At 37.9% G+C, this 57,671-nt stretch carries 46 protein-coding genes (2 of these 46 only partly in view); 21 read left to right on the forward strand and 25 right to left on the reverse strand.

Annotation, left to right across the window (positions count from 1 at the left end; all coding sequences use genetic code 11):
- On the reverse strand, window positions 1-430 hold the 5' portion of the coding sequence (locus HBN50_RS03935; protein WP_273868110.1) for a lipoyl protein ligase domain-containing protein. 299 nt of this gene lie to the left of the window's left edge; only the first 430 of its 729 coding nucleotides appear in the window; its start codon is at window positions 428-430; its stop codon lies off the left edge, out of view.
- Window positions 427-1,398, reverse strand: a complete 972-nt coding sequence (gene lipA, locus HBN50_RS03940) for a lipoyl synthase (RefSeq protein ID WP_273868111.1) — start codon at window positions 1,396-1,398, stop codon at window positions 427-429. Before lipA ends, HBN50_RS03935 begins: the two co-directional genes overlap by 4 nt.
- A 183-nt stretch (window positions 1,399-1,581) precedes the next feature.
- Between lipA and HBN50_RS03945 the strand changes: the two genes are divergently transcribed.
- Window positions 1,582-2,214 carry a L,D-transpeptidase family protein gene (locus tag HBN50_RS03945; protein ID WP_273868112.1) on the forward strand — a complete coding sequence of 211 codons (633 nt, stop codon included), beginning with the start codon at window positions 1,582-1,584 and terminating at the stop codon, window positions 2,212-2,214.
- 116 nt (window positions 2,215-2,330) lie between these two features.
- Window positions 2,331-4,007, forward strand: coding sequence for a YiiX/YebB-like N1pC/P60 family cysteine hydrolase (locus HBN50_RS03950; protein ID WP_273868114.1), 1,677 nt, complete (start codon window positions 2,331-2,333; stop codon window positions 4,005-4,007).
- Window positions 4,008-4,039: 32 nt separating this feature from the next.
- Here HBN50_RS03950 and HBN50_RS03955 read toward each other — a convergent pair whose 3' ends face one another.
- Window positions 4,040-4,849, reverse strand: coding sequence for a TIGR02147 family protein (locus HBN50_RS03955; protein ID WP_273868117.1), 810 nt, complete (start codon window positions 4,847-4,849; stop codon window positions 4,040-4,042).
- A 203-nt stretch (window positions 4,850-5,052) separates the two neighbouring features.
- On the opposite strand from HBN50_RS03955, the gene HBN50_RS03960 reads away from it, so the two are divergent.
- Entirely contained in the window at window positions 5,053-5,619 is a 567-nt protein-coding gene (locus HBN50_RS03960; RefSeq protein ID WP_273868118.1) for a hypothetical protein, read from the forward strand.
- Entirely contained in the window at window positions 5,616-11,069 is a 5,454-nt protein-coding gene (locus tag HBN50_RS03965; RefSeq protein WP_273868119.1) for a PKD domain-containing protein, read from the forward strand. Before HBN50_RS03960 ends, HBN50_RS03965 begins: the two co-directional genes overlap by 4 nt.
- Here HBN50_RS03965 and HBN50_RS03970 read toward each other — a convergent pair.
- A complete protein-coding gene (locus tag HBN50_RS03970; protein WP_273868121.1) occupies window positions 11,055-12,539 on the reverse strand; it encodes a PAS domain-containing sensor histidine kinase in 1,485 nt (494 codons plus the stop codon). The two genes, HBN50_RS03965 and HBN50_RS03970, sit on opposite strands and share 15 nt — an antisense overlap.
- A gap of 338 nt (window positions 12,540-12,877) precedes the next feature.
- Here HBN50_RS03970 and gltX point away from each other — a divergent pair, with 338 nt between their 5' ends.
- A complete protein-coding gene (gene gltX, locus HBN50_RS03975; protein ID WP_273868123.1) occupies window positions 12,878-14,302 on the forward strand; it encodes a glutamate--tRNA ligase in 1,425 nt (474 codons plus the stop codon).
- 1 nt (window position 14,303) lies between these two features.
- Window positions 14,304-15,578, forward strand: a complete 1,275-nt coding sequence (tyrS, locus tag HBN50_RS03980; RefSeq protein WP_273868126.1) for a tyrosine--tRNA ligase — start codon at window positions 14,304-14,306, stop codon at window positions 15,576-15,578.
- Between the two features lie 252 nt (window positions 15,579-15,830).
- Here tyrS and HBN50_RS03985 read toward each other — a convergent pair whose 3' ends face one another.
- Entirely contained in the window at window positions 15,831-16,514 is a 684-nt protein-coding gene (locus tag HBN50_RS03985; RefSeq protein WP_273868128.1) for a hypothetical protein, read from the reverse strand.
- Between the two features lie 121 nt (window positions 16,515-16,635).
- Here HBN50_RS03985 and HBN50_RS03990 point away from each other — a divergent pair, with 121 nt between their 5' ends.
- The 4 genes from HBN50_RS03990 to HBN50_RS04005 are packed head-to-tail and all read left to right on the forward strand — an operon-like array spanning window position 16,636 to window position 19,168.
- On the forward strand, window positions 16,636-17,274 hold the full coding sequence (locus tag HBN50_RS03990) for a sterol desaturase family protein (protein WP_273868129.1): 639 nt from the start codon (window positions 16,636-16,638) through the stop codon (window positions 17,272-17,274).
- Between the two features lie 18 nt (window positions 17,275-17,292).
- Window positions 17,293-18,087, forward strand: coding sequence for a phosphatase PAP2 family protein (locus HBN50_RS03995; RefSeq protein WP_273868130.1), 795 nt, complete (start codon window positions 17,293-17,295; stop codon window positions 18,085-18,087).
- 38 nt (window positions 18,088-18,125) lie between these two features.
- Window positions 18,126-18,686, forward strand: a complete 561-nt coding sequence (locus HBN50_RS04000) for a VTT domain-containing protein (protein WP_273868131.1) — start codon at window positions 18,126-18,128, stop codon at window positions 18,684-18,686.
- An 8-nt stretch (window positions 18,687-18,694) separates the two neighbouring features.
- A complete protein-coding gene (locus tag HBN50_RS04005) occupies window positions 18,695-19,168 on the forward strand; it encodes a peroxiredoxin family protein (RefSeq protein WP_273868132.1) in 474 nt (157 codons plus the stop codon).
- Here HBN50_RS04005 and HBN50_RS04010 read toward each other — a convergent pair.
- From HBN50_RS04010 to spt, 3 genes are read right to left on the reverse strand one after another with little or no spacing between them, the layout of a single operon-like run.
- Window positions 19,137-20,123, reverse strand: coding sequence for an NAD-dependent epimerase/dehydratase family protein (locus HBN50_RS04010; protein ID WP_273868134.1), 987 nt, complete (start codon window positions 20,121-20,123; stop codon window positions 19,137-19,139). The two genes, HBN50_RS04005 and HBN50_RS04010, sit on opposite strands and share 32 nt — an antisense overlap.
- Entirely contained in the window at window positions 20,124-21,254 is a 1,131-nt protein-coding gene (locus tag HBN50_RS04015) for a hypothetical protein (protein ID WP_273868135.1), read from the reverse strand.
- A gap of 19 nt (window positions 21,255-21,273) precedes the next feature.
- Complete coding sequence (spt, locus tag HBN50_RS04020; RefSeq protein WP_273868136.1) at window positions 21,274-22,479, reverse strand: serine palmitoyltransferase; 1,206 nt, start codon at window positions 22,477-22,479, stop codon at window positions 21,274-21,276.
- A 131-nt stretch (window positions 22,480-22,610) separates the two neighbouring features.
- Between spt and HBN50_RS04025 the strand changes: the two genes are divergently transcribed.
- On the forward strand, window positions 22,611-23,630 hold the full coding sequence (locus HBN50_RS04025; protein WP_273868137.1) for a hypothetical protein: 1,020 nt from the start codon (window positions 22,611-22,613) through the stop codon (window positions 23,628-23,630).
- Here the strand turns inward: HBN50_RS04025 and HBN50_RS04030 are convergent.
- Window positions 23,627-24,355 (reverse strand): PilZ domain-containing protein, encoded by a 729-nt coding sequence (locus HBN50_RS04030; RefSeq protein WP_273868138.1) that lies wholly within the window; start codon window positions 24,353-24,355, stop codon window positions 23,627-23,629. The two genes, HBN50_RS04025 and HBN50_RS04030, sit on opposite strands and share 4 nt — an antisense overlap.
- Window positions 24,356-24,540: 185 nt before the next feature.
- Here HBN50_RS04030 and pepN point away from each other — a divergent pair, with 185 nt between their 5' ends.
- From pepN to HBN50_RS04045, 3 genes are all read left to right on the forward strand, one after another.
- Complete coding sequence (pepN, locus tag HBN50_RS04035) at window positions 24,541-27,189, forward strand: aminopeptidase N (protein WP_273868139.1); 2,649 nt, start codon at window positions 24,541-24,543, stop codon at window positions 27,187-27,189.
- 128 nt (window positions 27,190-27,317) lie between these two features.
- Entirely contained in the window at window positions 27,318-31,100 is a 3,783-nt protein-coding gene (locus HBN50_RS04040; protein WP_273868140.1) for a hypothetical protein, read from the forward strand.
- 9 nt (window positions 31,101-31,109) lie between these two features.
- On the forward strand, window positions 31,110-31,613 hold the full coding sequence (locus HBN50_RS04045; RefSeq protein ID WP_273868142.1) for a hypothetical protein: 504 nt from the start codon (window positions 31,110-31,112) through the stop codon (window positions 31,611-31,613).
- Here HBN50_RS04045 and HBN50_RS04050 read toward each other — a convergent pair.
- Together HBN50_RS04050 and fbaA are read right to left on the reverse strand one after the other, a co-directional pair.
- Window positions 31,610-32,173, reverse strand: a complete 564-nt coding sequence (locus tag HBN50_RS04050) for a hypothetical protein (RefSeq protein WP_273868143.1) — start codon at window positions 32,171-32,173, stop codon at window positions 31,610-31,612. The genes HBN50_RS04045 and HBN50_RS04050 overlap by 4 nt on opposite strands.
- Window positions 32,174-32,214: 41 nt before the next feature.
- Window positions 32,215-33,240: a class II fructose-bisphosphate aldolase gene (fbaA, locus tag HBN50_RS04055; protein ID WP_273868145.1), complete on the reverse strand. Its 1,026-nt coding sequence runs from the start codon at window positions 33,238-33,240 to the stop codon at window positions 32,215-32,217.
- A gap of 147 nt (window positions 33,241-33,387) precedes the next feature.
- Between fbaA and HBN50_RS04060 the strand changes: the two genes are divergently transcribed.
- From HBN50_RS04060 to HBN50_RS04070, 3 genes are all read left to right on the forward strand, one after another.
- A complete protein-coding gene (locus tag HBN50_RS04060; RefSeq protein WP_273868146.1) occupies window positions 33,388-34,023 on the forward strand; it encodes a carbonic anhydrase in 636 nt (211 codons plus the stop codon).
- A gap of 195 nt (window positions 34,024-34,218) precedes the next feature.
- Window positions 34,219-36,270, forward strand: coding sequence for an alpha-ketoacid dehydrogenase subunit alpha/beta (locus HBN50_RS04065; RefSeq protein ID WP_273868147.1), 2,052 nt, complete (start codon window positions 34,219-34,221; stop codon window positions 36,268-36,270).
- Window positions 36,271-36,449: 179 nt separating this feature from the next.
- Entirely contained in the window at window positions 36,450-38,027 is a 1,578-nt protein-coding gene (locus tag HBN50_RS04070) for a methyl-accepting chemotaxis protein (protein ID WP_273868148.1), read from the forward strand.
- Between the two features lie 33 nt (window positions 38,028-38,060).
- On the opposite strand, the gene HBN50_RS04075 is transcribed toward HBN50_RS04070, so the two are convergent.
- The 7 genes from HBN50_RS04075 to HBN50_RS04105 all read right to left on the reverse strand — a co-directional run bounded on the left by HBN50_RS04075 (window position 38,061) and on the right by HBN50_RS04105 (window position 45,647).
- Complete coding sequence (locus HBN50_RS04075) at window positions 38,061-38,408, reverse strand: hypothetical protein (RefSeq protein WP_273868149.1); 348 nt, start codon at window positions 38,406-38,408, stop codon at window positions 38,061-38,063.
- A 2-nt stretch (window positions 38,409-38,410) separates the two neighbouring features.
- Window positions 38,411-40,651: a CHASE2 domain-containing protein gene (locus HBN50_RS04080; protein WP_273868150.1), complete on the reverse strand. Its 2,241-nt coding sequence runs from the start codon at window positions 40,649-40,651 to the stop codon at window positions 38,411-38,413.
- A gap of 8 nt (window positions 40,652-40,659) precedes the next feature.
- Window positions 40,660-42,237 carry a tetratricopeptide repeat protein gene (locus HBN50_RS04085; protein WP_273868151.1) on the reverse strand — a complete coding sequence of 526 codons (1,578 nt, stop codon included), beginning with the start codon at window positions 42,235-42,237 and terminating at the stop codon, window positions 40,660-40,662.
- An 87-nt stretch (window positions 42,238-42,324) separates the two neighbouring features.
- On the reverse strand, window positions 42,325-43,701 hold the full coding sequence (locus tag HBN50_RS04090) for a FecR family protein (protein WP_273868153.1): 1,377 nt from the start codon (window positions 43,699-43,701) through the stop codon (window positions 42,325-42,327).
- 236 nt (window positions 43,702-43,937) lie between these two features.
- Window positions 43,938-44,291, reverse strand: a complete 354-nt coding sequence (gene arsC, locus HBN50_RS04095) for an arsenate reductase (glutaredoxin) (RefSeq protein WP_273868154.1) — start codon at window positions 44,289-44,291, stop codon at window positions 43,938-43,940.
- A gap of 10 nt (window positions 44,292-44,301) precedes the next feature.
- Window positions 44,302-44,973 (reverse strand): hypothetical protein, encoded by a 672-nt coding sequence (locus HBN50_RS04100; RefSeq protein ID WP_273868156.1) that lies wholly within the window; start codon window positions 44,971-44,973, stop codon window positions 44,302-44,304.
- Between the two features lie 17 nt (window positions 44,974-44,990).
- Window positions 44,991-45,647 (reverse strand): DUF3943 domain-containing protein, encoded by a 657-nt coding sequence (locus HBN50_RS04105; protein WP_273868157.1) that lies wholly within the window; start codon window positions 45,645-45,647, stop codon window positions 44,991-44,993.
- 99 nt (window positions 45,648-45,746) lie between these two features.
- Here HBN50_RS04105 and hemF point away from each other — a divergent pair, with 99 nt between their 5' ends.
- Window positions 45,747-46,640 (forward strand): oxygen-dependent coproporphyrinogen oxidase, encoded by an 894-nt coding sequence (hemF, locus tag HBN50_RS04110; RefSeq protein ID WP_273868159.1) that lies wholly within the window; start codon window positions 45,747-45,749, stop codon window positions 46,638-46,640.
- Between the two features lie 176 nt (window positions 46,641-46,816).
- Window positions 46,817-49,447 (forward strand): hypothetical protein, encoded by a 2,631-nt coding sequence (locus tag HBN50_RS04115; protein WP_273868161.1) that lies wholly within the window; start codon window positions 46,817-46,819, stop codon window positions 49,445-49,447.
- A 153-nt stretch (window positions 49,448-49,600) separates the two neighbouring features.
- Here the strand turns inward: HBN50_RS04115 and HBN50_RS04120 are convergent, their stop codons facing one another.
- The 7 genes from HBN50_RS04120 to HBN50_RS04150 form a co-directional block, all read right to left on the reverse strand.
- Window positions 49,601-49,762: a hypothetical protein gene (locus tag HBN50_RS04120; RefSeq protein ID WP_273868163.1), complete on the reverse strand. Its 162-nt coding sequence runs from the start codon at window positions 49,760-49,762 to the stop codon at window positions 49,601-49,603.
- Between the two features lie 115 nt (window positions 49,763-49,877).
- A complete protein-coding gene (locus HBN50_RS04125; protein ID WP_273868164.1) occupies window positions 49,878-50,444 on the reverse strand; it encodes a NifU family protein in 567 nt (188 codons plus the stop codon).
- Between the two features lie 15 nt (window positions 50,445-50,459).
- Entirely contained in the window at window positions 50,460-51,677 is a 1,218-nt protein-coding gene (locus HBN50_RS04130) for an aminotransferase class V-fold PLP-dependent enzyme (protein WP_273868165.1), read from the reverse strand.
- Window positions 51,678-51,679: 2 nt separating this feature from the next.
- On the reverse strand, window positions 51,680-52,939 hold the full coding sequence (gene sufD / locus HBN50_RS04135; RefSeq protein WP_273868166.1) for a Fe-S cluster assembly protein SufD: 1,260 nt from the start codon (window positions 52,937-52,939) through the stop codon (window positions 51,680-51,682).
- Between the two features lie 10 nt (window positions 52,940-52,949).
- Window positions 52,950-53,717, reverse strand: a complete 768-nt coding sequence (sufC, locus tag HBN50_RS04140; RefSeq protein WP_337961795.1) for a Fe-S cluster assembly ATPase SufC — start codon at window positions 53,715-53,717, stop codon at window positions 52,950-52,952.
- Window positions 53,718-53,735: 18 nt separating this feature from the next.
- Complete coding sequence (gene sufB / locus HBN50_RS04145) at window positions 53,736-55,169, reverse strand: Fe-S cluster assembly protein SufB (protein ID WP_273868167.1); 1,434 nt, start codon at window positions 55,167-55,169, stop codon at window positions 53,736-53,738.
- The gene (locus tag HBN50_RS04150) at window positions 55,166-55,618 is read right to left on the reverse strand and encodes an RrF2 family transcriptional regulator (protein WP_273868168.1); all 453 of its coding nucleotides are present in this window, start codon (window positions 55,616-55,618) and stop codon (window positions 55,166-55,168) included. Before HBN50_RS04150 ends, sufB begins: the two co-directional genes overlap by 4 nt.
- A gap of 206 nt (window positions 55,619-55,824) precedes the next feature.
- On the opposite strand from HBN50_RS04150, the gene HBN50_RS04155 reads away from it, so the two are divergent.
- Entirely contained in the window at window positions 55,825-57,534 is a 1,710-nt protein-coding gene (locus tag HBN50_RS04155) for a hypothetical protein (protein WP_273868169.1), read from the forward strand.
- On the forward strand, window positions 57,534-57,671 hold the 5' end (the start) of the coding sequence (locus HBN50_RS04160) for a sterol desaturase family protein (protein ID WP_273868170.1). The gene runs 660 nt beyond the window's last position; 138 of the gene's 798 nt are visible here — the first part of the coding sequence; its start codon is at window positions 57,534-57,536; its stop codon lies off the right edge, out of view. Before HBN50_RS04155 ends, HBN50_RS04160 begins: the two co-directional genes overlap by 1 nt.

The following is a 57,671-nucleotide window of genomic DNA, read 5'->3' on the forward strand; positions in this document are numbered from 1 at the left end:
TTGTCATCTTCAAAACATTTTTCAAAAAGTCAAAGACTCTCAGTTTATGTTTCTCTAAGCTCATAATAGGGTAGAAGACTAATTGTCCTGGATAGTGAAAAGTTATTCCTCCACCTCTGCTAATTTTATGCACGGGAAATGGAAGTATATCGATAAGTTGTTCATTGAAATCGACGAGATTTTTATCGACTTCTCTGGTCTTTTGCAGTCCCTTTCCTAGCGTGAAACAGTGGGGATGAGAGCAAAAAATGAGGGCCCTTTCATCTTTATTTTTCCAAATCCTCTCAACAAGGATTTCTTGAAGCTCTAAAGATTTGATGTAGTCCCAATTTTTCTTTGTGATGACGATTTCTTTATTTTCTAGATCTACTGTGTAATCAGATGGGTAAAGATCAAATTTTTCAAGATCTAGTCCCTCTAAGATCTTCATACATTGTGACCTTGTTTTTTAAGGTGCTCAAGATAGTCGGCCGCTTTATAACTACTTCTAACAAGTGGACCAGAGGCGACAAATTTAAAGCCAAGTTCATAGGCCTTTTCTTTTAGTTTCTCAAAAACTTCCGGGCGGTAGTACTCTTGTACGGGAAGGTGACGAGGAGTCGGCCTTAGGTATTGACCAAAGGTTACGATATCGACGTTTCTCTCTCTGAGGTCTTCCATGCATTCAACTAACTCATCGTAAGTTTCACCTAGTCCAACCATGAGGGAAGTTTTTGTTGAAATATGAGGGTAGTTCTTTTTGTAGAACTCTAGGCAATCGAGCGTTTGCTCGTATCCAGCTCTTCTATCTCGAACGACATGAGTCAGTCTTTTAACTGTCTCAACATTCTGTGCGATAACAAAAGGGTTACTTCTAGCAAGAGTATGCATATGTTCTTCAACGCCATTAAAGTCTGGGATGAGAACTTCCACAAGAGTATCACTATGTCTTTGGGCAATGGCATTGACGACATCGGCAAAGTGTCCTGCTCCATAATCACTTAAATCATCTCTATCTACAGAAGTGACAACGAGGTATTTGAGCTTCATGATATCGGCCATACGCGCAGCATTTTCGATTTCATTTTTATCGACAAAGCCACCAGGGTTGCCTGTATCGACATGACAGAATTTACAGGCCCTCGTACAAGTTCCACCAAGAATCATCATCGTGGCGGTTTTTTGAGACCAACACTCGCTTAAATTAGGGCATGATGCCTCTTCACATACTGTCCATAAATTATTCTTACGCAGGTTTTGCTTAACTTCTTTATAGTTATCTCCACCAGGAAGCTTAATTTTAAACCAATCGGGCTTCGCTTCTCGCTCAATTTTTTTCGAGTAACTTTTTTGGGCCTTGATCTTTTTATCGAGGACTTTCTGTCTTTGTTCTTCGTAGCTATAATTGTCTTTTGTCATACCTTATTGCTAGCTCTAAAACTAAATCATTTCAAGACGTTTTGATGAGATTAAGAAAATTCTAGCAGTTATTGGTATTCGCAAAAAATGTGAAGATATATTTTTTACTTTAGAGTGCCAAAGTCAGGTGGTCATTCCCATTCGGTGCTATATATGGCTAAAATTATTATATCGAGGAATTTTATGAAATATCTTATTCTCATTCTCTTTTCTGTCGTCTCATTTTCAAGTGCCGCGAAGCTTAAAGTAGATAAGATCAAAGTTTATAAACAAGAGAGACTCATGCGTGCTTATTACCAAGATGAGCTTGTGCGTGAATATAAAATTGCTCTTAGTATTTCACATAATATTCCAGGCTTTAGAATGGGACCTAAGAGGCTTCGTGGAGATATGAGAACTCCAGAGGGGTCATATAAAATCATTAAGAAAAGACAAAGAACTCAATACCCACTTTCACTCTTAATAAATTATCCAAATAAAAAGGATATTGCATGGGGAAAGAAAAATGGGAAAACTAAGTGGGAGTTAGGGGACATGATCCTTATTCATGGTTTCCCATATCGTCCAACAAAAGTAGTTAGAGACTTTGTTACCAAAATTGGTGCTGATGTTGAGACTGTTGATGAGTGGTTAAGAGCTTATTTTTATCCTTATTTTGACTGGACTTCTGGATGTATCGGTATCACAGATGAACAAATGAAAGAGCTCTTCGAGGCCGTAGAAGTAGGAACAGAAATCGAGATTAAAAGTTTTTTGTACTTCGATCGCTCCAAGCTTCCTGATCATCTTGAAGCTTATCCAATTCGCTACTACTAAATAATAAGCTCCCGTAACTAGGGAGCTTTTTTAGTTTTTACTTGATACTTGAGTGAAACTGTCCGATAGGTCAGTGATCAGTCACAAAAGCATATGATTTATTATGGGAGGTCTCAATGCGCTATCGCTCTTTGGTTTTAGCTCTATCCTTAGGGGTAAGTTCTTGTACTAACTTTAAAAGTAATAGTAGGAAAGTCGCTTCGGTCGAGGAAACGTCTCCGGTCTATCACGAGTTTCAAAGTTACGAAGAGAATTTTGAGATTTTTAATAAGAATGTTTCAAAGGCCTTAGAACTCAGATTGAGGGCCATCACATTTTATAATAATATTGGAAATAAAATTGAAAAGGCTAAACTGAATAAGAGCAAAGACAAAAGAGTACTAAGCTCTGAAGATCTTCGTCTCATTCACGAGACGACAAAATCATATGCGACGAATAGACAAGAGTTATTAACAAATGTTTCTGAATATAAGTGGTACAGTGATAAAGAAGTTGAATTTAAAATCACGGCCAATAAAACGAGAGTTAATAAAGAGTATGCGAACTGGTTTTCTGGTTTCTTTGGAAATTTCTTCGATATCGATAAGAAAGTAAATATTGAATTAAATCCAATGGAAGATGAAGGAATGCTTCATGTTCTAAGAATGAAAAAGAGCCTTGTTGCGGCACTTACTCTCTATGATAACTATATCCTCGCAATTCAGCCATATGATGAGGATAAAGAGCTTCGTCGTGTCGTTAATTTTGATAACGTAGAAGTTGAAGGACTCATCAAAGAGATTTCTGGAAATTTTAGAAAACTTGATAACTACAAAAGAGCGCTTCGAGTTGTTGAATATATCCAAGATATTAAGAAGTGGGAAAAGAGTAATCCTAAATCAAGTTTAACAACTAATAGTTACAACCATTACCTCAATGAATTGATTGATGGTTCTTATACTTATGGAAAGATTCAAGAGATCACAATTGGTGATCGTATTAAGTTTAGGCTAGATCGTTTCGCTAAATCTCTTCGCGATAGAATTTTTAAAATTGGTGATGAATCAATGAATATCGTAAGTATGGGATTTGGAAATACAGTCGGTCTTGTTCAGTCTCGTTCCGGGAAAATGAAAAGAATTACTCTGCAAGAGGAAGTATCTATTAGAAAGCAAATTAAGGCATTAGATATTCTTCTTGAGAAAACGCCTTTTAGATTAACGGATAAGTTCATTCCTGGGCACTGGGGACACGTGGCCATTTGGATTGGAACAGAAGAAGAACTTAAAGAAATCGGTATGTGGGATGAGTTAGATGAACTTTATGACTACGCTGTTAGTGTAAATGGTTATGAAGGGGATGACTTTAAAACATTAATTAGAAATGGAAGAAATATTGTTGAGGCCTTAAGACCAGGGGTTCAAATCAACTCTCTTAGACACTTCCTCGATATTGATGACCTTGCAGTTGTTCGTACAAAAGAAGAGTTCTCACTTGAAGATAAGAAGCACTACTTAAGAAAAGCTTTCATGCAGGTTGGGAAAGAATATGACTTCAACTTCAATGTTCAAACGGATAAAAAAATTGTTTGCTCTGAACTTGCTTACGTTGTATACGAAGACTATCAATGGCCAGTGGCCAAGCAAGTCGGTCGTTATACGATCTCTCCTGATCACGTTGCCGAAAAAGCTCGTAATGAAGGTGAGTTTAAGCCTGTTTTGATTTATCATGATGGGAAAAAGATTCAAAAGAATATCGCGCAAAATTTTGAATATCTACTTGATTTAAAATATGACAACGTGACATTTTATTAAAACATATAGGCCCTCTTTAACGAGGGCCTTTTTTATACTTCAAACATATCAATTGTATAGCAATACACTTCTTGTTCACTCGAATCTTTAATAACATCTCTTACATCTTGTAGTGACTTAATCAGAATATTTTTAATGGCCAAGGCATCTTCTTTTTTTACGCTGATAACTCCTGAGTAGTGGAGGTCATCGTCGCTTTTTCGATCTAAAGATGAGATTGATCTTAAGCGCCAGTTCGTGTGGTGTTTACTAATCATTGGACTATCACTAGTCAGGTGAAAGTCTTTAGATGTAAAACTATAACCATCACTCTCTTTTACGATCAATCCAATTTCTAATAAGAATTCAATGACCTCATTTACTTTTTCTAGGGGAAGAGAAAGCCTTTGAGATATCACTTCTTTATTTTGATACTCTTTAACTGAAAGAAGTGCATGTATGGCAATGTAGTGCCAACTACTATAATAGGTTTGTCTATCTTCTGCCTTGATTTCATCATCAACTTCTAAGCGCGCCTTGAGTTTTTTCTGTTCTTCTTTAAATTGCTCAATTTGTCCTAGAAAGTATTTTTCAAGTCGCTTTGAGCCGGACCTTTCCTTTTGTATTAAAAGTAGAAAAAAGTGCGACTCGTTCTTGGTAAGACCTAAGAACTCTGTCAGCTCTTCAGCTTGTTCAAGCGTAAAGTGCGGGTGATTATTTAGCACCTGCGAGACATAGGCGGTGTGTATTCTTAAGGCCTTTGCTATTTTTGCTTTTAGACCTCTGCCTCGATAAGGCCTTGAAATAATGTAGTCATTCAGAAAGTTCTTATAATCTGAATATTCATAGATAGACTTTTTCATAATTAAATCAGGCAGTTAAGTTTTCAAGTTAATTTTATTATAGCATAATATCTATAAAGACATTAATAAAAAGCTGATTTTTTACAGTGGTGTCTAGGCATAATGACACTGCGCATTTTATTCACGATAATTTGGCTTTATCAGATCAAATTGCTACAATTTTTTAAGCTCTATTGAGTGGAGCTTTTGAGGCAAGGAAGCCAATGCGCCAACTAGTTTTTTTTCTTTTATTCATTCAAAGCACTTTTGCTGGAGTTCTCTTTGAGCCCCATGCAACTTTGCACGCCTCGGGTGATGCGACGTTACTCAATGAGTCCTATGGAATGAGCGCAATCGATGGTGGCCTTGGGATTGGCTACCAAAATAATTTACCATTTTTTAAGGCCGAAATGACTGGCCACTTTAGAACACTTGAATCCCCTGGTGGGACAAAGGAAAACTTCATCGGTGTGGCCTATGTTGTTGGTGCAGGTATTCGCTTTAGTGATGTGTTGCGCCTCTATGCTGGCTGGATGCCTTCTGTTGAAATGAAGAGTACCGCCGATGAGAGCACTTATTCTGGAAGTGGTTTTAAAGGGGAGCTGTCTTTTCTTATTTATCGTCCATGGATGATGCACTTTTTCTCCGAGTTTAAAAATGAGACTTTTGATACTCAAACAACAAAGAACGGAGTGATCACAAAGTTAGAAGGAGATTTGAGCTTTGAAGTAAGTTCAATAGCGATTGGTGTTTCTTTTCCGTTTGATTTTTGGGGGAGGCAAGTTCGATGAGAAGTCTTGTTATCTCTCTTATCCTCACTTTCTTTCTTAGCTCTTGCCTAGGTGGCGGGGGTGAAGAATCTATTATAACTCCTGTTATTCAGGAGGAAACGCTCTCGGTTGATGCCGGAAACAAGATTTATACAAATTCAACGGCTACAGCTTCGCCAACGATCTCTGATGCTCCTAACAAAACTTATCTATGGGAAGTCGTCTCTGGAGCAGGTTCTATTGGATTTTCAAGCACGACTGTGTCACAACCAATCATTACTCCAAGTACAGAAGGCGATTATCAACTTAGACTAACAGTTACTTCTGGATCAAAAGTTGTAAGTGATATTCTTGAACTAACTTATGATACAACTGATCCTGTTGTTAGTGCTGGTGGAGATAATCTTTTAGCAAATGCCGCTTTTTTTCAAACAGCTACTGTTACTGAGCTAAATCCAGTGACTTTAAGGTGGAGTGTCACATCTGGCCCTGGTTCGCTGACAGTCTCCTCTCACTCTACAAATCCTACAATTAGTGTTAGCGCCGATGGCGATTATGTTATTCGATTGACGGCAACGGATGCTGCGGGAAATAGTGCATACGACGAGATGAATTTATCGTGGGATGGAACGAAGCCGAGTGTTTCTGTTGGTGCAGATGTCGTGGCCGGTGCGCTTTTTAATAAAGATGCAACAACCAGCGATGCTCATGCCATGACGTACTTGTGGGAAAAAGTATCGGGGCCTGGAAACTTAACTTTTGGAAGTGCTACAAGTGAAGATACGAGTGTCGTTGCCGATACTGATGGAAGTTATGTTGTCAGATTAAGGGCCACGGACACTTATTCAAATGTTGGTGAAGATAGTTTTACCTTGCTCTTTGATACGACTAATCCCGTTGTCGATGCAGGGGTTGATATTAATACAAATGTTGCTGTCTCAAGAACGGTTTCTGTGACAGATACAACGGCAACGACGATTGTTTGGTCTCAGGTTTCTGGTCCTGGAACGATGAGTTTTAATTCATCGACTTCTAAGACGACGACAATTTCAGCTAATACTGAAGGCTCCTATGTCTTTCGTGCAACACTCACCGATGCTCTTGGAAACGTTGGAACTGATGATGTCAATTTTCTTTGGGATACCACTGCACCTGCTATTACAATGCCGGCCGATGTGATCACTGGAGCACTAGCAAACCTTGATGCAACGGTAACAGATTCCAATACTCTCACTTATTCATGGTCTAAAGTCTCGGGTCCTGGAACGATTGTTTTTGGAAGCTCAGCAAGTGAAGATACAAGCATTTTTACAACAACTGATGGCGATTATGTTCTTCGTCTAACAGCTACTGATGGAGCCGGAAATGTGAGTAGTGATACAGTCGCTCTCACTTGGGACTCTACAGATCCTGTTGTCGATGCTGGAGTCGATCAGGTCGTTAATGGCCTATTTTCTCAAGATGCAACAGTCAGCGATGCGACAAGTGTGACTTACTTATGGTCTAAAATCTCAGGGCCTGGGAATGTGACTTTTAGTGCAGGAACTTCAGAGGATACTGATATAAGTGTTGATGCCGATGGCCAGTATGTCATTCGTCTGACTGTCACTGATCAAGCTGGAAATATTGCAAGTGATGATATGAACCTTGTTTGGGATACGACTGCTCCAGTAGTGGATGCTGGAGTTGATCAGAACACGAATGTCCTTGTTTCACAAGATGCAACTGTAACAGATTTAACGAGTTTAACTTATTCTTGGACAAAGGTTTCTGGACCAGGAAATGTAACATTTTCATCTTCAACCAGTGAAGACACAGATATTAGTGCCGATGCCGATGGTATTTATGTCATAAGACTTACGGCCACTGATCAATTTGGACTTTCGTCCTTTGATGATCTTAGTTTTGAGTGGGACACAACAAACCCTTCTGTGAACGCTGGTGTTGATCAACTTGTGAATGCTCTTTTTAATCAAGATGCAACAGTCGTTGATGCAAACAGCACAATTAATTATCAGTGGTCAAAAGTATCGGGTCCAGGTTCAATTACCTTCGCAACTGCAACGGCGGAAGATACAACTGTAACTGCTGACACTGATGGAAGTTATATTCTTAGATTAACTGTTACCGATGGCGCCGGAAATAGTTCGAGTGATGACTTCTCGTTAACTTGGGATTCGACTGCTCCGGTGGTTGATGCAGGAAATGATCAAATTACAAATGTGCAAGTTAATCAAAATGCAACGGTAACAGATGCCACGGCCATTACTTACTCTTGGACTAAAATCTCTGGTGTTGGAAATATTACTTTCGGTTCCGCCTCGAGTGAAGATACTTCAATTGTTGCTGATGCCGATGGTGTTTATGTTATCCGCTTAACTGCAACTGATGCTGCTGGAAACTCTGGCTTTGATGAGATGAGTTTCACTTATGATACGACTAATCCTACTGTTAATGTTGGCGTTGATATTGAAACAAATATTGCAGTGAATGTAGATGCAACAACGAGTGATTTAACAAACCTTACTTACGTTTGGACAAAAGTTTCAGGGCCTGGTGCCATTATCTTTGGCAGCGGAACAAGTGAGGATACGTCAATATCGGCCAATGCCGATGGCGATTATGTTATCCGTCTTACTGTGACTGATGAAGTAGGTCAAAGTAGCTTTGATGAATTAAATTTTACTTGGGATACTTCTAATCCTGTTGTTGATGCTGGTGTTGATGTCGTTTCTAATGTTCAGTTCAATCAAGATGCCACCGTCACGGATGCAACGAACTTAACTTATTCTTGGACTAAAGTTTCTGGACCAGGAACGATAACCTTTGGAAGTGCTACTAGTGAAGATACTACGGTCCAAGCTTCAAGTGATGGAACTTATGTTATTCAATTAGAGGCAACCGATGCTGTTGGAAATGTGGCCACTGATACTTTTCAACTCGTTTGGGATACGACGGCACCTGTTGTTAATGCTGGAACAGATAAGACTTTAAATAATGCAACAACTCAAGATGCCACTGTTACAGACGCTTCAAGTAATCTCTCTTATGTTTGGTCTAAGCAATCGGGTCCTGGGCTTGTTATTTTTGGAAGTGGGACAAGTGAAGACACAACTATTTCCCCAAACTCTGATGGAAGTTATGTTATACGCCTGACTGTTACAGATGAAGCAGGAAATAGTAGCTTTGATGAAATGACCCTTGTTTGGGATACAGCATCTCCTGTAATTGATGCAGGGGTTGATGTTGAAACTGATGTTCAAGTCAATCAAGATGCAACTTCAAGTGACTCGACGACCTTAACTTATCTATGGTCTAAAGTTTCTGGTGGTGGAAACTTAACTTTTGGAAGCGCCACAAGTGAAGATACAACAATTAGTGCTGATAGCGATGGGGTTTATGTCGTTAAATTGACTGGAACAGATGAGCTTGGACAATCTTCTAGTGATACGATGAACTTCACTTGGGATACGACTAACCCTGTTGTTAGTGTTGGCGCCGATCGAATCGAATCAGCTCAATTTACTCTAGATGCAAGTTCAAGTGATTTGACGACGATGACATATTTGTGGAGTGCTCCAGCTAATATTAGTTTTGGAAGTGCTACGAGTGAAGACACGACGATTCAAGCTTCTGCTGATGGGAGCTACTTAATAACACTAACTGTAACAGACGCTGTCGGGAATTCATCTAACGATTCATTCACTCTCACTTGGGATTCCACTGCTCCTGTTGTTAATGCAGGGGCCGATGCCACATCAAACGTTCAAATAAGTCAAAATGCTACGATTACTGAGACAAATATTTCAACGATCCAGTGGTCAAAGGTTTCAGGCCCTGGTTCTGTAAGCTTTGGAAGTGCGACTAGCGAGGATACGACCATTCTTCCTTCTACTGATGGAACATATGTTATTCGTTTAACAGTTGTCGATACGGCAGGGAATAGTTCTTTTGATGAAATGACTCTTGTCTACGATACAACTGCTCCTACGGTTAATGTCGGTTCTGATATTGTGGCCAATTCACTTCAAAATATCGATGCAACAACAAGCGATCAGACGGCCATGACTTATTCGTGGACTGCACCGGCCAATGTGAGCTTTGGCAGTGCAAGTGCTGAAGATACGAATATCTCTGCGATTGCAGATGGTACTTATCTTGTTACTTTGACCGTTACTGATGCTGCCGGAAATAGTGCCAGTGATTCACTAAGTTTTACATGGGATCAAACAAACCCTGTCGTCAATGTTGGCGCAGATCTCGAGTTAAATGCGCAATCGACAATCGATGCAACGGTTACAGAAACAAATGTTCAGTCATATGCTTGGACAAAAGTCTCTGGTCCTGGAAATATCGTTTTTGGAAGTAGCACAAGTGAAGATACGACGATTGCTGCCGATAGTGACGGCTCTTATGTTATTCGCTTAACTGTTACTGATACCGCAGGAAACTCCAGCTTTGATGAACTCTCGCTTCTTTGGGATACCAATGCGCCAAGTATCGTGGTGGGAAATAGCTTTAATGGAACGGGAATTGTTGCCGTTGCAATTGATGCAACAGTTACCGATACTTCAACTTTAACTTATTCATGGTCACAAAGCTCTGGTCCTGGAACGATCAACTTTTCTACGACCAATACCGAAGATACAGCCGTTACGGCCGATACGGATGGTACTTATACAATTTTTTATCAAGTTACTGATCAACTTGGAAATTCGAGTTCGCGCTCTATTACATTGACATGGACAGGTGCACCTTTTGCTCCTGCACGTGCTAGAGAAGGGCAACTCTCTCTCTCTATGAGTGATCAATTAAGTATTGGTGAAATTGAAATTTCAGCTTATGCCTCTAAGGGAAGTTATATTGTTCGCTCAATTAGTGGAAACTATGCAATAGAAAAAATGTGCGAAGTAGCACAGGTCATTTATACTTTTAACGATAGTCACAAAGATAATGAGAGTGTTAATCTAAAAGACCGAGCACATCTTCCACTAGGTCAGTATAGCTATGCTCTTTGTTCTTTTGAGGGCGAGCTATTGAATATTCAAGAGGGGAACCCTGTCTTTTATCATCAGATAATTGAAGGTGAGTGTCGCGACAGAAATTCAATGGTTCTTGCAAAGTCTTATAGTAGAAGTGAGATTAAATCTTTTGAGATGCTTGGAAATCTCTACACGGAAAACAAAGAACTCATTGCCTATGATAAAGAAGCCTTAGTTGATTATATGGATGCTCGTTCTTTAGATCAACTTTGTCTAACAACACTGAATCGCCAATCTCTTGAGGTATTAGAAGACCGAATACTTCTAAAAGATTCTAAAAAGTATCTTGCTTATGTTCTTTCATTTGAAGTGATTTCAACTGATGATCAAAGTTATTACATTGATTCTATCGAGCAATTTCAAGAGGGAGAGTTTATTCTTCCAGATGGTCAAAAGACGAAGGATATCTCGATACTACATCGCTTTTAAATACTCATCTTTTTTCAGTTTTAATTTGATCTTGAAGGTTGTGTTCTTGGCGCTATCGTCATAAACGAGTGTTGTGTTGTGCCTTTTAAGGATTTTTTTACTGAAGCTTAGTCCAAGCCCAGTTCCCTGACCAAATTTCTTTGTGGTAAAAAATGGTCTCATTATTTTTTGAGCAATTTCTTGTGGTATGCCGTGACCAGCATCAATAACAAGAATTTCAATCTCATCACCATTTTCAATAAAGCGAATATCGACCCACCTCTCTGGTAGTTCGGCAACAGCATCAATAGCATTTGATATTAAATTCGTAAAAACTTGTGTTATCTCTCCTGGATAACAATAGACACAGTAGTGCTTAGGGATGTGCATCTGAGAAAGAGAGACGTTATTTTTGATCATCTTATGCTTGAGAATTTCTACCGATTGATCAATAACTTCATGCAGAGGAAACCATTCAAGTTCGTCATTCTCTGTATTTCTAGACAGTGTTTTGATACTTTCAATGATCTTTTGAATCCGATTAGCCGTTTTAGAAATACTCTCGGCAGAATTTATAATATCTTCTGAAAGATTATTATTTCTTCTTAGAAGTTTTTCCGCTTGGGCCTTGATAATGGTGAGAGGGTTGTTGATTTCATGGGCAATTGAAGCTGTGACTTCACCTACTGTTGCAAGCTTTTCTGTCATGAATTGTTGAGTCATTTTTTCGACTTCTTCATCATGCAATTGCTTTTCGTGAGTGATGTCGTATCGAATGGATAAGAATTTATCGATTTCCCCAGTTGGACCTAGAATTGGTGCAATTGTAGTAAAGACCCAATAGAGAGTTCCGTCTTTTCTTTTGTTACAAATTTCACCTTTCCATACTTTTTTATCTTGAATGGTTTCCCAAAGGTCTCGGTAAAATTCTTTATCATGAATTCCACTTTTTAAAATACGGTGGTTCTTTCCAATTAACTCGTCTCTGTTATAACCACTAATCTCGACGAAAAGATCATTGACGTGCACGATATTTCCTTTTTTATCTGTTACAGCGACAATTGCGACGTTATCAACAACATTTTGATATTGAATGGCCAAGTTTTTTAAGTAATTCATGGTCGAAACATTCGTTTCTTCTCTCGATTTTCTTAGAGTCAGGTCTTTAATATAACCTTCATAGTAAAGAGAGTTACCTTTAAGGTCTCTAACCACTTGTGCGATGGCCTGCATTTTTCGTAGGCCAAATTTTGGAGTTTGTATTCTAAAGTAAGTATCGAAAATATCGACTTGGTATTCTTTGTAGGCCTTTTGTGTTTTAAGTAGAACTTCTTGATCATCTTTATGGACGAGATCTAAAAAACTTTTATTAATGACCTCTTTGGGATCAATGCCATAAACTTCACATTCTGGACCAAAGCCAATAACTCTAAGCTCGGGGTCCGCTTCAATTTTAAAATAAATTTGGAAGTTATCCAGCGAGTTTTCCATTTATTAAACCCATGAAAGTAAATGAAATTTATATTTTAATGGTAACGAATCCATGTTAACACGTTGCGCCTAAAGTTCTCTTTAATTTTTCATAAATCCTTAGGTATAAAAAATAATTAAATCACCATTTTTTTAAGCTTATAGCTTGTTGGAATGCTGTCACTTTTGATATTCATTAACTTTTGAATAATGCATATTGGTGACCCTCGTTTCTAGGGTTTACCTAGTTTATAAACTCTTGAAATTTAGTATAATGCTCAAGAGATTTTTTAACTTAGAAGTCAAAATCATAATTTATAGGCGAAGGCCTAATAGAAATTAAATAAAAGGAAATTGTCATGACTGTAAGAGTTCGTTTTGCACCTTCACCAACTGGCTACCTTCACATCGGTGGAGCGAGAACGGCCCTTTATAGCTATCTTTTTGCTAAGGCCAATAATGGGAAGTTCATTTTAAGAGTCGAAGACACTGACCTTGAGCGCTCTAAAAGAGAATATGAACTAGCTCAAGTGAATGATCTAAAATGGTGTGGCATCGAATATGATGAGGGACCTGATAGACCTGGTGACTATGGGCCTTATCGTCAGTCAGAGAGACAAGAAATTTATAAAAACCTCGCAGAAAAGTTTATTCAAGAGGGCAAGGCCTATTACTGCTTTTTGACTTCAGAAGAACTAGAAGAGCTCACAGTTAAAGCTGAGGCCGAGAAGAAAGCGCCGCACACATACCACGGTAAGTATCGCGATCTTTCTCTTGAAGAAGCAAAAAAGAAAATTGAAGCAGGCGAAGACTACGTGATTCGTTTTAAAAATCCTGGAAAAACTTGGGCGATTAAAGATATCGTTCGTGGTGATGTTTCATGGCCTGTTGATATGGTCGGTGACTTTGTCATTATTAGATCAAATGGAATGCCTGTTTATAACTTTTGCTGTGTTGTCGATGATGCGATGATGAAAATCACTCATGTTATTCGCGCAGAAGAGCATCTAAATAATACTTGTCGTCAGCTTATGATTTACGAAGCAATGGGCGAGAAGGCTCCAGAGTTTGCTCACTGTTCACTTCTTGTTGGTGAAGATCGCCAGAAGCTTTCTAAGCGTCACGGAGCAACTTCAGTGACTCAGTACAAAGAGCTTGGTTATCTTCCAGAGGCCCTTGTGAACTATCTAACTCTTCTTGGTTGGTCACATCCAGAGGAAAAGGACATTTTTGATATCAATGCCCTTGAGAGCTTTGATCTTTCACGTTTATCTAAATCTCCAGCGATGTATGATATTAAAAAATTGAATTACTACAATGAACAATATCTGCGAGCTCTTCCTGTTGAAAAAATGGTTGAAGGTTTTGAGACTTTTATTGGTGATGAGAGATTTAATTCTCAAACTCAAGAGTGGAAAGAGAAGTTTGCAACTCTTATTAATGAAAAGATTCAACTTTTCAGTGAAGCAAAAGACTTTCTCGATCTTTTCTTTGTTCCTGGAGCTGATGAAGATGAGCAATACAAAGAGGCCATGAGCTGGGAGACGACTCCACAGATTAAAGAATATCTAAAAGCAGAACTTTCAAAAGTAGAAGGTGAATACGCAACGGAAGAAGACGTTGGAAATTGGATGAACTACTTGAAGAAAGAATTAAAAATTAAAGGAAAGCCTCTTTTTATGGGGATTAGAGTTTGTTTAACGGGAAGAGCACATGGACCTGATCTAAAAGGTGTTGTGGCCTTAAGTCCTGTTAAAGTAATTAAAGACAGATTGGAGAAGTAGAATGAGCTTTTACAAAGACTTAGTTGAACGTGGAATTATTGAAGCAAAATCACATGATGAGCTTGAAAAACATTTAGATGAAAAGTCGATGAAGTTCTACTGTGGGTATGATCCTTCTGCTAAATCACTTCAGCTTGGAAACCTTTTTTCAATCATTACTTGTATGCGCTTTCAAAAAGCAGGGCATACTCCTTATATTCTTGTCGGTGGTGCCACGGGAATGATTGGTGATCCTTCTGGTAAGAGTCAGGAGAGAAATCTTCTTGATCTGGCTACTCTTGAAGAAAATATCGCTGCCATTCGTGCTCAACTTTCGCGCTTCATTGACTTTGATGAGTCGAAGAACAATGGCGCTACGATGGTTAATAACCGTGATTGGTGGCAAAAAATCTCGTTTCTCGAACTTTTAAGAGATATTGGAAAGCGCTTTCGCGTGAATGAAATGCTCAATAAAGATTCTGTTAAATCGAGAATTAATTCTGATTCAGGAATTAGTTTTACAGAGTTCTCTTATCAAATTCTTCAAGGTTATGACTTTGCTCACTTAAATAAGGCCCATGGCGTAGAACTTCAAATTGGTGGTTCTGATCAATGGGGGAATATGACAGCAGGAACGGATCTCACTCGTAAAATGAATGGGAACCAAGTTTACTGCATGACAACTCCACTTGTTACTGATGCCAATGGAAAGAAGTTTGGTAAGTCTGAAGGAAATGCTGTCTACCTAGATGGTGATATGACATCTCCTTATAAAATGTATCAATTTCTACTTAATACTGATGATGCCATTGTTGTTCAGCTTCTAAAGTTTTATACATTTCTCTCACTTGAGCAGATTACTGAGCTTGCTAATAAAGTTGAGTCCGAGCCTCATCTTCGCCAAGCGCAGAAAACTCTCGCCAAGCACGTTGTTGAACTCGTTCATGGTGAAGAGGGCCTTAATGCAGCTCTTCGCGCAACAAGCTTCTTCTTTGGTGAGAAAATTGAAAATGTATCGGATAAAGAAGTCTCTTCAATCTTTGAAGATGTACCTTCTGTCGAGCTTTCTATGGCCGATTTAAGCGCTGGATTTCCAATTCTTGATATGATCTCGCAAACACCTCTTTTTGGCTCTAAAAAGGAAGCGAGACGCTCTCTTGATCAAAATGGTGTAAGCATCAATAACATCAAGGCAAAAGGTGTTGATCAAGTGGTGACAAAAGAAGATCTCGCCAGTGAGACTTCTCTGATCCTTCGAAAGGGAAAGAAAAACTACTGTGTTGTAAAGTTCGCATAAAAAAAGGCTCCCATTGGGAGCCTTTTTATTTTCTTCTTAAATTTTGAGCAAAAAAAATCGACGCTCTCCAAATCCTCTTGTCAAACGTCGATACTTATCAATCTCGTGTCTCTGTAAAATCCATTCTAGAGTAACCTTAAATTTAATTAAAGGTAGTTTTTCTTAACTTTTCTAACACTGAGTTGAGCCAGTTAGTCCGGTATTTGTAACCAACTGAAAGTGGAAACTTAGTCAACATTAACAGCTTGCGTCTTATTTTCTTTTGTTTAGAGTGTAGACTGATTTTCCATTTAAAGAATCGAGAATGAAGCCTTTATATTTTTTTAAAAGCTCCTTTTTCTTATTTTTACAATAAACGATATGATCTTTAATTGCTGATAGAGATTTTTGTACATCCTTTATCATTGTTCCTTTGATGAAGCTCGCAAGAATTGATTTTGGAATGACATAGTTTTGATAAAGCATCAAAGTCTTCCCTTGATCAAAGGGGAGAAATTCTGCATGTCCTTTGACAAGCTCTGTTGTATTTGAGCTCTCCATCCACCAATCAATTCTATAGTGATCTTTTGCTTTCTTTTTTAGCTTGTGGCCGTGTAAATAAACTGAGTTTGAAAGTGGCCATGGCATGTCCATTTCATATTCAACCCACACCTCTGTAGGTGAAACTACTTTTGCAATATCAGAGCGAACGAGGTTTGGTACGTAGTCTTTTTGGTAGTCCAAGGCAAAGAAAATAGCCGTGGCCTCAAGAGGCGAGGCATCTATGACTTGATAGAGCCTAACGACAGGCCATGCCCCCTTGGGCGATTTTAATTCTTTAATTACTTGATGATTATCTCTCAACATCTTAAGTTCACTAGTATCAAGCTTCATTGGAGCATCACTGGCAAAGGCGTAAAATGAGAGAAAAAGGCTTGTTAAAATGAGTTTTTTCATGGGCCGACTGTATCCTATTATGATCAATTTTTCATAGTTTATTTTCTCTGATTCTGAACATTTACGAACGCGGAAAATTATTGTAACTTGACGCAATAAAAAAGACGTCTAGGTGCTAGTTATGAGCAAAAAATATAATTCCATTCGATTATTTAAAAACCCGATTCTTGAGGCGATGTCTCATGTTCATCCAATCATTCCTCTTGTTATGTGGACGCCGATTATTTCTTATCTTCTCTATCGAGGTCATGCTCTTTATGGAATGAATACAAATGAGTTTGTCGCCCTTTTTTTTATTGGTATGCTAGTTTGGACATTGATGGAGTATCTTCTTCACCGTTTTATGTTTCACTTTCCAGTGATTGGGCCAATTTCAGATCGTTTTGTTTTTCTCTTTCATGGACTACACCATGATGATCCTAATGATCCAACAAGATTGGTTATGCCACCAGTTCCGGCTTTGCTAATTTCAGGTCTTTTATATTTGATGTTTAGTCTTATTGTTCCCATAAAGTACCTCGATGCTTTTATGGGATTTTTTATGATTGGTTATCTTTGCTATGACTATATTCACTTTGCTACTCACCACTTTAAAATGACAAGTAAGGTAGGGCGCTTTCTAAAGAAGTGGCACCTACAGCATCACTTTCGTCATGAAAAAGCAAAGTATGGAGTGAGCTCTCCACTTTGGGATTATGTTTTTAGAACTGTCACAGGGCCAAAAGAAGAGCACAAGTATTACAAAGATTCTAATGCCTAATCAGTAAAAGGTTAAACTATGCGCGCATTGTTGTTAGCTGTTGTTCTCTTTTGTGGGAGCGCATTTTCTAAAGAAGCGGACTCAAAGAGTTTTTTGGATCTAAAGAAAACGATCAATTATTTCGTTCGTGGTTCTTATTTACAATTTCAAGAAAAGAATAATCTCTACTACGCTGCGGCCGGTGTTCCTTTAACTTGGTATGCTTTTGAAGAAGATCAGAGAATGTCTGATTTACAGCGCTCAAAGCCTCTTAGAAAGTCTTATGATATTGTTGGTGACCTTGGGATCGTTTTTAACTTTCCTCTTGTTCCGCTAGCATTTTATGCCTATGGCAGAAACAATAACAACACTCATGTTCAGCAATTTGCGATGGAGTACATGGCAACCATGTATCTCACTCTTTTAGAGACGGGAATCATTAGTTATATCCCTGGCCATGAAAGACCAAATAAGGAAGGTCAAAGTAAGTGGGAAACTAGTTTTCGTGGAAAGAATTCATTTCCATCAGGTCATATTGTTCCCTATGCAACGCTCTTCTTTAAGACACTTCAATTCTATGGGCCATATTGGTCATTACCGCCTTTAATTCTCACATATTGGTCTTCTTTACAAAGAGCAAGAGAAGGGCGCCACTATGTCTCTGACCTTATCGGTTCATTCTTTTTATCTGCCTTTGCAAGTGAAGGAGTGAGAAGAGCGGCCGGTTATAAGAATAACCATCCTTTTTATCAATGGTTATTTGAACATGAAGTTGAGGTTGGCCTTAGTTATCATGATGGTGCTTATGGACCGCGATTGATTTATCGATTTTAATATTTGTTTTCTAAATAGAGATTCTTTATGATAGGGAAATGGATGCTAAAAGAAAAATTCTTCTCCTTATTATCTTTATCATAACGATCCTTATTGGTGCCAGACTTCTTGGCGTTCATGACTATCTCAGTGTTGCCAATGTAAAAACTCTATTTGAAAAAGAATTGAGTCTTTCAATCTTTCTCTTCGTTGTCTTTTTTAGTATCGCAAACTTGCTCTATATTCCAGGCTGGGTCTTTCTGTTTTCGGCCATTCTTGTGCTGGGTAAAATAGGCGGGGGAAGTTTAACTTTTTTAGCGGCCCTTATCTCATGTTTTTTTAGTTACTTTGTTGTCGGACTCATAGGGCATAATACGCTAAGAGAAATCGATTCAAAGATTTTTAATAAAGTTTTTTCAAAGCTAGATCAAAGACCCATCCTCTCTATTGCTGTGCTGAGGATTCTTTTTCAAACCAATCCTGCTCTAAATTACACACTCTCTATGAGTGGAACAGGTTTCAAAAATTATGCGCTTGGAACTCTCATCGGTTTACCTCTGCCCGTTTTTTTATATTGTGTATTTTTTGATTTTCTTATTCAATCGGTAAAAAACTTTTAGGATTTTTTATGAAAAATGGTGATTCAGTTGATAACTTTCAAATTAGGCTTGTCAATAATTTGGATTTTGATCTCTTTCGATCTCTCAAGCATGGACCTGTCGTTTTAAATTTTATCATGGGAACATGGTGTCCCTTTTGTGCCAACCATTTGAAAAAAATTAGAAAGTGGCAGGAGAGTTTTAATAATAAGGCGACTATCTTAATTATTTCAGCTGAATCGAGTGAGAATCTTAGAGCATGGCTTGATCAAAATCCTATGTCCTATCTTTTTGCCAGTGATGAAGAATGTGAAATCATTCATCGCTTTGGTCAAAAGAAAGTCTTCATGAAAATGGCAACGCCGGCTACCTATTTAATTGATCGAGATAAGGTTATTAAAATGGCCTTCAAAGGTGTTCGTACAGATAAGGCTCGAGAGGAAATGAAGTATACGATTTGCAAGTCGATGCTTAAAGCCAATCCCTCTGACGGTAGTCCTTAAGAGTTTCGTGAACAGTTTTTTCAAGATCGTATTGATAAACTTGTTCTAAGTTTTTCACAGACTTTTCCTGATTGCATGTCCAGCTCATAGGAAGAATCTCATTAACTTTGTCTGGAGTCAGTCTGGCATCAATTTTAAAGAGGCCAATGAGAGTTGCGATGAACTTAATTAAAGGATTTGGTGCCTTAATATAAAGTAGTCTTTTTATACCAAGTGCATCTTGAATCTTTTGTGTTAGTTCACCCATAGTAATAACTGTAGGGTATGAGCTATAGTAAGTATCAGCAAAGCTGAGTTCATTTTTCGTAAGAGTTTTCAAGATTGTTTCAACCAGATCAAAGACGCAAACAAAACTATATCTCTTCTCGTTTCCACTTATTCCAGGAACGAGAACGACTTTAGATTTTACCATTTTAAAAACATCTAAAACGGCAGGATCTCTTGGGCCTATTACCATGGGAGGTCTAATTGTTGCTAGTTCAAAACGATTCTTTAAATTTTCTTTGAGCCAGATTTCTGCTTTCAGTTTCGATCGACCATAGTCGCTAACTGGACTTGCCTCATCTTTTTCTTTTAGGTGATCTCTTTGATCACTTGGTCCAGCGGCCGCGAGAGAAGAGATAAAAATAAATCTTAGCTTTTCAAAACGGATCATGAGATCGAGAGCTAACTGCTTTGTTGCTTCAGTATTAATTTTATAAAAAACATCTGTATCAAGACTATGAACAATTCCGGCCGTGTGAATCACGGCATCGAGGTCACTTGGAAGTTCGTTGATCCATGAGTTTTCACCTTCACTACTCAATGAACCTTGAATGAGGGTTCCTGGAGTGTTGAATTCTTGTGCTTTTTTCTGCGTGCGAACGAGTGAGAAAACTTCATGACCTTGATCTTGAAGTTGTTCTACAAGGTGACTTCCGACAAAGCCTGTTGCACCTGTAACAAAGACTTTCATCTAGAGCTCTTTTCCAAAGATACGGTACGTTCTATAAGGAACGGCGCCCATTCTTTGAAGAGGTTTATTCATTGGAAGATTGTCTTCAAGTATCCAACTCATCTCAACTTGCTTTACTTGTGGGTAGTTCTGATTGAGATTTCTCTTTGTTTCTCTATAAAGGAGAGTTTCTAGGCCATATCTTCTATATTCAGGAAGGACTCCCATTAAAAGAACTCTTACTCTTGTTATATAGCGATCTGAAAAGAGGAGTTTAAAAATTCCTGTAGGAAAAAGTTTTCCAGATGGGTTTTTGTGTAGTGCTTGAAAGAGATCGGGGAGACCTACAAGAAAACCAGCGGCCTTACCATCAACCTCAGTAAACATAATCAGGTCTTCTTTAACAAGCATTTTTAGATCTTTGGCCATGTGATCAAATTCGGCCCTTGTCATAGGGACAAAGCCCCAGTTCTTCTCCCAGGCCTTATTGTAAAGGTCAAACATAAGATCAACTTCTCGCGCCCAATTCTTCTTGTCGAGGGTTCTAAAAGTGATCTTGTTTTTCGCTACAGCACGATCTGCAATTTTATGAATGACTTCAGGAAGTTCACTATCGAGATCATAGATGTAGGCGAGGAGATCTTTTGATTTTCCATAGCCTCTTCTTTCAAGCTGCTCTTGATAATATTCTTTGTTGTAAGACATCATAAGTACGGGAGGTCCATCAAAGCCATCAATAAGAGTGGCTCCTTCGTAATTTGTCGAAGGGTTAAGTGGTCCTCTCATTTCAAGTAGGCCCTGAGACTTTAGGTCTTTTTCAGCTGTTTCAATAAGGAGGTCCCAAATTTCGTTATCATTAGGAGCTTCGATAAAGCCGAAGAAGCCTACATTTTCCTCATGGTATTTATTGTGAGCATCATTGACGATAGAACAAATTCTTCCGACATCTTTACCGTTTTTAGAAACGATCCAAGACTTAAGTGAGCCTGTTTGATAGAAGGGGTGTTTTTTAGTGAAAAGCTCTTTGACGGCCATTTTTAAAGGAGCAACCCAGTTTGGGTCATTTTTATAAATTGTCCAGGGAATGTCGACGAAGGCCTTAAGTTCTTTTTTGTTATTAAAAAGATCAACTTCTCTAATGGCCAAGCTCATGACATCCCCTTTTAAAAGCTTATTGCATACAAGATGGTATTTCGAATTCTTTCTTTGCTACAGCAAACACTTCAAGAACTTTTGAAAGTTCTTCTTCGTTGTGTGTGGCCATGTAAGAAGTTCTAATTAGAGCTTCTCCTTTTGGTACCGCTGGTGGGATAACTGGAGTTGCAAAAATACCATTATCAGCAAGAAAACGAGTTACTTGCATTGATTTTAAATCATCACCAATAAAGACTGGAATGATTGGAGTATGTGAATCATATGTATAGAAACCAATTTCTTTGAATCCCTTTCTCATGAATTCAACATTTTTCCATAGCTTCGTATGAATTGTATCATCTGAAAGAATAACATCTAGACAAGCAGAAACAGTTGCAACTGCTGCTGGCGCCATTGATGCTGAGAACATGAATGAGCGTGCGTTATATTTAACATACTCCATCGCTTCGTCTGAACCAGAAACAACTCCACCAATTGAAGCAAATGATTTAGAGAATGTACCCATGTTGAAGTCAACTTTGTCAGTTACTCCAAAGTGATCCATTGTCCCACGTCCACGATCACCCATGACACCGATACCATGTGCATCATCAACATAAACATAAGCACCATACTTTTCAGCTAGTGCACACATCTCATCAAGTTTAGCGATATCACCTGTCATTGAGAAAACGCCATCGGCAACAATGATAACTTTTTGAAAGCGGTTAACATTTGAAGCGAGTTGTTCTTCAAGGTCTTCCATATTGTTGTGCTTGTATTTGAACGTAGCACCTAGAGCGAGTCTAGAGGCATCAATAATAGAAGCATGGTTCTCTGAATCAAAGAGCATGCAATCTCTTGGCCCACAAATTGCCGAAAGGGCACCAAGGTTTGTCTGCATACCTGTAGAGAAAACGAGGGCCTTCTCATGTCCTAGATACTTTGCGAGCTTCTCTTCAAGTTCCTCGTGAATGTTGAGGTTTCCATTTAGAAAACGTGAACCAGTACAACCTGTTCCATACTTTTCAATGGCCTTGATTGCTTGCTCTTTAACATGTGGGTGGTGAGTTAGACCGAGGTAGTTATTTGATCCGATCATAATCTGATCTTTACCATCAATCTGAACAATCGTTCCCTCTGAGTCTTCAATCGAACGAAAGAAAGGATAGAGGTTATTGTCTTTAAGCATTTGGGCTTTTTCAACGGTACGTGTTCCCACGCCAACGAAAGGTCTAGTCATAATATGTATCTCGTCTTTATAAATAGTTGCATGAATTGTGCAGTGTATTTAACTACAACTTTGACTGATAAGTGTCAATGCTTTAACAATGGAGTGAAATCTTTCATTAGTCTTAAATAAAAGGTGTAGTGATGCTGCAAAAGCATGGCAAATTAATTTCAGGAATCTTCTTTGTTTTGGGAGGCTTAGGCCTTCTTTTTATTAATATTGCCCCTCGTTTAAAGGCTCCTGCTGATCCTGAGCAGCTGCTAAATAATGCAGTTGTTTCGAGTGATTTAGCGTCCTTAACAAGGCCTCAGGAAATGCAATTCTATGGTGCTTTTTTCAGACTGGCGCAAAAGAGAAATCAGCAGGCAGCAAAGTGGATGCTTAGTCATTATTCCTCTTTAAAATCAACACCGCGCTATCATGCCCTTGAATTTATGGGACATTACTATGATCAACAAGAATTTAAAGATCTCTTTTTAAACTTGTGGAAAGCGAGTAGTTCATCAGATGATGAGATGGAGAAAATTGCTCTTTTAAAATCTCTTGGCAAGATCGTTTCCTCTTGGAATGAAATGCAGTTAGACAAAATTGAAACAAGTGAAAAAATGTCTGAACTTTTAAAAGTTCACTTCTATGCAAGTTTATTTAAAAGTGCTTTTGAAAGTAAAAGAAAGAAGCGCTCGATCAAAGAATTACTATCTCTTTCATCAGGTCGCTATAGTGAATTGGTTTTAACTTATCTGGGTCGCTTTCTTCCAAATCACCCTGATGTACTCGACAAGATGCAGGAGTCTATCTATGTCTCTAAAGATGCAAGCTATCTTGAGATGGCACTCATTCATTTATCGAAGTATCGAAAGGAATGGATGGCCTTGCAGGGAGAAAGAATTATTCAATCTAAGAATAAAAATCTCGTATCTTCTTATGTGAAAACATCCTTTGTCTCTTGCTCTAAGACCATGAAAGAAGAGTTTGAGATGGTTTTATCAATGTATCCTGAACTTGCTTCTTCCGTTTTGGAAGTTCTTTTTTCTCTTCCAAGAAAGAAGGCCTATGAGTTCTTTATGGCCAATGAAGCTGCTTTCAAAAATATCATGAATGTAGAAAAAGCAAAGAATGCTCTTTCTAAAGGAGAGGTGTATTCGAGTTGCAAGAACTTTTAGCTTTCAAGCTTTTTTCTAATTTCTTCAGCTCTTGCTTCACCATTGATTTCGCGAAAGAGGTCTTCTTCTATTCTTTCAGGAAGATCGATAAAAGCGATTCCAAGTTTGATTTTTCCAGTGAGTGTTCCATCGGGATGAGTTCCTTCCCAAACACCCATAACTTTACATTGAGGTATATCAAATTGATAACGATTGAGTCTCAAGCGACAATTGGTATGAACTGACTGTTTTGAATAGGTTTCTTTTTCAACGTCATCGATCATGAAGCTAGTACCACCAGCAGAGATATCTAGAGCATCGTAGACTTGACCATTAATTTTTAATTGAATCTTTATATGGCGATTGGCCTGTAGTCTGTAGTTCGATCTTTTTTGACTTTTATAAACATCATTCATGACTCGAATAATGAGTTTTCCATCTTCCGTTTTTTTAAGTGTTGAGTAGGAAAAGATGTTAATGGTTTCAAAGTTTATACGAAAAAAGATCTCTTTGTAGAGGAGGTCTGAGCCTGTTAACTTTGAGAGAAATCCACCTCTTTTTTCAATAATTAAAGTGTGATCACTATCGTTATAAGAAATGAGATCGTACTCTTCTACATCATCCTGACTTTGGCCTTTCAACCATAGGGAAACAATTTTCTTTTCTTCTACGGCCCTTTTGAAAAAGCTATCAGCTTCGTCAATTTTTATTGTTGTAAAGTAATGTTTCTTGTTCGCATCACTCACGCAAGGCCCCAAAATCAAAAGAGTTTATGTTGATTTTAATCTTACAATGCTTCTTAAACAAGACAAGTGTAGGGAAAAAAGGTTCAAGTATTTTGGTAAATATACCCGAAATTACTGACAAAAAGAGCGTAATTGGGATAGGATGGCCAGAATTAGTGACGAAAAAAACAAAACTGGAGAAAGTGATGAAAGGTAATACTCCGAATGAAGTTTTATTAAGCGACTATAAAACTCTGGATTACAAAATTGTTGATGTTTATTTAACGTTTGATCTCGATAATACGGCCACAAAAGTTAAGGCCGTAATGAAAGTTATTCCTTCTTATGAAGGAGATGTTCAACCTCCTCTTATTCTTGATGGTGAAGAGCTAAAACTTGAATCTGTAAAAGTAAATGGTGAAAGCTTTTCAAGCTACAAAGAGGAAAACGATACTCTTATATTAGAAAATCTACCGACAACAGAATTTACGTTAGAAACAGATGTTGAAATTAACCCTGAAGCAAATAAGGCCCTTGATGGTCTTTACAAGTCAGGAGGTATTTTCTGTACACAAAACGAAGCGCAAGGATTTAGAAGAATTACTTATTTCCTTGATCGCCCAGATAACTTAGCTAAATTCACAACGAAAATGATTGCAGATAAGGCCGAATATCCAGTTCTTCTTTCAAATGGTAATCCACTTGAAGAGGGTGATCTGGAGAACGGTAAACATTTTGCTGTATGGGAAGACCCATTTTTCAAACCTTGTTACCTTTACGCACTCGTTGCTGGAGATCTTGCCCTCGTTCAAGACTCTTACACAACAGGATCGGGAAGAAAGATTGATCTTCGCGTCTACGTTGATAAAGGAAACGAAGGTAAATGTGACCACGCCATGGAAAGTCTTAAAAAGTCTATGAAGTGGGATGAGGATCGCTTTGGTTTAGAGTATGATCTTGATATTTATATGATCGTTGCCGTTGATTCATTCAATATGGGAGCGATGGAAAATAAAGGTCTCAATATCTTTAACTCTGCTTATGTTCTTGCTGACCAAGCTTCTGCAACAGATAAAGACTTCTACGGCATTGAATCAGTTATAGGACATGAATACTTTCACAACTGGACAGGAAACCGTGTTACTTGTCGTGATTGGTTCCAACTGACTCTTAAGGAAGGTCTAACTGTCTATCGTGATCAAGAGTTTTCGGCCGACATGAACTCTCGTGTCGTCGATAGAATCGATAACGTTAAAAGACTAAGAGCTGCTCAGTTCTCTGAAGACGCAGGTCCAAATGCTCACCCAATTAAGCCTAAGTCTTATATTGAAATTAATAACTTCTACACTGCAACTATTTATGAAAAAGGTGCAGAGGTTATCCGTATGTATGAAACTCTTCTTGGGCGTGATGGTTTTAGAAAGGGGATGGATAAGTATTTTGAACTCTTCGATGGACAAGCCGTTACAACAGAGGACTTCCTCCATTCAATGAGTGTTGCTAACAATAATTATGACTTCTCTCAATTTAAACTTTGGTATGACCAAGCGGGAACTCCTGTTGTTAAAGCTCTTTTCAATTACGATGAAGCAAATAAAGAATTTACTATTACATTTAAGCAATCAGTTCCTAATACTCCTGGTCAAGAAGATAAAAAAGCAATGCTTATTCCTATGAAGCTAGGACTTCTAGGGGAAAATGGAAAAGATCTTAAACTAGAACTTAAAAACAACTCTTCACAGACTAGACTTTCTGAAGGACTGCTTCTTCTTACAAAAGAAGAAGAGAGTTTTACATTTGTTAATGTTGATTCAAAACCAACACCTTCTTTAAATAGAAACTTCTCTGCACCAATTGTTCTTGAGACTGAAAATACGAGAGAAGATCTCGCTTTCCTACTTGCCAATGATTCAGATGACTTTAATCGATATGAGGCAGGACAAGAGCTTGCAACTCAAATTCTATGTGATCTTGTAGAATCTAAGAAAAAGGGTGAGCAACTTGTTTGTGATCCTGTCTTTGTTAAGGCCTATGGCGAGTTATTAAAAGATGAAAATCTTGATGATATGTTTAAGGCGCTGGCCCTTTCACTTCCTGAGGCGGGTTCAATTCACCAAAGACAATCGACAATTGATTACGCGGCAACTGATGCGGCCATTAATTTTGTTAGATGTACACTTGCAACAGAATATAGAACTCAGCTTGAGTTTACTTACGAGCAAAAAAGTGGTGCTACTGAATTTTCAATTACACCAGAAGCTATGGGACAGAGAGCTCTTAAAGGGAAAGTCCTGTCACTTCTAATGGAAATTGGAACTGATGATATCGTTGAAATCGTAAAGAAAGAGTATGATGAAGCAACAAATATGACAGATGAGTTAACAATGCTTACTCTTCTTGCTCACAACGATACAAAGTACACTGATGAAGCTCTGAGTTCATTCTATGCTAAGTGGAAAGATCAAACTCTTGTGTTTCAAAAGTGGTTAGCCGTACAGGCAACGATTCCATCAGACAAGGCCTATGATCTACTGTCTGTTCTTGAGAATGATGAGAAATACGATAAAACTGTTCCAAATATTGTGCGCTCACTTGTTGCTATGTTTGGAAGAAATTATCTCCAATTCAACCATGAGTCGGGAAGAGGATATAAGTATTTCGCTGATAAAATTTTAGAACTTGATAAGCAAAACCCACAAATTGCATCACGTTTTGCGACACTTTTCAAAGACTACTCACGTCTACCTGAGAACCTAAAGGGGCTTTGTAAAGTTGAATTAGAGCGTATCTCTTCTAAGTCAGATCTTTCTAAAAACGTTTTTGAAATTGTTTCGAAGACGCTTGCGACTAAATAGATTTATATTAAGGGGTCTTCGGACCCCTTTTTTCAGTGACTTAAACATATCATCCATTTCTTTGACACCGCTGTAATTTCTTCACTTCGACCTCTCTAATTCTTAGAATTTTAATAAGATAGAAGTCTATGAAAATGCTACTCACTCTGCTGTTATTTACTACTGTACACTCCTTTGCTCAAAAGACTCGTTGTTTTGATCTGGCCAAAACGTTCAATGCTAAAGAGCTTACTTCAGTTCATCTTGAAGAAGTTATTAAAGAAATTATTAAAATTGAACCACTGGCCTTTGAAAAGAGAAGAAATCTTGAGCGTGGAGAGTTGCCAAAAGTCGACAAAATTTTAAATGAATTATTTCCTTCTTCGAAATTCACTAGACGAATGCTTGTTAATCGTATTTTAAAAGATGCCAAAACAACAAAATGGGAAGAGGCCACTAAGAAATTTAATATTGATTCTTCAATTAAGACGACCTCATTCGATTTTTGGAGTGAAGATAAAATCATTTCTTTAGTTAAGTACTTAAATGATAATGAAAAAGTTGATATTCTTTTTCGCTCCTCTAAAAGTATGTCGAAAGAGGATGAAAAATTTTATTTAAAAACACTAGAAACTCTTTTTAATAGAACATTAACGCTTGATAATCTCAAAAGAAAAATGAAGGCCTTCAGTGGCACTAATAATGTCAAAGAGATGCTTACTTATTTTGGATTAAAAGAAAGGCATGTCTCAGATAAAAATGATCTTAATTACCAACAGATTGCAAAGGGTCTGCGATTATTAGAGCTGAGTTTACATGAGGGGTTTTACCAGGCGACAGCTGTAAGACAGTATGATCAAGAGCTAAATCGTAAATTGAGTGAAGCTTTAGGCGTTGAATATTCCTCCAATACATTTCATCTCTATGTCATGAAGAAATATGATCTTCAAAGTTGGAAGGATGTTCTTATAAAGTTTGGTCACTTATCTTCTCCAGTTGATGTGAAATTAAGTAATGGAGTCTTTTGGGATCGTTCAAAAGTATTGCAGATTTATAGAGATTTAAAAAAGAGCGAAGTTTTTAATTTTGTTCAAAATGCGACAAAAATTCAAAAAGAAAATAATCAAATTGTTGATCGTATTGTTAAAAAACACACGAGTGACTACTTTTCTGGAAAGTCATTTCGACGTAATGCTTTAGATATTACGCTGTCGAAGAACTGGAAAGAGTGCCTTTCAAAGTTAGAGCGATTAGATTCTCTCTCTTATATTTCAAAAGAAAAAATTTACGAATTCCTCACTTCACTACAAGATGCTGGTCACTATCTGACTCAAAATACAGTTCTTAATCTGAATCAAAAAGAGTTTGATCGAATTTTTAAAAATGAGATCTCAAGGGAAGACATTGCTGATTATATTGAATTACATGGTGGATTTGATTCATTTAAAAAACGTTTCTACGATACAACGACAAGAAATTACGAGAAGTATTCTTCAACATTTTTAAGGTCAATTGCTACGAAATTATTCGAACAACATATTTTCTTAGATCAAAACTATATTAAAGAGAATGCCAAAGAAATTGATAAGATATTCAAAGATCGATACGCCTTAGAGGTCGATACTCTCGATTTTTACAGTTATGTTCAAAATTCAAAGTTAATCACTCAGTTGTATGAGCATCAATTAAGCCAATTTAGTGAAAAAGACTTAAAAAGTTTTCTCGATGTTTATATTGTATCAAGAGAAGCTGATAGCTTGAACAAAATTTATCGCTCTAAAGAATTTCATCAAATATTGAATGAACGATACCATGGAACTTTATCGGTTGAAGCTTTCTTCCATCTAGTTAAAAAGTATATTCCAGATTATGGAGAGTATGTTCAAGGTATTCTTGATCAGTCGTTCACATTTAATCATGAAGTTGCAGTTAAGCTTTATGAAAGGTTAGATAAAGAGATGGTTCCATCGAGATGGACTATTAGTCGTAATTGGAATCGAGCAAAACCTATCATTGCTGAAGTTTTGGGTATTGAGTTATCACAAGCTTCCTTTTTTAGAAAAATCGATCGGTTGTCCGGTGGTCAGGATGAAGTCGCTCTTTTTCTAGGAAATAAGTATAGCGGAGTTAAAAATTATAGTGAATATTCGGCCTTTCTCTATGATGTTTCTACTATTATAGGAAATGAGAACTTATCGCTTTTTGAACAAAGAAAAGCTGTCTCTAGTCTTTATAAAAAGCGATTTGGAGTTCGTCCATCAGATCGTGTTGTTATTAAGGCGATGAAAAAGGCCGTCTCTTCAAAAGATTCAATTATTACTATTGCTCGTTATATGCAAGCGAAAAAGGAAGAGGCAATCTCCTTGTTAAAAGAGAACTCTCAATTGTTTCAATTTTATTTTAGTAAAGATTTAGATAAGATAAAGAATCTTCTAATTCCCATTTATGACAAAGAAGTACTTAAAGACTTTTCTGATTACAGCTTTAGAGTCCTCTTTAAAGAGGCCTTTCCCAATTATTATGATCGCCATAAAGCGATGGTGAGTGAAAAAAGAGGTCATCTAATTAAGTCACTTGTTGAAGTGAGTAAAAAGTATGATTCATTTGAAGAGCGTGTTCACAAAGGCTCTGCTCTGGTTTCGAAATTTTTAGAAAAAGAGACTCTTCCCAAAGATGAGTTTTATAGCTTTCTCTACAAGTATGCCCCTGCGGTTCGAGAAAAATTTGTTTTAAATAGTTTTAAATCTTTGCAAATAGAGGAGTTTCGTAAGGCCCTAGCACTTGATCAAGAACTTCTTACTAGTCGATCTCTGCACGAGAGCTACTTGCGAGGGCGTGAATTAACGGCGAATTATTTAAAGGACTTTTCTTTGGAAAGTAGAGTTTCGATTCTTTTAGAAGCTGTTGGAGCTAATCGAGGTCACTATGTGGCGTTTGGACGTTTTGAAAAAAGAGAGCTCATCAAGCAAAAACTTAATGAGCTTCTTGAGCAATATAAAGAGGATCAGATTCGATTAGAAGAACTAAAAGAAATTCGAAAACAGTTAAATCTCTACGTTGGCCATAAGATGAGCAATAGTGCTTTTACATCACTACTTCTTGAGGTAGCGCCAGTTGTTCATAAGAATAATGTTCGAATCAAAAACCAGGTTGTCATTGATCAGGTTAAAGATCAATTCTTAAAGAGACTAGAAGAACTTCGTCTCCCAAATAAGCACGAGAATCTGTCTGCGAACTGGTCTAGTGCAAAGTCTGTGCTTGAAGAAATCGTAGGATTTGAAGTTAAGTATTACACAATTAATCGACTTTTAAATGCTGTTATTACGCCTGAAAATAGGGGTTATTTCTCTAGAGCTACATCTAGAAAGTATGTTTTAGAGCTTCTTCAAGAGCATTTTGTTCATCTCTTTGAAGAGACATTTGTTCTTAATACTCCTTCTGAAAATTATGCTCTTTTAGGAAGTACGATTAAGAAAATAACAGGGAGAAATAGAGTCCACCGCTTTGACATTGCTTATTATGTCGCAACATTGGGACTTAATCCACAGGATTTTGCCCTTGATGAGGCCCTTGTCGATATCATTATTCTTCGAGAGGTTAAACCTAATCATTACGATCCTGAAATCAATTATGGCTATGAATACGTTGATGGTCAGGCCCAGCGTGTTCTTGTGGAATATGAATCTGAAGTGGACGAAGTTCTCTTTGATAGTGAACATGAAAACGTAGATGATATTGTGTCTTACTTTGGAATTACTGATGCCAATTGGATTAAAGTGATTGAAGCGATTGTTAATCATGATAAATTTGATATCATGGATATCTATCGTCATTATGAAGGCCAAATCTCTGTAGATGCGATCACAAAAACAATGCAGGAAATGGTCAAGGATGATGAGTTTATTGGCTTTATCATGGATAAGTATAAATAGGAGCAGCTTGTGAGTGAAGAGTTTTCAAAAGAAGAATTAGAAAAAAGAATGCACGACAAGAATGTAGAGATGCTTAGAAGTGAAGGAGGGCTTGAGTCTCTTCTTATTTTTAATCTCGAGAACTTTGCTTATCGCTATCTTGAAACTGCATCTTGTAAAGATATTAAATGTAAAAGTGATGCTAAAGGTGATCTTTGGGTTGAATCATTTGAAGAAGATATTCTCGTTGCTCTCAAGTGGAACAATGAAGAACTCAAAAAGGGACTCATTGAGCTTTGTAAGATCTATCCTGGAGCTAAGTCAAAAGACTTAAAGGTGAAGCTCTTACTTGGAACAAAAATTGTCAGCGATAGTGAAGTCCAGTGCTATGGCCAAATTAATTGGGATTATCCCCAGTTTGATTACAAAAGTGAAAAGTCGATCTCGAAAAAAGAGAACTTCTCATTTAATGATCCAATCCTTCTTCGTAATACTCATGCGGCCATCCTTGAGCGCATGGCCGATATTTTTTAATTCAGCTTTATTTTTCTCAATTCTTTAATCGTTTGTTGATTATAAAGGCTTATTCTAAGAGTAGAGTAAGCCGCTTCTTTCACAACATAGTCACGATATTCAAGTTTTGTTGCTCCACTGAGAGCATCAACCATGTCGCGTGGGTTCTTTATTCCTTTGAAAATAGGAGGATTCATGAGAACGAGTAATTCCAGCCTTTGATAGTCTTCAAAACTAAAAGGAGCATGGTTTTTCTTTGTTAATCCTTCTTTTGATTGTAGCTGAAGATAGGATTTATCTGCTTTATAAAAAAGAGTGAAGACAACGGGAAGGCAAGCACTTTTACAGCCTGTGGTTGTATTGATTTCTCGAATAAATCCTAGAAGCCTTTTCGAATTGTCATAGGCACTGAGTACTTTCGTATTGATTGGCTCTTCACTAATGGGATCAGCAATAGTGTGGGATTTTGTATAGGTGATTTTTTTGAAGGCCTTTTGATAATAGTCGAGTTTTTCTTTTGGAACAGATTCAAAGGCCAGTGAGTGACTAATGAAAAGTGAGATTAGAATTAAGATTTTCATAGAAATAGAATACCGCTCCTTAGAGCGGTATTCAAGAGTATTTAAGCTAGGATTGATTTTCCATTTGATTTTAGATCAGAACAAGCTTGTTTGATTCGATCACACATCGACTCTTCACCTTGTTTCATCCATGCTCTAGGATCGTAGAATTTTTTATTTCCAACTTCACCTTCGATTTTTAGCATAGCATCGTAGTTTTTAAACATATGATCAACAACGGCCCTCGAGTAAGCATATTGAGTATCTGTATCAATATTCATTTTGATTACACCATAACCAAGAGTTTCATGGATCTCACTTAGTTCACTTCCAGAGCCACCGTGGAAAACTAGATAGTGTCTGGCCTCTTTACCGAATTCTTTTTCAACGGCATCTTGTCCATCTTTTAGAATTTCTGGGCGAAGCTTAACATTACCAGGCTTGTAAACTCCGTGAACATTTCCAAAAGTTGCCGCATACATAAATTTTCCAATTGGGCGAAGAACTTTTGCTACTTCTACCATCTCTTCTTTTGTTGTATAGAGTTTATCAGCAGGGGCATCTTCATTGTTAACGCCATCTTCTTCTCCACCAACAACACCAGTTTCGATTTCAAGAATGATTTCACTTTTTGCACATCTCTCAAGAAGTTCTTTACTCATTTTGATATTTTCTTCTGTAGGAAGAACTGAACCATCAAACATATGTGAATTGAAAAGATTAGGGAGACCCTTTTCTCTTCTTTTTTCTGTTTCTTCGATCAGAGGAATAAGGAAACTTTCTACTTTTTCTGGGTGGCAGTGGTCAGTATGAAGGGCAATGCAAACATCATATTTCTCGGCCATAAGGTGAACGTGTTGGGCAATAGATATAGCACCAAGAACTTCATCTTTTACAGCGCTACCAGAGGCAAATGATCCTCCGCCAGTTGAAACTTGAATGATTCCATCTGACTTCATGTCGCTAAAGGCCTTCAAGGCAGCGTTAGCTGTTGATGTTGAAGTGACATTAATTGCTGGATAAGCGTATCCTTCGTTGGCCGCTTTATCGAGCATTTGGCAGTACTGTTCGTACGATGCTACTGGCATGAGAGCTCCTTAAATGATTGAATTATTACTCGCGAATATTAAAACATAGAGAGAGCGGGGTAGGCAAAGACTTTAGCTCTTTTGTGCAGTGAGTTTTGCTAGATTTTATGAGAGTTGTTTATGATGGGCAAAAAAAAGGGAAAAATCATGGATAAACTTTTTAAAGGGATTATGAAGTTTAAGAAACAAGATTTTGAAAAGCATAAAGAGCTTTTTAAAAAACTTGGAAGAAAGCAAGAGCCGCACACTCTTTTTATCGGTTGTGCCGATTCACGAGTTGTGCCAAGTATGATCACAAATACCTTTCCAGGTGAACTGTTCATCATTAGGAATGTTGCTAATATCGTACCTCCTTATCGTGATACAGAGGAATGGGTATCAACGACTTCTGGAATTGAATACGCCGTAAAAGCACTTAATGTCGAAAATATCGTTGTCTGTGGTCACTCTAATTGCGGTGGGTGTGCTGCGATGAATGCTCCTGTTGAATCACTTGATGAGGTGCCTCACGTAAGAAGATGGCTTGAAGTTTCTAAAGAAGTACGAGGGCGTGTTGATCGCTTGATGACAGGGGATTCAGAAGAAGAGCGCGAATGGCTAACTGAGCAGGTCAACATTCTGGTACAAATGAGAAACCTTCTGACGTTTCCCTATATCAAGGAGCGTTATGAAAGAGGTGAAATCAAAATTTATGGTTGGCACTATATTATCGAAACGGGTGATATTTATAATTATAACGACTCTGAAGATGAGTTTCAGTTGTTTGATCCCGCCTCATTGTAATTTATTTATTACGCCTCTAAGTTCTTGATATTATAGCTCCTTTAGTCACACGTCCATCGTGCCGATAAAGGAGCTAATTTTCGCAAAGATTTTCCCATGAACACTGACTCCCTAAGGTTTACTGAATGGAGCCATTGTGTTTAATTATGGGGACTTAAACCATTCAATAATAATTCAACATAATGAGGAAAGATTATGGCAAAGAAAGTAAAGCCAACTAAGCATTACACGCTTAAGAAAACGAGCAAAGATACTCTTCAAAATTGGTATGAGCTTCTTTCTCTTGGGCGCATGATTGACGATAGAGCGCCTAACTACCTTAAGCAGGCCATCGGTTGGTCATATCACGCACCATATGCTGGTCACGACGGAATTCAGCTAGCGATTGGACAAACATTTGAAAAAGAAACAGACCATCTGTTTCCATATTACAGAGATATGCTAACAGCTCTTGCTTCAGGTTTAAGCGCTGAAGAGCTTATTCTTAATGGGATCTCTAAAGCGACAGACCTCGCCTCAGGTGGGCGTCACATGTCTAACCACTTTGCTAAGCCTGAGTGGAATATTCACAACGTTTCTAGTTGTACAGGAAACCATCCTCTTCACGCTGTTGGTGTTGCTCGTGCTATGAATCGCTACGATCACAAGGGTGTAGCTTTCTCTTCTCAGGGAGAGTCATCAGTTTCTGAGGGATATGTTTACGAAGCAATTAACGGTGCTTCACGCGAGAAGCTTCCGGTTGTTTTCGTTTTCCAAGATAATGGATACGGGATCTCTGTTCCAAAGTGTGATCAAACGGCCAACGAATTTGTTGCTGATAACTTCATGGGATTTTTAAACCTTCACATTATTCACTGTGATGGAAAAGATATCTTCGATTCAATGAACGCTATGAAAACGGCCAGAGAAATTGCTCTTGAAAAGAGCGAGCCAGTTATCGTTCACGCTCATTGTGTTCGTATTGGTTCTCACTCTAACTCTGATAAGCACGAGTTATATAGAGACGAAAAAGAGAGAGAAGATGTTAAAAAACAAGATCCTCTCGTGGCATTTAGAAAGACACTTATCAAAGAAGGAATCTTCACAGAAGCTGAGCTTGATGAAATTGATGCTGCTAAAAAGAAAGAGCTTCTTGAAGCTCACACTCTAGCGATGAAAGCACCAAACCCAACTCCAGAGTCTATTTATGACTTTGTTTTTGCACCAGCTCACGAGCCACAAACTTATGTTGATGGAACTCACAATGAGCAGGGTGAGCCAATGAAGTTCATCGATGCTCTTAATGGACAACTTAAAAAAGAATTCCGTGAAAACCCAAATACATTTATCTGGGGTCAGGATATGGCCAACAAAGATAAAGGTGGGATTTTCAACGTTTCAAAGGGAATGCAACAAGAGTTTGGAAAAGAGCGTGTATTTAACGGGCCAATTGCTGAGGATTATATTCTTGGAACTGCAAATGGTTTCTCACGTTTTAGAAAAGACATTCGTGTTGTCGTTGAAGGTGCTGAGTTTGCTGACTATTTCTGGCCAGCAATGGAGCAATACCTTGAATGTTCTCATGATTACTGGAGATCAAATGGAGCTTTCGCTCCAAATGTTGTCATCAGATTAGCCTCTGGTGGATATATCGGTGGTGGACTTTACCACTCTCAAAACCTTGAAGGGAATATCGCTGGTATTCCTGGTGTTAGAGTTGTTTGTCCAGCTTTCGCAGACGATGCTGCAGGACTTTTAAGAACAGCTATGCACTCAGAGGGACCAACTCTTTACCTCGAGCCAAAAGCTCTCTACAACGCGAAACAGGCAATGGCCGTTGTTCCTGAGAACTTTGAAGTTCCATTTGGAAAAGCTCGCGTTAGAAAAGAGGGAAGTGATTTGACTGTTGTTACTTATGGAAATACTGTTCATCACTGTCTTGAAGCGGCCGAAAAACTTTCGGCAGAAGGTTATAATGTTGAAGTTATCGACCTTAGATCTCTTGTGCCTCTAGATGAGCAAACAGTTATCGATTCAATCGCTAAGACTAATCGTTGTCTTGTTGTTCACGAAGACAAGGTCTTTGGTGGATTCGGTGGTGAGATTGTCGCGATGATTAATGAAAAAGCATTTGAGCACCTCGATGCTCCTGTTCATCGTGTTGGTTCAACATTTACTCCTGTCGGATTCAATAGAATCCTTGAGAAGGCCATCCTTCCAAATACAGATAAAGTTGTTGAGGCCATGAGAAAGCAACTTGCCTACTAAGCTTGTAATATCAAGAAATCCCCTCAAAAATGAGGGGATTTCTGTCTTTAGATAAACTCTTCAAGTTATTGAAAATCGTATATATTCTTTTTTTTTCCAAAAATTAAGTCATCTTAAGTTTTAAACCCTACGAATATGTAAATAGAAGTTTTTCTATTTAAGTCAGGGGTTACATAATTATGAAAAAGCTAAGCCTTAATACCAAGGTTCTTATCCTAGCTCTTGTTCCTTTTATCGTCTTTAATTTGATATCTCTAACGAGCTCATATGTATCGACAAAGGACGCTTTGATTAAAGAAAAGAAGTTCCTTTTAGAAGATGTCATTTTAACTGCTGAAAGTGTTCTACAGGCCTATGTTAATGAAGTAAAAGAGGGAAGATTAACTGAGAAAGAGGCCAAGGGGCTCGCTGCAAATTATCTAAGAACACTGCGCTATGGTCGCGATAAGGATGATTATCTTTGGGTTCAGGATTTTGAGCCAAGAATGATCTTTCACCCAAAGAGCTCTCTCGAAGGAAAGAGTCTTGTTGAATTTAAAGATAAGGGTGGAAAACTCTTTTTTAACGAGATGGTTGATGTCGTAAAAAAACAAGACCATGGTTATGTCGATTACCTGTGGACTGATAAAAAAGATCCTAAAAAACATGTTCCAAAACTGTCTTTTGTTAAAGCATTTAAGCCATGGGGATGGATTTTAGGAACAGGAATTTATATTGAAGATGTTAACGAATATATTTTCAATCTCATGGCCAAGTTTATTGGATTTTCAATTCTTGGAATGGTTGTGATGGCCTTTATTATTAGCTTCGCTATTAAAAAAGGAGTTTCAGCACCACTTCTTCTTATTGCTAATAAACTCAAGCAAACGGCCGTTGAAGTTACTAAAGGCTCTAATGAAACACTAGAAACTTCAAAACAATTAAATAACTCAACTCAAAACCAAGCTTCATCGCTACAAGAAACGGTGGCCTCGATTGATGAAATTTCGGCCATGATTAATAGAAATAGTGATTCAGCTCAGATGTCTAGACAAACCAGTAGCGAAAGTCAAAGTGCTGCTGAAGATGGAAAGGCGACAGTTGATGATATGTTGCAATCAATTCGAGAAATTACCGATACCAACTCTCACGTCATGAATAAGATGGAAGAGTCAAATAGACAAATCGAAGAGATTCTAAATGTTATTAAAGAAATTGATGATAAGACGAAAGTCATTAATGACATTGTTTTTCAAACAAAACTTCTCTCATTCAATGCCTCTGTTGAAGCCGCTCGTGCTGGAGAGTCAGGAAAGGGATTTGCCGTTGTTGCTGAAGAAGTCGGAAACTTAGCTTCTATGAGTGGTAAGGCATCTGAAGAGATTCGAAGCCTCATTGATCAAAGTATTAAGCGTGTTGAAGATATTGTCTCTGGAACAACATCTATGGTTGAGGGACTGATTAAAGAAGGAACTGCAACTGTTGAAAAAGGAACTTCTAAGGCCCAAGACTGTAAGATGGCCCTGGATGGAATTCTAAGAAATGTTATGAGTGTTAATGAAAAGGTTGGAGAAATTGCCATTGCTTGTGGTGAGCAGGCAACAGGTGTTGATGAGATTACAAAGGCCATGAGACTTTTAGATCAAGTGACTCATGAAAATACTCAGGCCGCTCAGCAGACCTCTTCAAATGCGGAACAATTAAGAAAACAAGCGGAGAATCTCGATGGCGTTGTCGTCAATGTTATTGAGCTTGTAAACGGATCTAAAGCTGCCTAGACCTGTCATATTGGATAAGGAAAGTGAAGAATTTCACTTTCCTTGCCTTTCTAAAATTTCTAGAATTTCTTGATAATCTTTTTTCTTTAACTTTACAGCTTCTTCTTTGAAAATCTGGATAAAGCTATCCAAGTCACTTTCACTTGTCGTATCGACAATTTCAGAGAGATTTTTTCTTGGATCTTCATCACCTGAAATGACATGCCCATGTGCAAAGATGCCCTGATCCCAAGTGATGTAATAATCTTTTTTACCATGGAAGTGGATTTCAAAATAAATGAGTTCTTTGTCTTTTCTATGAAAGGAAAACTGGAGATGAATATCACTCCAGTGTTCAATGATTTTACCGTCTTTTTTTTCTTTTCTAAACTTCTTTAACATAATTACTTCGATGTTAGAGTGTAGACCCCATCCCAATTTGGTGCGGGAGGAACTTCTTTGTATTGCTTACAACGTTCAATGTAGATTTCAGAAGGATTTGTTTTCTTTCCCTTAAGGGCAGGAAAACGCTCATACTCATATTCGAGGGATTGATTAAAATACTCGAGTGCCTGATCCCACTGCTGAGAACGATAGGCTTCCAGTCCTTTTTGAAAAGTTTCACTTAAATTAACGAGAAGTTTCTTGGCATCGGTTTTAATATCTAAGAGCTCAAATGTTGTAACAGGAATTGACTTTCCAACAACGCGAATCGTATCGAGTTCACGCCAAAGAAATACATCTCCAGTTAATTCTTTTGTATCTTTATTTACTTGTGTAAAAACACCATATTGCTTTGCGGACTCTTCAAGCCTGGCGGCTAGGTTAACGGCATCTCCCATCATTGTATAGTTCATCCTCGAGGCAGACCCCATGTTCCCAGTAACGATTTCTCCAGAGTTGATACCAATTCTCATTCTCATATCGTGGACAATTTGCGGCCACTTATTACCTTGAGACTTCCATCTCTTTCTAAGTTTTCCTAGGGCCTTCTGCATACGGATGGCCACTCGACAGGCGCGTATGGCATGGTCTTCTAGTGGCATTGGAGCACCAAAGAAAGCGATAATGGCATCACCTTCATATTTATCAAGTGTTCCTTTTTCATCGAGAAGAATGTCAGTCATCTCTGTCAGGTATTCATTTAAAAGCTCAACCAGTTGAGTGGCCGTGAGTTTTTCAGAAAATGTTGAGAAACCTTGAATGTCAGTGAAATAAGCAGTTCGAACACCGCTATCTCCTCCTAGCATTGGTGGTTTTCCAGATTCATACATTTCATCAATTAATTCTGGCGAGATATAAGATCCAAAGGCACTTTTTAAGAAGGCCTTGTCTTTATTGGCCAGGTAGAAGTGTAGAAATGTGTTCCATGAGTAAGAGGCGCCCATACTGAAGAGACAGAAAAAGAGTTTAATTTCATACCCTTTAGGAATGAGGTAATAGGTATCAAAATAATAAACACCTAGAGAAACAGCAACAACTGTAACTAAGTCGGCAATAGGGTTTCCAAAAAATTGAACTCCTAAGACAATGAGAGTACAGATGATAAGAATGACCCATGAGTATTTTGTCGATTCCCCTTGAGGTACGAAAAAACGGCCTTCTAAGAGCATATTGGTAAAGTTCATGTGAAAGTAGACCCCTGGTAGCATCGAGTCTACAGGCGTATGTCTAAGGTCATAGGCGCCAAAGGCACTGGCCCCTACAAAAACAGCTGTCCCATCAAATATCTCTTTCATTTTCTGGTCACTGTCACTTGCTGTAATGATGTCGTAAATGGGGACTTTTGGAAAATGATTTGATCCACCCAACCATCTTAGTTTTGTTTCACCAAGAAAGTTTATGGACATGGTCCCATTTTTTACCGTGAGCTTTGCATCTTCTGGCGTTAAATATTCAAAGAGGGGTTTGTCATCAGTTAAAAATTCATAAGTAGCGAGAGCATAAGAAGGAAAATAGAGAGTGTCGACGTTTCCAATGAGTCGGTAGTGCCTCATAATCCCATCGGCATCTGCCTGCACTTGAATGTGTCCAAGGGCCGGCTCGGCATTTAAAAGGGGATCAATAGGATAAACAGATTTCGAAACCTCTGAATCGATGAGGTTAAGTCCTTCTGCTTGTTTTGTATCCATTATATAGTTGTAAAGATGCTCTGGAATATCGCTAAAGACATCTTCTTGTTCTTGGTTTTTGAAATTGATTTTGTAGGGGAGAATGACCCTATTTCCTGGAACTTGTTGAAATCTTCTAATCGCATTTCCAAGCTCTATATCGGGATTTTCTTCGTTACAGGTTTGAGACTCTTCTGCAAAGAATACGTCAAAGGCAATAACTTTAGCACCATAGGTTCTAAGCTTGTCGATTAGTTGTGTCCACGTCACTCTGGAAACTGGCCACTGTCCTAGATTTTGAAGGGAATAGTCATCAATATCGGCCATGACTAAACGTTTTTCAACTTTGTCTGGGATGAGAGTACTTTTCATTCGATAGTCATAGAATCGATCTTCAAAAAATGATGTGTAATAGAAGATTTTCTCGATTCTTGGATCAGTGAAGTCCCTTTTAGCAATGGAGAAGAAAACACTGATGGCACTGAAGCATATTATGATAAAGAGTCCAGTGTATTTGACTATGCGAGAGATCATCGTTGTTCCTAGTAATTATAAGTTATATCAGTCGTCGTTGAGTGCTTTGTATACTCTTGGTCGGCATCGTCCGATGTTTGTTTCGAGTAACTATAACCAAAATCAATACTGAAGTTTGGATTGATTTTTCTTGTTAATTTTATACTTGGATTAAGAAGCTTCTCTTGGCCTCTTTGCTCACTCTTCGTTTCATCATCATAACTTGTCAAAGTCGCTGAGAAGGCGAGGTTAAGTGATGTCTTAAACATAAAGTCTGGAATAATGTAGTCAACTCGAAAGAGATTTGTATTTGTTGAATTTGTCGTATCGTTGAAGTTATCGTTCATGTCATATTGCCAAAGAAAAATTCCAAGGTGACCACTTTTAAAAACCATGATCTGATCTACGGAGATGGTGTTGGTGTTAAAGTGAAGAGTGTCTTTGTATGAACGAAATGTTTTTCTTTTATATTTTACAGTCGTATTTCCAAGAGAGAAGAACTTAAATTTTTCTCCAAATGTATAAGTCCATGTCTTGTTATTGAAAACGAGAGTTTGCTCACTGTTTACATCTCTTTTTTTGTAATCGTAATCAACTTCAAAAAGGGTTGATGCTGGAGCATTGAAGAGCTTGTGTTCAAAAGTATTTTTCACATCAATACTATATTGAAAACTGTCGTTTGAATAAACTTCTGAATTATCTTGGTCTTGGTGCTTAACCTTGTTAAGTGAAAGGCTTGGCTTTACTGTGTAGCGCTTTTTAAAGTCAAAAAGGTAAGATGTTTTAATGTCAGTCTCAAAAATAAAAGAATCTTTCTGAGTGTCCTGAACATCTGGACTGTCTGTCGTAAGTGTAATGTTATTATCGTATTCAAAAGTTTGAGTTGCACTGAGACGAAAGCGCTTTTTTGAAAGTCTCTTTCCATTGATCATAAGATCAGGATCGAGTCCAAATTCTTTTTGAATCTCTTTAACTCTCTTTGCTGCATCTTTTGCGACTTGAGATTCTTCGTTCATTTTAACGACTTTGTTCATCTGAGGTAGGATGTAGCTTTTTACAAGTCTTCTCGCATCTTTTTTATCACGGGCCATCTCCAAGAGAACTTCAGCTAATTGAAAGCGAGAGACTTGTTTGAGTTCATCAGATGATGATTTTTCTTTTAGAACTTTGACATAAAAGGACTTTGCAATTTTATACTCTTCAAGAACTTGAGAGATGTGGGCGATGTAATAAAAAGAAGTTTCCTTTTTAAAGTTGGATTTAGAGGCCTTAAAGAAGGCCTTTCTCGCTTTCTCTAATTCATTAGAAGCATAAAGAGATTGACCTAGCTCGTAGTAGACATCTTCTGTTTCGTTCTTGTTTAGAATGGCCTTTGAAAGATAGAAGGCCGCTTTGTCATATTGTTGTAGTCTCGAATAACTTATTCCAAGGAGATAGTAGCGAGTTCCATCCGTCTTTTTATTTTCTTTCATTTGCTCAAGAGTTTGTGCTACTTCGGCATAGGAACCAAGTTTAAACTTTTTATAAACTTCTATAAATTGTTCAGGAGTTTGAGCAAGTGTAGCAGTTGAAAAGAGAAGTCCTAATACTAGGGGAGTCAATTTCATTTTCTTTCCTTGAAAATGGTAAAAGGCCTTCATCGTGAAGGCCATTATTTTAAATAACTTATGTTCTTATTATAGAGTGAAAATCTTTTATTGAGAATTGATAATAAATTTTACCCGTGCTCTTTTCTCAATTGTTTCATTTACTGTCTCTTCGATGAAATCATCTCTATCTTCAACGATACAGTCTACACAAGCGAGATCCTCAGGTAATTGAGGTGGTTCGAAATCATCAATTTCTACTTCTTCATTTATTGTTGGCTCTATTGGACCATCCGCGATTACTGGAGGTGCTTCCTCAGGTAATGGCTTTTCACCATCAAGGTTAGGTCCATCTCCTTCAGCCGAAGCTGGAGCTCTTCCATCTTTTCCATCGTTGGCGATAACTTCTTTTGGTTTATTGACAAATTTTCCAGAAGCCGTCAGGTCAAACTTGTCATTTACATACTGCCCTGTAGAAGGGTCAAAGCGTCCAAAATCTGCTGGTGGAATAAATGTATTAGACACAGGGTCAAATGCACTTCCTGGAGGAGGAGGAATATATTGAGCTGTTTTAAGGTCGATGTAACCACCTGCTGGAGGAGCATAGGCACCTGTTTCAGTGTCTTTCATCCCTTCTGGTGGAGGCGTGTTTGCTACGGCACCAAGTTCTTTTGAGATTTCTTTATCAACGGCCTTAACCATTTCGCTACCAAGACTCTTTGCCATTTCTTTTTCAATGCTTGATCCTGAGTTTGCAAATTCTTTACTATTTACACCTGGAGGAACAGGCTTTCTAAAAGTCTTTTTAGAGGCGCTTGAAGATTGGACTTTTTCTTTTACAATTCCCGACTCGTTCTTTTTAAGTGTTTCAAATTGAGAAGGGTTCATTTTTGTTGGTAGTGTTGGTCTATTTCCCGCTCTAGGAGCAACCGCCGAGAATGTTCCTTGCTTAACCATAACGGCATTTGGATTTGATACGACTTTTTCTAAATTATCTTGAACATTTGATCTTGCTTGTTCTGCATTTTCAATTTGCCCCATGGCAACAGCACCTTCAAAGGTGATGAGAGTCGTGTTCTCATTTTCAGGAGAAAAGTTAACTTGAAAGTCCGTTCCACGAACACCCATGGCCGCAGTTTTCGTTTTGATGTAGAGCTTCGATTTGCTCTTGTCCATATCCATGTAGTCTTTTGTAACTTTCGATCTCAATTGCCCTTTCATGAGTGTGATAATTCCAGCTTTCTTTCTTGGGAATTTATCAATGATCATTTGAGAAGAGGGTCCTAAGTTCATTTGTGACTTATCAATAAAGAGAAATTTTACAAAACTCTTTGGCTCTGTATTAACGATTGCGCCCTCTGGGAGCCAGTCGCCTTTTTTAATAGTTAAAACTTTCTCTCCAACTTTTGCTTGAACTGTACCCCTTAGGATAATGGCCTTCGCAACACCTTTGTCTTTGGCGGCAAAGACTTGCTGAAAACTCATAAAGGTTCCCAGTAGGAGAGTAAAAATTAAGCAAATTTGGATACTACCTTTTCTCATAAAATAAGCCTCAATTAGGTTAGGTGGGCAAATAAGTCTTAACCTGTATCGACATTATAGAAGGGTTCTTTATAGTAGAAGGTAAGTGTTTGATATTTAGTTATGATGAAAAGATCTTGATGATTAAAATGGCCAAAGATTCAGTCATTTGATGAACTTTGGCCATAAATTTTAACAATTTAGATGATTTGGAGAAGATTCTCTGGTGGACGGCCAACGGCTGCTCTGTCTTTGGATACTAGAAGAGGTCTCTCTAATAGAACAGGGTTTTCAACTATTGTCTTGGCCCATTGCTTGTCTGTCAGTGTCTTGTCTTTGAGATTTAGTTCTTTAAAAGTAGCTTCCTTAGTGCGGACTAGCCCTTCAAGAGGAGAGAGCTTTGCCTTTTTAAAGATCTCGAGAACTTCTTTTTCAGTCATTGGTTCTTTTAGGTAAAGTTTGACTGTAGGCTCAACGCCTTTTTCTTTTAAAAGCTCGAGCCCTTGACGGCTTTTTGAGCAACGAGGGTTGTGATAATAAGTGAGCTCTTTCATTTTTTATCCTTTAAAATATGACAAGCCCAATCGTTAGGATGAGGCTTACCGTTTTAATATCTTGATCAGCGTCCTGTTCAGAGAGGATATCTATTTCTTTTCTATCTGAACGATCGACTAAACTAACTTTTCGCGAGCGATAATAAGCTAGCATGAGTTGAACAAAAGCAGGGTGCTGTTCTTTGAACTCTGTCTGCTCTTCAACACCAATGACAAGGGCACCACCTTCGGAGTCATAAGTCAGTTTGTGATCTTTTACAGGAATTCCGTTGGATTCGAAATCATCGAGTTCAATACTTTGAAGAACCCACGAAGGGCCAGCGGCAAAGTAGATATTCCAATTCTTGTAGGGCATGTATTCCGTAGTGTATTTAAGTAGTGGCGTAAGGCTCACTGATCGAATATTTCCCGTTCCTTGAACTGAGTCATTTTGGTATTCAAATTTAAGTCCCTCGGCCTTGCCAAAATAGATCTCTGAAGAAACGTTGAGCTCAAACTTCTTTCGACGATAACCAAACATTGTTCCAAGGCCATAGCCTCCTAGCTGATCTGTCGTCTCTAGGCTTGTTCCAATCTTAGAGACTGACGCTAGAAATCCTCCTCGTAGGACGAGTTCATTTTCAAAGCCCATGGCCTGAATAGATGTAAGGATAAATAGGGTTGTTAAAAATTTGCTCATCATTAAAAAAATTCCAAAAATTAAAAACTAATCGAGACGTTCATGGCCGCCTTTTTGTTGTCCACATAGGGAACCATACGAATGCGACCCTCATAAAACCAAAAGAGTGTTGACGGGTTCATAAGATGGCCAAAAAAACGTCCAACTGCATTTCCTGTGTTGAGGAGATATAAACTCAACTGCTCAATACCAATTCCAAGAACGGCCCCTAAAACAGGTGTCTGATAGAGGTCTTGCACACTGGCAGGTTCTGTATAAACTTCGACAGTGAATTCAAAGAGTGTTGACGAGATGAAGGCCATCGACAGTGCGCGAATACGATCATAGCCATTGGCGCGGTAGTAGAGAAAAAGCTGTGAACCACTAATGGGGTGGACAACCCAGTTCCAAAAAGGTTCATCTTTATCGAAGACCAATTTCCCGAAGTTCCTTCCATATTTTTTTATCGAGCCTTTCTCTCTAAAAACATCTGGCTGTGTTATTGGGTAAACGGCCCATGAAGCGAGATAGACGCCACCGATATGTCTTAAACTTTCTTTGAAAGAGTGGTCCCTATCTCTGTAGTCGTAATAGTATTTTTTTTCTCGAAGTGATTTATTGAAATTTATGTTTGAATTCTTTTTATTAAATTCTGCTTCTTGAGCAAAAGAAAAGCTGCTCACAAAAAGTGAACTCATAATAAGAAAGAAAAGGCTTATGTATCTCATTTGATTCGTCATGTATTCACACTGTATAGCACACCTGATATGATCCTTGGAGAATAAAAGGGGCCTTTTATGTTAGATTTACACAAAGCTTATTTTGCCGATCACGTTAAGAAATTACAAGATCAAATTACTAATAAAATCAGAGAGATAGATCCTGAAATCGAAATTATTGAGGACTGCTGGAATAGAGAAGATGCCGCTGGTAATGAAGGCGGAGGAGGAATCACTCGTGCTTTTAGTGGTGAGGTTTTTGAAAATGCGGGAGTCAATACATCGCTTGTCTATGGCAAGGCCGATCCAGAGTTCATTAAGCGCATCGGTGGAACTAAAGATGAGTTCTGGGCCACGGGAATTTCACTTATTATCCATCCTAAAAATCCAAAGGTTCCAACTGTTCATGCTAACTTTCGCATGATTCAAGTTGAGGAGAAGTTTTGGTTTGGTGGTGGAGCTGATCTGACGCCTTTTTATCCCCATGTTGAAGACTTTAAGTTTTTTCATCAAACATGGAAGGATGCGCTGGAGCCTTATGGCCACTATGAGGCGTGGAAGAAGAAATGTGATGAATACTTCGTCAATAAACATCGAAATAATGAGATGCGTGGAATTGGTGGGTTCTTTTTTGATCATTTCAATACGGGAGACATTGAAAAAGATGTCGCCATGATTCAAGATATTTCAACTTATTTTAATGACTCTTATTTTCCAATTGTTGAAAAGCGAAAAGATGAAGCTTATACAAGTGAAGATGAGGACTTTCAACTTCACCGTCGTGGGCGTTACGTTGAGTTCAATTTACTTCACGATAGAGGTACTCACTTTGGTCTACAAAGTAATGGGAGAGTGGATTCTATTCTTATCTCTCTTCCTGCTCGTTGCAAGTATACTTATAGGTATGCTCCGGCCGCAGGTTCAGCGCATGAACAAATGCTTAAGTACTACTACCCACAAAATTGGGCATAATTTCAAGAGAAGGGACTTATTTAGTCCCTTCTTTAACATCTTAGAAATACGTTCTTTTTATCTTTTCCTTGATTTATTTTCCTTTTTTAAGCCTCAGTAATCATTCCTAACGATAAACTAATACTTAATTAAAGAACTCAGTCTTCCGATAAAGATGGGGGATTGTGAGGAAACGTATGAAAAAGAGTGTCGCATTACTAACATTATTATTTGCATCACATGCTATGGCCCTTCCTTATGGGGAAGATTGGATCATTAGTGTTAATAACAATAGAATGAGTGCGAAAGATTTAATTAAGTGTAGTGAGCACGAAAGTGTCGCTGATCAAGCAAAAAAAATCATACAAGACCTTGGACAGTTTGATTGTTCTATTCGTGAAAAAGACCCTGCTAAATTTTGTGATTGCGTTTCAGCGAGCTATACAGAAGAGGACCTTGAAAATGCGGATAAGTACAGAAAAGACTATCACCACGCTTTTAAGACATCACGCTATTTATATAATAATAAAGACAGAAAAGAAGATATTAAAAGAGTAATGAATGAACTCTTTGTTCTGGATCAATTTCTTCTTAAAAATAAAAGGAAAACATGTTTTTCAGGCGTTAAAGAAATAGATGTTTTTAAATCCAGTCCTGTTCTCTTAAGTATTTTGAATAATTCTTATGAAAGTTTTAACGAAGAGGGGATTCGATTAAATAAAAGAAATTATTCTCCTGTTATTGAAGTTATTGAGCAAGGCTTTAGCGAAGACTACTTTCTTCCAGCTGAAAATCAACTGACTATTCAAAATGCCTACTTTACTGGAACAACAGATAAAAGTTTCAGAGATAAGATTGCACTTGAGGCGACGGATGCTGATTGTTCTCGATTGGTTTCTGAAGTTTTAAATATAACAACAGAGGTTAAAGATTCTCCTCATGCTCTTAGCATTGATGATATGACAGCAAAACTTGCTTTCAATAAGGAGCTAAGAGAAGACGTTCTTTCTTCTTTTGAGCAATTTGATCAATTTTTAAAAGAGAATGGTTTTAATGATTCAACATCTCGATTAACAGATGTTCTCTTTTGTGAAAGTTTTAAAACACAAAAGGCAATAGTCGACGAAGTTAAAAATATAGCAATGAGGACTGGTGGAAGAATCGCTGATAAAACTGAAGCGACTATGACGAGGGTCGGTAAACTTAGAAAGGAATATGAGCAAAACCTTAAAGAAGCTAATAAGCTCAATGCTCTTGTTCTTGCACTTAGCTCTGAAGAGAGAATAGTTAAGCAGGATATTGAGGCCATTGAAAAGAAATTACAGTCAGGAACTCAGTATAGCCCTTATATTGAAGACTCTCTCAACTCTTTAAAAGATTCTCTTACAAGAATTCAAAATTCTCTTGCTGATAAGAAAAAGAAAATGATGAGCTATTCTGAATCGGCTGTTAAAAATAGAGGAGAATTGAGAGATTTAGAATATGATCTCAAAAGAAAGTTAGGTCTTACAGAAGATCAGGTAAAGGCCTTTGTTACAGTGAGAACGAGTCGTGTTCGCTCTTTTCAAAATGCAGAAGGGAGCAGCCTTGCCTCTGGTGAAGAGAGTCAATCAATTACTGCAGATCCAATCGTAGCTGGAATTGAAGCGGCTAAGTATAAAGAAATTGTTGAAGATATTTATGTCGTTGGAAAAGGAAATTATTCTATTACAACATCTGGTGCAGGTGGTTTTAAAAATGATGTAGAAACAGTCACTGAAGTTAACTTAGGTGAATCTGAAAGTCGTAACGAATCAATGTCAAAATCAAAGGTCTCGCAAGTTGTAGAAGAGGCTCCTTCTTATACTCCTCCTGTTGATGTCGCCCCTGTGCAAGAAAATGTTCAGTGGTTTGATCCAGTTGCAGTTAATGCTGAAAATTACCCTGGTCTCGATCCTGTTTCACAGGTTATGAATAATGTTCAAACTGATATTCGTGATTCACGTGAAGCAAGTAGTATCATTGATTCTGACCTAAAGAATGAATTAAAAGAAATTCAAAAAGAAGTTGTGAAAGGTCTCCAGTCTGGAGAGAGCTCTAATGACAACATTAATGAAAGATTCTTAAAGGCCCTTGAAAAATCAAATAAGCAAATTGAACTTTTAGAGAAGAAGTTAACGAATCTTGAAAAAGAGAAAAAGGAATTAGAAGAAATCAAAAAAGAGCCACTTGTACAGAATAATAAAACTAAGACGGCATCGTCTAAATCTGAATCAAGTTCAGGAAGTCCTTTTGCAAGTGCACTTTCTTCGAAATCAAACGCTAATACTCAAAGTGAAGCTCGCTATAGTGAGCCATCGAGTTCTACTGTGAGTTCGATCAATTCTCAGGCTTCTGCTCCAAGTAGCATTCAAAGTTCGCAGGGCAGAAGTTCAAGCTCTATCTCTGGACCAAGTACATCTTTTTCTGGTTCAAGTTCAAGTGGAAGTGTTGCTGGAATTAGAACTGGGGGAGCATTGAATTTCACGATCAAAGAAGTTTCAGGAAATGAAACTCAAAATATTGGTGTATCCCAAATCGCTACAGCTGATTCTGGTTTTTATCAATGGCCTGAATCCAGACAACAAGAGTATCTCAATGGTCTCGTCGGTAACAAAGAATTTGTTATTGTTAAGCTACCTGATGGAAAAGTTGTGAAGCTTGAAGGTAAAAAGAGAATGGAGAGTCGTGCCATAGTTGAATCACTTATTAGTAGTGAAATCAAGAGCACAAACAATGATATTGATAGGGCCAAGGCTCGACATATAAGATTAAAAGAATTGATGAAAAAAACATATTCACTTAAATAAAAGAAGGCCCTTAATAAGGGCCTTTTTATTTTCAATTAGGCTAGATAGTTTGAAATTTTTTGAAAAAGTGGCCCTTTCGGACCACCCTTAAAGAGATTGCGAAAACTGAAAAAGAGAAGAATAGGGAATTTACTACTAGGTAGGATCTAGCCCCTAACTGTTTTTATTTTTTAAATAGCGTCGAAGTGTTTCAACTAAAAGCTCATCACTGTCTAAGTCCTCGTTGATTGTTCTTAAAGACTTTCTTTGCTCATCCATGAGCTTTTCCAATTCACTTAACTCTGCGAGTAGTTCAAGGCAATTTCTAATGATCATGAGTATACTCCATGCGACTCATGTTTAACTCTTGAAACTAGTGTATGGTCTATCAAACAACTTGTCAACACTGATTTAAATCAGGACAAAAAAAAGGCCCTTGATCGGGCCTTTTTTAAAAATCTGGTGCAATGTAAACATCAATTCCGGGGTCATATTCATCTCGAAGGATGCCTTTGATCGCCTCAAGTGTCCCAGTCGTTGAGCTAGGGCATGTTCCACAGGCCCCTTGGTATTTCACAAGCAGAATATTATCTTCGAGGCTCAAGGCCATGATATCTCCACCGTCGGCCTGAAGCCCTGGGCGAATGGTTTTATCGAGGATCTCCTCAATTTTTAAAAGTTCTGGTGAGAGTGATCTTCTTCTCTCCGCTTCTGGATCCGGGTCAAAGTATTCAGGGTTGTGAGCTGGAAGGGCCTCGTTGAGCGCTCCTTCTATCTTTGGCATCATTTCATCCCATACTTCGTATCCAAATTTTGAAAGTGTGATCGTATTTTCAAAAAAGTGAAGCTGATCAACTCCGCGAATAGTAAACAATTCTAGAGCAAGTTTATTTTCTCCACATTCCATTGGTGTACGGTATGTTGAGTTTCCTTCTTTTTTTACAGCACGATCGAGGATAAGCTTGATCGCATTTGGGTTTGGTGTTGGTTGTACGTGAAAATTAATGTCTTCACTCATAAAATATCCTTCTTCTTAGAGAAATTCTTTTGTCTTTTCAATTCCAGCAACAAGGGCATCCACTTCTTCTTTCGTGTTGTAGAAACAAAAAGAAGCTCTGGCCGTGGCCGGAACATTCATACGTTTCATAAGTGGCTGCGTGCAGTGGTGACCAGTTCTTACGGCAATTCCTTGGCGATCAAGTAGAGTTCCAATGTCATGAGGGTGAGCACCATCGATGACAAAAGAAATAACTGAGGCCTTATTCTTAGCTGTTCCAACTATTCTTAGCCCTTCGATTTTTGAGAGCTTTTCTGTAGCGTAAGTCAGCAGGTCATGTTCATATTGCTCAATTTCTTTGATTCCAATTGAGCTAACATAGTCAAGGGCAGCCTTGAGAGCAATAACTCCTGCTATATGAGGTGTTCCCGCTTCAAACTTGTGAGGAAGATCATTATAAGTTGTCTCTTCGAAACTAACTTGATCGATCATATCTCCACCTCCTTGATAGGGAGGCATTTCATTGAGTAGTTCTTCTTTTCCATAAAGGACACCAACACCTGTTGGCCCAAAGATTTTGTGAGAAGAAAATGCTAGAAAATCACAGTCGAGATCTTGGACATCAATCTTAGCATGGGCAACTGATTGAGCTGCATCGACAAGAAACTTTGCACCAACTTCATGAGCAAGAGCAATCATCTCTTTGATAGGATTAATTGTACCAAGACTATTTGAAATATGATTTGTCGCAACCATTTTCGTTTTAGGCCCAAGAAGTTTTTTGTACTCTTCAATGAGGATTTCACCTTGGTCATTGATCGGAACTTCAACTACTTTAGCCCCTTTCTTTTTAGCGGCAATTTGCCAAGGAACAATATTTGAATGGTGCTCAAGTGTTGTTAGAAGAATTTCATCACCTTCATTTAAGAAAGCTTCAGCAAAACAGTTGGCAACAAGGTTGATTGAATCAGTCGTCCCTTTGGTGAAAATAACTTCATGAGTGTTTTTAGCATTAATAAAGGCCTGAACAGTTGTTCTTGATTTTTCAAATTCAATTGTTCCTTGCTCACTTAGAAAGTGAACACCTCTATGGATATTCGCTGCATCTTCACTATAGTGTTTATTCAAAGATTCTATGACAGGTCTACACTTCAATGTAGAAGCACCATTGTCGAGATAGATGAGAGGTTTCCCATGAACGCTTCTCGCAAGTTCTGGAAAGTCATCTCTAATTTTTTTTATATCTAAACTCATTTCTATGAATCCTTCACTTCATCTAAGTGTTCAAAGGTTTTCTTTTCAAATGATTCAAAGAGAACTTCAGATAGGAAGTTTTCTAATTTGTCGTCTTCTAGTTTTGAAATAGCATCTGAGCAAAAAGCGTGGATCAGTAATTTTTGAACGCGCTCGCGTGATAGACCCCTTGATTGAAGGTAGAAAGCTTCTTCATCACTTAGCTGACCAACAGTTGCTCCGTGCGCACACTTAACATCATCAGCGTAGACTTCAAGTTGTGGTCTTGTATCGGCGTGGGCCTTTTTTGAAAGCAGTAGATTTTTATTTAACTGCTCTGAATTTACTTTTTGTGCATCTTTTTGAACGAGAACTTTTCCTGTAAAAACTCCGCGAGCTTTGTCATCGAGAACACCTTTAAAAAGTTGTGAACTCTCTGTGTGTGGCATTCTGTGATCAATGAGTGAGAAGTTATCACAGTGTTGATTTTCTGAAATGGCATAGAGTCCATCAACTGAACAATTGGCCCCTTCAGCTAGAAGGGCAACTTTAATATTATGTCTTGCTTTAAGTGCTCCCGTGTTAAAGGTAAACGTTTTAAAGAGAGCATCTCTTTTAACATCAGCGTTGACTGAGCTGACGTGAAAAGAATTAAGACCTTCTGTTTGGACTTTTATATGAGTGACAATGGCACCATCATTAATATTAAAATTCGTTACTGCTGCTTGGTTATAACTTAGCTCGTCATTACCTTTGAAAATTTCAACGAAGTTTACTTTGGCAAAGCTTTCAACTTCAATGTGTGTTCTTGGCATGGCAAAACTTTCTTGAAAGTCTGAGAGATGAACAATGTTGATATTGTCATCAACTTGAGCATTCTTAGAAACTTTGATTGATAGAATTTGATCATTTGCACTGGCATTAAGCATGGCAAAAATATCATTCTTATCATCTATAAAGTTTTTCTCTGAAAGTTCAGTTGCACTTATTAGCGTTGCTTCTACTTCATCTGGAAGAAAAGAATCTTCTTTAGAATAAGCACCATTCAGGAATACGATTTGGTATTTTCCGGCCAGCTTAACATTTTTTAGAATACCTTTCTTAGACACCTTGTCAAAATTCTCTGGTAGTACATCAGTTAGCTTTGTATAGAGCCAGTCTTCCATTTTTGTATGGGGAAGGCCTCTTGCTTGAAAGTTAGATAGAGCGTTTTTTTGAAAGTCACTTACTGCTAACTCTTTGAGCTTTTCTGTATATTTAGAAGTTAGTTCATTTATAGTCATAATTGATACCTTATTTAATAAGCCAGTCGTAACCTTTCTCTTCAAGTTCAAGGGCAAGTTCTTTACCACCAGATTTAATAATTTGTCCGTTAAAGAGAACGTGAACGTGATCTGGAACAATGTAGTCGAGTAGACGCTGATAGTGAGTGACAAGAACAACGGCGTTAAATGGACTCTTAAGAGCGTTTACACCTTTTGCAACAATTTTTAGCGCATCAATATCTAAACCTGAGTCTGTTTCATCTAGAAGAGCTAGTCTTGGATTTAAAACGGCCATTTGAAGAATTTCGTTTTTCTTCTTTTCTCCACCTGAAAATCCTGTGTTTACTGGACGATCAAGAAACTCATCTCTCATCTCAAGGAGTTCAAGTTTTGGCATAAGGAACTCTCTAAAAGACTTGTCATCCATTTCCCCAGCTCCTTGTGCTTTACAAATGGCATTGAACGATTCTTTTAGAAAATTGAAGTTTGTTACACCTGGGATTTCAATAGGGTATTGAAAACCTAAGAAAATTCCATTTTTTGATCTCTCATCAGCTTCAAGCTCTGAAAGGTCAGTTTCCTTACCATTAATATTGTAAGAAATTGATCCCTCTGAGATCTCAAATGCAGGGTGACCAGCGATAACTTTTGAAAGCGTACTTTTTCCTGAACCATTTGGCCCCATGATTGCGTGAATTTCTCCTGGCTTAATTGTTAGATTAATCCCTCTGAGAATTTCTTTTTCATTATTATCTGAGTCTGTAACTTTCGCGTGTAGGTTTTTAATTTCAATCATTGTTATATCCTTAATATTTTATCCAATTGAGTTTTCTAATTTCATTTCAATAAGTTTGACCGCTTCAACAGAGAATTCGAGTGGAAGTTCTTTGAAAACATCCGAGCAAAATCCGTTAACGATCATTGAGATACACTTTTCCATATCAAGTCCACGAGACTGAAGATAGAAAAGTTGCTCTTCACTTATCTTCGCTGTGGAGGCCTCGTGCTCTACAGTTGCTGTATTATTTTTTACATCGATATAAGGAAAAGTATTGGCCGAGCACTTATCTCCAACGAGCATTGAATCACACTGAGAGTAGTTTCTAGCTCCTGTTGCAGAAGGCATAACCTTAACAAGACCACGGTAGTTATTTTCACTTTCCTCTGCTGAGATTCCCTTTGAGATGATTGTTGATTTGGTATTCTTCCCAATGTGAATCATCTTGGTACCAGTGTCAGCTTGCATTTTATTATTAGTGAGAGCGACAGAGTAGAAGGCACCTTGTGAGTTATCGCCAATAAGGTTACAGCTTGGGTATTTCCAAGTAATGGCCGATCCAGCTTCAACTTGAGTCCATGAGATTTTAGAGTTCACACCAAGGCAATTACCACGCTTTGTAACAAAGTTGTAAATTCCACCTTTTCCTTCTCTGTCACCGGCATACCAGTTTTGAACAGTAGAATAGCGTACTTCTGAATTATCAAGGGCTACAATTTCAACAATGGCCGCGTGTAGTTGATTTTCGTCTCTTTGTGGAGCTGTACATCCTTCGAGATAGTTTACGAAAGAGCCTTTGTCGGCAACAATAAGTGTTCTTTCAAACTGTCCTGTCTCTTTTGCATTAATTCTAAAATAGGTAGATAGGTCCATTGGACAAGTTACACCTTCAGGAATGTAGACAAAAGATCCATCAGAGAAAACAGCAGCGTTTAGGGCCGCATAAAAGTTATCAGCGTAAGGAACAACTGTTCCTAGATATTTTTTTACAAGTTCTGGATACTCTTTTACCGCTTCTGAGATTGAGCAAAAGATAACTCCAACTTTTTCAAGATCTTCTTTGTAAGTCGTTGCAACAGAAACAGAGTCAAAGACAGCATCGACAGCAACACCTGTAATTCTCTTTTGTTCAGTGAGAGGAATTCCAAGCTTTTCAAATGTCGCAAGAAGTTCTGGATCAATTTCATCAAGACTCTTTGGAGCATCTTCTTTTCTCTTTGGAGCCGCGTAGTAGTAGAGGGCCTGAAAATCAATTTCAGGAATATCAAGTTTCGCCCAGTTTGGAGCTTTCATTTTTAGCCAATGACGAAATGCTTTTAGACGGTATTCAAGAAGCCATTCTGGCTCTTCCTTTTTCTGTGAAAGAAGGCGAATGATGTCCTCGTTTAGACCTTTTGGAAACTCTTCAGTTTCAATGTCAGTATAAAAGCCATACTTGTATTCACTGGCCGTTAAATCTTCTGTACTCATACATTTATCTCACTTTGATTGATCATTTGTTCTAAAATTTGTGGTTCGTCTAAAAGAAGTTCTTTAAGAGTTAACTCTTCTAGATAACCATTTACCTTTTCATAGAGCTTTTGCATTGGAGCAGAGATATTGCAGGTTCCAAGAAACTCGCAAAGTCCACTTTTTGATTGGCAAATACTCTGTGATTCCTTTCCTTCGATCATGCGAACAAGGTCCATGAATGTAACGGTCTCAAGGTCTTTGTTAAGTGAGTAGCCACCTTTAATACCTTTAACTGAAGTTAAAATTTCATTGGAATTCATCGTTTGCATCACTTTGGCAGTGGTATCGAAAGGCGTATGAAATTTGTCACAAATCTCTCTGGCAGATGTTAATTTGCCATCTTCTCTTGTCGCTATAAATTTTAACGCCATTAGGGCGTATTCTATTTTCTTATTAACCTTAAGCATCTTGGCCACCAAGCTTCATAGGATCTTTAAAATTTTCAAATGTTTAGACCCGTATACCTTGAAATAGGTCAAAAATAAACCTATTTTTCCCTACTATAGCATGAATATACGGCAAAAAAAGACGTATTTCTAGTGGTTAATTTATAAATATCCGAATTTATTTAAATATTAAGAAAGTGGTAAACTAGGTCGATAAGAGATCTACCATGAAAAATATACTGTTAAGTTTTCTTGTTTTTACTTCACTCATATTTGGCCTTTCCAATCATGCGGTGAGCTGTGAGAAGTTTCTCCAAGCAATAAACGATCAATTTAGTTCTAAGACGATAGGCCTTCTTTCAAAAGAGCGTGAGCTCTTAAAACATTCTGACCAAGCACTTAAATACAAAGAAGAGTATGCCAGTGTTGATTTCAAGGCAGACAATAGAGAGTATATGCGTTTTCTTGATGAAGATGTTCAACAATCGTCAAAAGATGTCCTCTATCTCGATGTGGAAAATGCTGTTTTAAAAGATATGAATGATTTTATGATTGAAGACAAGAGGCTAGTCGATTCAATTTCTAACTCTTTTAAAGATAAGCTTTTTAAGTCGATGCGAGAAAATCCAGATATAGCTCCGCTTATTAAAGGGGAGTATGAAGACTATAAAGGAGTTCGTCTTCGCTTTGATACTAAAGGGAAAAAGAACTCTGAGGTCGAAAAGAAAATTAAAGAAGCATATGAATCTGCCTATAAAGAGTTTTTAACTGAAATTGACTCACAGTCTTTCAATCTCCTATGGAAGGCGAACCAAGGTTCTACTGGAAATAGTGGAAAGTGGTTTATGGCCGGTGTGGGAGAGAGCTCGGCGAAGGCCAATCTTGCGGCCAGAAAGGCCAGAGATGCAGGATCAAAAAATGTTGGTGAATTTGTTAATTACTCAAAAGTTGATGGGGACATTGCACAGAGTATTAAAAAGATTCAGGACAATTTATCTGAACTTGGTGTTCGAAAAGAGTTTAGAGACAATGGAGTCTTGAAATTAAATGGAGGGCAGCGTGCTGTTCCTTCGACGCTTACGATTGAAATTCTAAGAAAGACTAAGAAAAATCCAATCGAGCTCGATTCAGTATATTTAGAAAGGTTGAAAGAAAAGTTTGAATCGACTTTTAATACGACATTTGAACAGCGAGAAATTGAGCTTTTAGTAGATAGTTTCAAGCGAACAGATGCTCTCTCTCCGCCTGTTTATATTCGCGATCGAAACTTCATTCCCTATAATGAGGCCAAAGAGGGGATTATTTCGGTGGATTTTGCTGGCGTTGGTAGTAAGAACGCTCATGCGGCCATGAATGCAATTATGGATCAAGGAAAAAAGAGACAAACTAAGCCTACTGATGAAGTCATCGTTGGTATTTGGGATCAGGTGGAAACGGTTACAAAGAATCTCAATATGGATAAGAGATTTCTCAATGAAAGTATTGGTGAGATCGATGGTTCAAAGGCAAAGGCCCATTTTTCTGGAGATGACGGGGTTTATTTTCCCAAGCAAGAATGGAATGCGCAAAAGAAAGTTGATTTTATGTCGCGTGTATCGAAACAGAACCCTAGTGGTTTTCGAGTGACCTTTGTCCCAAAGAAATTTGCTTCTGGTAAAGATATTCCTATTTCACAAAAGTCGAGCTTCATTGTTGAAGCTGAAACTGTAGAGAAAGATCTTAGAAAGGTTATTAATCGCAGGGACTCTCTTGGAAAAGATATTTCAGAAAATCTCTCTATTGGAGTTGACTTTGTTCCAAATGACCGTGGTCCGGCCAAAGTCTCTTTAATTGTTAAAGGTAATTTGAATGCTGTACAAAGAGATATGTTAGAAGAGACTGCAAAAGGCATTGTGAGTAAAGACAAAAACTTTCAAGGCATATATTATATTGAGTAATGAATGAATTATCATTAAGACCAATTATTTTTCTTTTCACTCTCGCTCTTTTTTTCATATTAGAGCACATCTTTAAAAGAAGAGAGGCGATCTATTTTAAAAAAGAAAAGTGGCATAGAGTTTTTTCAAATCTCTCT

The sequence above is a fragment of the Halobacteriovorax sp. GB3 genome (genome assembly GCF_028649655.1).
GTDB lineage: Bacteria > Bdellovibrionota > Bacteriovoracia > Bacteriovoracales > Bacteriovoracaceae > BSW11-IV.

Bases quoted from the DNA above. Each gene is read 5' to 3' on its own strand.
- HBN50_RS03990 (WP_273868129.1), top strand. From the start codon at position 16,636: ATGAGCAAAAAATATAATTCCATTCGATTATTTAAAAACCCGATTCTT.
- HBN50_RS03945 (WP_273868112.1), top strand. From the start codon at position 1,582: ATGAAATATCTTATTCTCATTCTCTTTTCTGTCGTCTCATTTTCAAGT.
- HBN50_RS04060 (WP_273868146.1), top strand. From the start codon at position 33,388: ATGGATAAACTTTTTAAAGGGATTATGAAGTTTAAGAAACAAGATTTT.
- HBN50_RS04050 (WP_273868143.1), bottom strand. From the start codon at position 32,173: ATGAAAATCTTAATTCTAATCTCACTTTTCATTAGTCACTCACTGGCC.
- HBN50_RS04100 (WP_273868156.1), bottom strand. From the start codon at position 44,973: ATGATGAGCAAATTTTTAACAACCCTATTTATCCTTACATCTATTCAG.
- spt (WP_273868136.1), bottom strand. From the start codon at position 22,479: ATGACTAGACCTTTCGTTGGCGTGGGAACACGTACCGTTGAAAAAGCC.
- HBN50_RS04130 (WP_273868165.1), bottom strand. From the start codon at position 51,677: ATGAGTTTAGATATAAAAAAAATTAGAGATGACTTTCCAGAACTTGCG.
- HBN50_RS04080 (WP_273868150.1), bottom strand. From the start codon at position 40,651: ATGATCTCTCGCATAGTCAAATACACTGGACTCTTTATCATAATATGC.
- fbaA (WP_273868145.1), bottom strand. From the start codon at position 33,240: ATGCCAGTAGCATCGTACGAACAGTACTGCCAAATGCTCGATAAAGCG.
- sufC (WP_337961795.1), bottom strand. From the start codon at position 53,717: ATGATTGAAATTAAAAACCTACACGCGAAAGTTACAGACTCAGATAAT.
- HBN50_RS03995 (WP_273868130.1), top strand. From the start codon at position 17,293: ATGCGCGCATTGTTGTTAGCTGTTGTTCTCTTTTGTGGGAGCGCATTT.
- arsC (WP_273868154.1), bottom strand. From the start codon at position 44,291: ATGAAAGAGCTCACTTATTATCACAACCCTCGTTGCTCAAAAAGCCGT.
- HBN50_RS04125 (WP_273868164.1), bottom strand. From the start codon at position 50,444: ATGAGTGAAGACATTAATTTTCACGTACAACCAACACCAAACCCAAAT.
- gltX (WP_273868123.1), top strand. From the start codon at position 12,878: ATGACTGTAAGAGTTCGTTTTGCACCTTCACCAACTGGCTACCTTCAC.
- HBN50_RS03960 (WP_273868118.1), top strand. From the start codon at position 5,053: ATGCGCCAACTAGTTTTTTTTCTTTTATTCATTCAAAGCACTTTTGCT.
- HBN50_RS04155 (WP_273868169.1), top strand. From the start codon at position 55,825: ATGAAAAATATACTGTTAAGTTTTCTTGTTTTTACTTCACTCATATTT.
- HBN50_RS04005 (WP_273868132.1), top strand. From the start codon at position 18,695: ATGAAAAATGGTGATTCAGTTGATAACTTTCAAATTAGGCTTGTCAAT.
- sufD (WP_273868166.1), bottom strand. From the start codon at position 52,939: ATGACTATAAATGAACTAACTTCTAAATATACAGAAAAGCTCAAAGAG.
- HBN50_RS04040 (WP_273868140.1), top strand. From the start codon at position 27,318: ATGAAAATGCTACTCACTCTGCTGTTATTTACTACTGTACACTCCTTT.
- HBN50_RS04085 (WP_273868151.1), bottom strand. From the start codon at position 42,237: ATGAAATTGACTCCCCTAGTATTAGGACTTCTCTTTTCAACTGCTACA.
- HBN50_RS04015 (WP_273868135.1), bottom strand. From the start codon at position 21,254: ATGAGCTTGGCCATTAGAGAAGTTGATCTTTTTAATAACAAAAAAGAA.
- lipA (WP_273868111.1), bottom strand. From the start codon at position 1,398: ATGACAAAAGACAATTATAGCTACGAAGAACAAAGACAGAAAGTCCTC.
- tyrS (WP_273868126.1), top strand. From the start codon at position 14,304: ATGAGCTTTTACAAAGACTTAGTTGAACGTGGAATTATTGAAGCAAAA.
- HBN50_RS04025 (WP_273868137.1), top strand. From the start codon at position 22,611: ATGCTGCAAAAGCATGGCAAATTAATTTCAGGAATCTTCTTTGTTTTG.
- hemF (WP_273868159.1), top strand. From the start codon at position 45,747: ATGTTAGATTTACACAAAGCTTATTTTGCCGATCACGTTAAGAAATTA.
- HBN50_RS03985 (WP_273868128.1), bottom strand. From the start codon at position 16,514: ATGAAAAAACTCATTTTAACAAGCCTTTTTCTCTCATTTTACGCCTTT.
- sufB (WP_273868167.1), bottom strand. From the start codon at position 55,169: ATGAGTACAGAAGATTTAACGGCCAGTGAATACAAGTATGGCTTTTAT.
- HBN50_RS04065 (WP_273868147.1), top strand. From the start codon at position 34,219: ATGGCAAAGAAAGTAAAGCCAACTAAGCATTACACGCTTAAGAAAACG.
- HBN50_RS04105 (WP_273868157.1), bottom strand. From the start codon at position 45,647: ATGAGTTCACTTTTTGTGAGCAGCTTTTCTTTTGCTCAAGAAGCAGAA.
- HBN50_RS04150 (WP_273868168.1), bottom strand. From the start codon at position 55,618: ATGCTTAAGGTTAATAAGAAAATAGAATACGCCCTAATGGCGTTAAAA.
- HBN50_RS04010 (WP_273868134.1), bottom strand. From the start codon at position 20,123: ATGAAAGTCTTTGTTACAGGTGCAACAGGCTTTGTCGGAAGTCACCTT.
- HBN50_RS04070 (WP_273868148.1), top strand. From the start codon at position 36,450: ATGAAAAAGCTAAGCCTTAATACCAAGGTTCTTATCCTAGCTCTTGTT.
- HBN50_RS04115 (WP_273868161.1), top strand. From the start codon at position 46,817: ATGAAAAAGAGTGTCGCATTACTAACATTATTATTTGCATCACATGCT.
- HBN50_RS03970 (WP_273868121.1), bottom strand. From the start codon at position 12,539: ATGGAAAACTCGCTGGATAACTTCCAAATTTATTTTAAAATTGAAGCG.
- pepN (WP_273868139.1), top strand. From the start codon at position 24,541: ATGAAAGGTAATACTCCGAATGAAGTTTTATTAAGCGACTATAAAACT.
- HBN50_RS03955 (WP_273868117.1), bottom strand. From the start codon at position 4,849: ATGAAAAAGTCTATCTATGAATATTCAGATTATAAGAACTTTCTGAAT.
- HBN50_RS04000 (WP_273868131.1), top strand. From the start codon at position 18,126: ATGGATGCTAAAAGAAAAATTCTTCTCCTTATTATCTTTATCATAACG.
- HBN50_RS03965 (WP_273868119.1), top strand. From the start codon at position 5,616: ATGAGAAGTCTTGTTATCTCTCTTATCCTCACTTTCTTTCTTAGCTCT.
- HBN50_RS03950 (WP_273868114.1), top strand. From the start codon at position 2,331: ATGCGCTATCGCTCTTTGGTTTTAGCTCTATCCTTAGGGGTAAGTTCT.
- HBN50_RS04075 (WP_273868149.1), bottom strand. From the start codon at position 38,408: ATGTTAAAGAAGTTTAGAAAAGAAAAAAAAGACGGTAAAATCATTGAA.
- HBN50_RS04120 (WP_273868163.1), bottom strand. From the start codon at position 49,762: ATGATCATTAGAAATTGCCTTGAACTACTCGCAGAGTTAAGTGAATTG.
- HBN50_RS04090 (WP_273868153.1), bottom strand. From the start codon at position 43,701: ATGAGTTTTCAGCAAGTCTTTGCCGCCAAAGACAAAGGTGTTGCGAAG.